We start from the raw sequence: 57,299 nt of genomic DNA, 5'->3' as shown, positions 1-57,299 counted from the left end.
GGACAGGCGGGGGAGCTCGGTGTCGATCTGCGCGCCGCGCACCGCGCGGGCGACTTCGTGACCGGGGGAGCAGAGCAGCTCACGCTGGACTTCGAGACCGGCCGCCGCGAGCGTCTTGACGACGCCGCGCGACGCGGTCAGCACCACGAGGGCACCTGTCGGCGACAGCCGCTCGCGAACCACGTCCAGCAGGCTTCGCGTCGCGTAGGGCTGCTGGACGACGACGAGGTCGTAGGTCCCCGAGCCGGGAGGCCGGTCGTACACCGTGACCGTGTCGAGGTCGCGCGTGCGGAACCGGACCGCGGCGGCACGGACCGGCTCGGCCTCGACGGCGTGCACCGTCGCCGAAACCTCGCCCAGATACCGGGTCAGGCCGCCGAAACCGGCCCCGACCTCGAGGACCCGCGCCGCTTTCGGCAGCACGAGCGCCCGGAGGACGTTCGCGGCGCCGTGGTCGAGCGGAACGCGCTCGGTGGCGTCCCAACCGGCGAAATGCAGTTCATCGGACAGTGACCCGGTGTCCTCGGCCAGCGAAAGCAGAGTCGTGAGCAGCCGGGTCTTCTCGCCGATCATCGGATCAGCTGGTGACGGCGTAGTTTTCCAGCGTCTTCTTCACCGCACGCTGGTACGTGCCGCTCAACGCCTTCTCGCCCTCTTCGCCACCGAGCGGGTTCTGCAGCACGTCCACCCGGACGATGTTGTTGCCGCTGATCCACGTGCCGCGGTACGAGCCCTTGTCGCCGTCGATCTTCTTCTGGAAGTTCAGCTTCGGCGGCATACCCGGCAGCGGCTCGGTGATCTGCACGAACCCGTTGCTCGTCTGGTACTGGCGCAGCTGCTTGACCAGGTCACCGGCGGCACCGGGGCTGGTCAGCGGGATGACGGTGACCGAGATCTTCGCCGGCTGCGGGCCGGTCTCGTCCGGCTGCTTCTGCGAGCCGCGGTACGCGACCTGCTTCACGCCGGCGGCGATGACCAGATCGGCCTCGCCCTTTTCCATGCCGGTGATCTCGGCGAGCTGGGCAGCGGTGAGCACACCGCTCTTCGCGTCTTCTTCGCCGGACTGCTCCGGGATCTTCTCGAACAGCAGCTCTTCGGGCGTCTTCGGCTTGGCCGACGACGTCGGGGGCGCGTTCTGCGACTGGGTCGGCTGCGGCGCGGCGGTCGGATCCACCGGGTCGTCACCGCCGCCGGAGAAGGCGAAGTAACCGCCGACGCCGAGACCGGCGAGGACCAGCACGGCGACGATCGCGATGATCGCGATCTTGCCGCCCTTGCCCTTGGGCTTGTCTTCGAACAGCTCGGGACCCTGCTTGACCCACTCCGTGCTGCCGACCGGCGAGATCGGCGGGAAGTCCGAACCACCCCACGGCGGGCTGGCGTCGGTGTCGGTCCAGCCCTGCTGCTGCGGCTGTTGTTGGTGCTGCTGTTGCTGCGGGTAGCCCTGCTGGGGCGGCTGCTGCGGGAAACCACCGGCGGGCGAAGCCTGACCCTGCTGGGGGAAACCGCCGGCCGGGGATGCCTGGCCCTGCTGGGGGAAACCGCCCGGCGGCGACGCGATCGGCGGCACGACCTGGGTGCGGTTCCGGTCGGCCTGCTGCTGTTGCTGCCAGTTCGGGACGACCTGGGTGCGCTCGCCCTCGCCGTTCTGCGGCGGCTGGTTCACCGGCGCGATGATCTGGGTCGAGTCGGCGCTGTTGGGCTGGCCGGACTGCGGAGCCTGCTGGGGTTGCTGCGGCGCCTGCGGAACGGGCGGCTGCTGGAAGGGCTGCTGGCCGGGTTGCTGGACCTGCTGCTGAGCGGGATCACCGTAGGCGACCGCTGAGGACAGCACCTGGTCGCGGCGGATCCGGTAGTCGTCCGCTGAGAGGCGTCCAGACGCGAGCTCCTCGTCCAGATTGCGCAGCTCTTCCTGCCAGGACACCACCAGCCCCCTTAATCCGATTCAGGCGGGAAAGTACGCTCCCGGCCGTCGCGATACCACCACTGCGGTGACCTCGCACATTCTGCACTGCCCGGCCACGTCACGCCCTCGCGGGTCGAATCCGTGATCTCCCCGCGACCTGCGCTTCTCAGGTCGCCGGGAGGACCGTGTCCAGCGAGGTCAGCGTCTGCTCCAGACGGGTGTCGAGCGCCTGCGAGTCCCCGCCCAGCGGCTGCGAGACCCACGCCGTCACGGCCATCGTCCCGGACACATAGCCGATACCGCTGAGCTGGCCGTTCTGGTTGGCGCCGACGAGGGCGAGCCGGTCGCCGACGCGCTGCTCGCGCAATCCGGCGTTGATCGAGTTCTCCCGGAAGTACTTGACGATCGCGGAGGCGTCCTTCGTGTCGTTCGCCGGGATCACCAGGACGAGGTAACCGTTCGTACCCTCGTTCGAACCCTTGTAGGTGACGGACGCGATGCTCTTCGACGTGAGGTAATCGGCGGCGGCCTTCGAATAGAGGTTGAGCTCGACACCCTTCGCGACCGACATCGTCGAGTTGTCCTTCGACGGCGTCCCCGGCAGCGTGGGCAGCCGGTCTTCCAACGGCGTCTGCGCGCTGTTGGGCTGGCTCGACGGCGCGAGCCCGGAGAGACCGTCCGGCGGCTGGGCCATACTCGGCTGCTCGGCGACGTTCGAGGACGACGACGAGCCCAGCCACAGTGTCCCGCCGATGATCAGCGCCAGCACGACCAGCACCCCGGCGCCGATGAACAGCCAGGTCGGCTTGCGTTTGCCGACGACCGCGTAGTCCTCGGCCGGCGCGCTGTGGCGCGGGCCGGGTTCCGGGGTGAGCGGCGGAAGCGGCCGGTTCAGCTGCCGGGTCGACGGCTTGTGCTTGGCCCGAGGCGGCTCGGCGCGCAGGTAGACCGTCGGGTTGATGTCGGCGGGCGAAGGCGCGGTGGTCTTGTGATCCGCGATGCGCGGGATGGCGCTTTTCTTCTCTTCGCGTCGCTTCGGTTTCTCGGTTTCGAAAGGCTGGGTGCGCTGTTCCGGCGGGGGCGCGTAAGGCTGCGGCTGCTGGACCGTGACCGTCGGCAGGTCGATCGGCCGCGCGGCCGGATTGGTGCTGTGCCAGGCGCCGCCCGGCTGCCGCAGCGGCGAGGGGACCGGTGACGGCATCGTCCCGCCGGAGGCCTCCGCCAGGAGTTCGTCCCGCTTCTTGCGGTGTTCGGCGTGCCCGATACGACCCGCGGCCAGCTCGACGTCCAGCTGTCGAAGCTCGTCCTGCCAGCTCATGTAGCCCCCTGCCGCCGGGTGTGAGCAGCCAGTGTTGCATGCACCCTTATGGGTGGTTGATGTGGTCTTTCCACATTCTTGCCTCCGCCGGAGGCCCGGGTCCAGCGTTTCGATGATCGGTCTGTGCTTGGTGAGGCGTGCCAAGGTGACTCCCCTTGCGGAGCGGGAAGCAGATCGCCTGAACGTGGCGCTGAAGTGCGCTTATAGCATCAAGGCTATGACACGGGGTACCGTGGAGCTGGAGCCGGAGGTTCGCGATTGGCTGGAGAGGTTGTCCACGGCGGATTTCGCCACAGCGGCGTTCTATGTGGATCTGCTCGGCGGAGCAGGGGGCGTTGCTGGGCGAGCCGTACACGAGACAACTTGACGGCAAGTTGCGGGAGTTGCGGTTTCATTTGAACGGCGAAGCCGTGCGGATCACTTACTGGATCGCCTCGGGCAGGCGAATCGTGTTGCTGACCGAGTTCCGGAAGACCCGCATGCGTGAAGAGCGTGAGGTGCGACGGGCACAGAAGGCGATGTGGCAATGCATCGCTCGAAAGCACACGACCGATGAGCACGGTGGGGAGTGAGGACAATGGCCGAGCGGACAGATTGGGCCAGCCTTCGCGAGCGAAGGCTGGCCGAGCCGGGTGCCGGTGACGCTTACGAGGCCGCGCGGCTGGCTTACGAGCTGGGCAAGGCGGTTCGTGAATTGCGTGAGGCGCGGGGCTGGACCCAAACACTGCTCGCCGCGGAGGCAGGGATGACCCAATCCGCCGTCGCTCGGTTCGAAGCAGGTGGCACCGTCCCGACCATTCCGGTGCTGGAACGGCTGGCCAACGCCCTCGAAGCCGATCTCGTCGTTCGCATCACCCCGCGCTTGTCCACGGTGTGATGCTCTTTCGGCTGGTCAGAAGCGGCTGACCGGTCCCGCCGGTACGGTGGCGGACGTGGGAAGCGCCGGATGACGGAAATCGACGAGTGTCGTAGCACGTTGCGCGAGCTGGCCATCGGCAGGCTCGCCGGTCGGGACGTCCGCACGTCCCATTTGGTCGAGGCCGGTCTGGACGCGATCGTCGCCGGGCTCGACGCCCCTTCCCTCGGCCTGCTGGCCGGGCTCGAGTCCGCGGGCGAAGCCGCCGTCGACAAGGCGCTCCATCAGGTGGTCGACGAACTCGGTATCGAACTGCCCGCCGACCCCACGGCCGCGCGGTGGCTGCTCATCCACGGCTGGCTCACCGCCATGGTCGAGGGCGACCTGTCACCGGCGACCGGTGGCGCACTGGTCAGCGAGGTCGGCGAGCTGCTCGGGTCGCCGCCGTCGTTGCGGGGGATCACGCGTTGGTCGGCGATGCTCGACGACTGGATCCCCACCGATCTCACCCCGCGTGACGTCTGCGAGGTGCCGATCCTCGAAGAATCGGCCGAGCTGCTCGAAGGGCCCTGGCCTCCCTCTCCGCGTCACCCGTAAGGCGCCGGTTTCTGTCGTACATGTGTTCTAAAATTGGCGTTGTACAGCAGGAACAGCGGCGAAAGGCAGACACGGATGGCCTACATCACCCTGCCCACGTTCGTGGGATACAGCACGAGCTCGGGTCCCTCGCGTTCCTCTTTCGTCCGGCGCTGGCGCCGCCAGTACGAGGATCCGGCGCGGGGCGGGTTCAACTTCTATCTCCGGGCCGCGAACGCGATCCGGGCCGGCCGCATCTCGGGGCGGGATCGCGAGGTGATGCGGGCACTCGTCGAGAACGCCGACGAGCGCACCCGGCCGCATTACGCCGAGATCGCCAACGGCTGGCTGCGCTATCTGGGGCGGCGTGACCTGCGGCTGGCCGAGGTCGGCCGGTCACGCTGGCGGCTCGGCGCGCTCGAAGTCGGCATCAATCCGCACCTGGGGCTCCGCAAGGGCGACGGTCCTGTCCACGTGACCTGGCTTTACTTCAAGGAGGAGCCGTTGAGCAGGGACGCGGCGCAGATGGTGCTGTGGCTGCTCGAACAGACCATGGACGAGCTGCGGCCGGGCGGCCGCCCGCTGGTGGTCGACGTTCGGCGCGCGAAGGAGTTCGCGTTGTCCCCGCGCGACCGCGACAAGGTCAAGCCGTGGGTGCGGAGCGAGGCGTCGGCCTTCATGAGCCTTTGGGAGGCAGCCGCATGATCGAACGACGGCGAGCCCGCATTCGGTGGGCTCGCCGTTCACACACCGTCATTCTCACGGTTCCGGCGGCGGCGCAAGACACCTGATCAGGTGACAGTTTCACGGAGTATGCCCGCGAGCTGGACAACTCGGGCCCCGAACACGAAGCTTTCCCAGTCTTAATCGGCCGAACCACCGAGGGTCGCTCGTGAACAACGCTTGGGAAGCCATCTCCAGGGTCGCAGATGAGCCCGCTTGGTACTGGGTCTACGACAAGCTCGCGTTCTGGCCGAGCACCTACTCGCACGCCTGGCCGGGTTTCCGTGAACCCGCCCCCTCCGTCGCGTGGGACCTCGCACCCGGCGGGCTCGACAGGTCGTCCGCCGAGTTCCGGCTCGGCCCGTACGCCGTCGAGCAGAACGACGTCGCCCGCGTCGCGCTCTCGGCGTTGAAGGAGTGCGTCGCCGAGAACGAGTGGGTGTGGGTACTGCACTGGCAGCACCAGTCGTACCGCTTCTACCCGCATCGCCACGCCGCCCTCGACCCGTGGCCGGTCCCGGTGTTCCCGCGCACGGACTACCACCTGTTCCTGGCGAGCGACTTCCGCTTCGGCACGCTCGGGCATCCGTGGGAGCGCACACTGTGCGTCTACGGCGAGAAGCTCGTGCCCGCCTTCGAACGACACGGCGAGCGAGTCTTCAAGAACGCGCTCCGGCGCAACGGGTCGCCGGTCGCGATGGCGGGCTGACCGCCGTCCGGTGGGCGGACCTGCCTAAACTCAGGCCGGTGTTCGAATATCACGGGTGGGTGACCATCCAAGCGAGCCCTTCCGGCGACGATGACGCGGCGCTGCTCGAACGGATCGTCGAGCGGGTGCACCGCGCCGTCCGCGACTTCGACGACGGCGACCTGGTGGACCTCCGCTGGTCCGCCGGAGCGCCGGTGCTGCACCTGGGCGGCATGGACAAGCACGGCACGACGATCGGGCCCGAGCTGGTGGACCTGTTCACCCGCGTCGGCGACCTCGCGCCCGGCTCGTACGGCCTCTTGCACGTCTGGGACGACCAAGACCCCGAGCACGACAACGAATTCAAGGTGTACCGGATGGCCCGCGGCCTGGTCACCGAACGCGGCGACGACCACCTGTCCCCGGTCGCGCCGACGGTGCTGGACGGCTACGAGATCTGAGCCGTCTGCCTGCGGTTTCGTCGATGATCGAATTAGGCTGTTCGGCTGCTTTCCCCGCCCGTCCGAATAGGACAGAGTTCATCTGGGCGCGGGTGGCAAATCCCCGCGGAACGAGGGGGAATCGCCGTGAGATCGTCGTGCCTGAGACCGCGTCTCGGCGTCGTCGTGGTGGTGTTGGCCGTGGCTTTCGGGGTATTCCCGGCCACGGCTTTCGCATATCCGGGGGATGCTGCGACCCCGGCGCCGCCGGTGTTGCCGAATTCCGCTCCGGACACCGCAACGGCGACGAAATTTGCCAAACAGGGCCAAAAGAAGGTCCGGGTCGATGACCTGACCTCCGAGCGTTCGGAAACCTTCGCGAACCCGGACGGCTCCATGACGTTGACCCAGAACACCCGCCCGGTTCGGGTTCCCCGTGACGGCGGCTGGGTTCCCGCGGACTCCACCCTGAGCCCTGCGGCGAACGGCGCGCTGTCGCCGAAGGCCGCGATGGCCGACATCTCGCTTTCCGCAGGTCGGCGCGCAGACGTCCAGACCGCGGGAGCCGCACCTCTGCTGCAATTGAGCGCCATGGGCACCTCGGTCGGGCTCGATTGGCCGGGTGTCCTACCCCAGCCGGTCGTTTCGGGCGCTACCGCCACCTATCCCGATGTGCTTCCCGGCGTCGACCTCAAGGTCGAGGTGGACGTGGACAAGGTTCACGAGGTCGTCGTGATCAAGACGCCGGAGGCGGCGAAGAATCCGGCCATCGCGAAGATCAAGCTGGGCGTGCCGGTGAAAAACGGCAAGCTCACGAAGGACGCGGACGGTGCTCTGCGGGTCAAGGACCCCAAGGGGGCCGACATCTTCCTTGCCAAGGCGCCTTTGATGTGGGACTCGTCGGGAGTCGAACCCGACGTGACGGATTTCGTCCGCGGTCCCGCGACCGGCGGTCGTCAAGCCAAGGTGCAGACTGAGGTCTCGGGCAAGTCGCTGCTCCTCACACCCGACGCCGACCTGCTGGTGAACGCCGCGTACCCGGTCTATGTCGATCCCACCTGGCAGACGAACTACTGCTCCAACTGCGGTCGTAACCACTACCTGGTCCAGCACGCCTGCGGCTCTTCGAAGACGCCGGGTGAGGCGGTCTGGGACTCGTCCGACCAGCTCAAGGCCGGGTACATCTACGACTCCAGGTCGAACTGCGCGGGAAACCTCGTCACCGCTCGCTCCTTCGTGGAAATGAACCTCGGGGGCCTGGCCGGGAAGGAGATCTACACCGCGCAACTGAACCTGGCCGTGACCAACCCGAGCAACTGCGACGGCTCGAACCACGTGGTGCTGACCAATCCGATCGTCCCTGGACTGAAGTTCGGGAGTGGCCCGGCACTGGGCAACTGGCTCGGAAGCGTGAGCGGCTGCCCGACCAACGTCGGCTTCGACGTCACCTGGGTCATCGACAGTCTCGTGAAAGCTGGTGGGCCGACCTTCACCTTCGGCATAGTCTCGCCCGACGAGAACGACCAGAAAACCTGGAAGCGGTATTCCCCCCAGGTCGGGTTCTCGGTCACCTACAACTCACGTCCGAACTCGCCGGCCAATCTCGCCATCGTCAACGGGACTTCGACTTATCCCTGTGGCCCGCCCGCCCCGGGCATGCCGTGGGTACGTCCGGTGCTCGGACGTACCAGCACCGGCTACGTGGTCAAGGCGAACGTCCAAGACCCGGACGGCGGCATGCTCTACACCGGTTTCCGCGTTTACAAGGGTTGGGTCAGCTCCGGAAACTACGCCTGGGACCAGCGTGAAGCAGGTGTCGACAACGTCTTGAGCGACTCGAACGTCGCCAATCGCAACGCACAGGCCACCTTGTTCAAGGATTCCATGCCCGCGGACGGGATCTACTCCTTCGACGCGCACGTCACCGATGGCCGCGAAACCAGTTGGGCTGGCGCGTGCGAAGTCGAAGTCCAGCTCTCCGCTCCCGCCGCGCCGTCGGTGTCATCCCAGACGTATCCCAGTGGTACCTACGGCGGTGGTCCCGGACGGGCGGGTGACTTCACCTTCACGGTCTCCAACTCTCCGACCTCGGTCGGCAGTTACGTGTGGAAGCTCGACAACACCACGCCGCCCACCTGTGACGGTACTGAGCCCGGGACGGTGAAGCCCGCCGCCTACAACGGGCCCGCCACCGTCGCCATCGCTCCGCAGACGAAGGGGACGCATGTCCTGAGCGTCTGGTCGTGCAACCGCGCGAAGACACCGTCGACCAGGGTCGACTACAACTTCAGCGTCCGCGACGTGACGGCTCCTCTCGCGTCCTGGCAGTTCGAAGGGAACGGTGCTTCGCAGGCGACCGGCCTGCGCTACGTCGGTGAAGGCAAGGGAGCCTTCACCGAGGGGAAGATCGGAGAAGGCGCGGCACTGTCCGGCCAGGCAGGCGACTACTTCGCGACGGGCGCGCGTGTGGTCGACCCGACGAAGTCCTTCTCGGCTTCCGCGTGGGTGAACCCGACCGGACTGAACAGCAGGCGGGTGGTGCTGTCGCAGGACGGCACTCAAAGCAGCGGTTTCGCCTTGCAGTATCACGAATCCGGCAAGTGGGCGTTCAGCATCGCCGACTCGGCGCAGAGTTCCGCCTTCTCCACGGCTGCTCCGGCGGAAGGGGCGTGGACTCACTTGACCGGCGTGTACGACGCCGTCGCGAAAACGGCCACGCTCTACGTCAACGGGAAAGCTCAGGCCACTGTCGCCGCCACCGGTTCCGGTGGCGCGGGGCCGTTGGTCGTGGGCGGTGGGAAGGCAGGCGGTGGGCGGACCTATCTGTACTCGGGGAAACTCGACGAGATCGCGATGTTCGACCGGGCACTGACCGCGACGGAAGTCGGTTCGCTGCACGGGAACAACGGCGTCCCGACCGGCCTGGCGGCCATCCGTGAATACGCATTCGAGAGCAACACGGTGGACGCGACCGGAAACGACGGTGCGCTCACCTTCGCTCCCGGGTCGGGATTCGCGACCGGCTACAGCGATTCCGCCGGGCAATCCGCAACCGAGAGCAAGGTCGGACAGTCCTCCGGACAGGCTTTCTTGAGCGATGGAAACGGTTACGGCCGAACGAAGACACCGGTGATCGACACGGCTCAGAGCTTCACGGTTTCGGCGTGGGTGAAGCTGGCTGACACCAACGGTTATTACGCTGTGGCCGGGCAAGACGGTGTCCATTCCAGTGGCTTCCAGCTTCGCTATTCCAAGGACGCGAACCGGTGGCTCATGGGCCTTCCGTCCGCGGACATCGACGGTGACGGCTATCGGTGGGCGGCTTCCACCAGCACTCCGCAGGTGGGCGTCTGGACGCATTTGACCGCCGTCTACGACGCGTCCACCGCTAAAGTGCTGCTCTATGTGAACGGTGCCCTTGAAGGGCAAACGGCCATCCCGGCGGGGACCACGTGGACAGCGACAGGCGGCTTCGCAGTCGGTCAGGTGCGGTGGAACAGTCAGCCGTCGACCTTCTTCAAGGGAAGTATCGACCAGGTTCAGGTCTGGGATCGCGCTCTTCCCGCCGCGGAAACCGCCGGTCTCGCCAACACCGCCGTGCTCCGGGCGAACTACCAGCTCGATGGCAGCACCACCGACGGAGTAACCGGCGCGGCCGGTGTCGTCTCGGGCGGTGCGGCCATGGTGAGTGACAACGGCGTCAACGTCGCGAAGTTCGACAAGTCCGGGACCGGGCAGATCGCGGCACAGCGGCCGGAGAGTTTCCGTGGCGACCGCAGTTTCACCGTTGAGGCATGGGTGAGGCACCGGTGGACCGCCGAGGACGCCGCCGCGGCGAAACAGGCGAACCCCGCCAACACGACCGGCGTCGACGAGGTGGGTCGGGCCGCGGTCGGTATGGACTCCGCGCAGTTCCCGCCTTTCATGCTCGGGTATCGAGGAATCAAAGATCAGGCGGGCAACTGGCAAGGTCGCTGGAGCTGGATGATGGGTTCGTCGACCGCCACTCCGACGAATCCGTTCGCGTGGTTCGCGGTTTCCGACAGTAACGCGGCCGACGGGGTGTGGACTCATCTGACTGGCACGTATGACGCGACGACCGGTACTTCATGCCTGTACGCCTCCACGGACGAATTCCAGTTCTCACCGGTCTGTCTGACCAACGTGGCCGGGTGGAACGGTGCCAGTCCGCTCGAAGGTCTGCTTCTCGGCCGAGGTGCGTGGAGTGGCAACAAATCCGATTACTGGTACGGCGACGTCCGCGGAGTCCGCGTCTACACCGGTGTGCTGGACGCGCAACGGATCGCCGCGGACATGATTCTCGACCACCCCTGATCTCTCTTCCGGTTCGGCAGACGCTCCATCTGAAACCTTGGGCAGGCTTCGTCATGCGTAAAGACACCCGCTGGACCCACATCGGCCGGTTTTCCCGTGCCACGGCGGTGATCGTGTCCGCGATCATGCTCGCGTCCGGTGGCGCGGCGATCGCGCTCGAAAGCAAGGGGAGCGCACCGGGCTGGTCGCTCGGCCCCGGCCAGAAGGACCAGAGCGTTCCGGTCACGCCGCTCGTCGCCCCACCGTCGCCGCCGCCGGTGTTGCCCGACGCGAAGGTGACTTCGCCGGTTTGGCCGGGAGCGACGGAAGCCGAGGTCGAACTGACGGCCGGTGCACGCGACGGCCGTCAGCCACAGGGGCTCGGAGTCCAGAACGCCGCTGATGGCACCCCGGTCAAGGTCGGCTGGACGCGGGCGAAGGACGTCGCCGCCAAGAAGGCGGGGCCCGCCCCGAAGGTGCGAGTCCGTGTCGCGGACCAGAAGACCAGCGACGCGCTCGGACTTCGCGGCGTGGTGCTCTCCGTGACCGACACGGGCGTGGGCGCAGAGCCGGTGAATGTCGCGGTGGACTACCGGGCGTTCGGGAGCGCCTACGGCGGCGGCTGGGCCGATCGGTTGCAGCTGGTGGAACTGCCGGGCTGTTCGTTGGTAACGCCGTCGAAGGCCGAGTGCCGGACGAAGGCCCCGGTGCCAGGGACGGTGAACAACAGCAAGACGCGGCAGGTCTCGGCGGATGTCGCGCTCGCCGGTTCCGCGCCTCGGGTCTTCGCTGTGACGGCAGCCGCGAGCGGCTCCGCCGGAAACGTTTCCGCTCAGCCGTTGTCGGCGGCGGGGTCGTGGTCGAGTGGCGGATCGTCCGGAAGCTTCTCCTACAACTATCCGTTCGCGGTCCCGGTCGCGCCGAGCGGCGCGTCGCCGAGCCTCGGGCTCTCGTATTCGTCCAGTGGCGTCGACGGGCTGACCTCGGCGACCAACAACCAGGCGTCCTGGGTCGGCGACGGATGGGACTTCACGCCAGGCGGCTACGTCGTCCGCAACTACCTGCCGTGCAGCGAGGACCTCGGTGGCAACAACGGACAGACCAAGACCGGTGACCAGTGCTGGGGCATCGACAACGCGACCCTGGTCCTCGGTGGCAAGTCGACGGAACTGATCAAACTCGCCGGAACGAATCAATGGCGGCCGAAGAACGACGACGGCTCCAAGATCGAACTGCTCACCGGTGCCGCCAACAACGCCCAGGACGGCCAGCACTGGAAGGTCACCACCGGCGACGGAACCCAGTACTTCCTGGGACTCAACCGCCCGCCCGGCTGGGTTGGCGGCAAAGCCGAGACCCAGTCCACGTGGACGGTCCCGGTGTTCGGCAACAACGACGGTGAAGCCTGCTACAAGCCGAACAACTTCGCCGGCTCGTCCTGCCGGCAGCCCTGGCGCTGGAACCTCGACTACGTGGTGGATCCCCACGGGAACGCCAGCACGTACTACTACCAGCCGGAGATCAACTACTACGGGCTCAACCAGAACGTCACGACCGCCGGAACCGAATACACGGCGGGCGGGTATCCCCTGCGGATCGAGTACGGCCTGCGGTTGAAGGACGGCAGTGTCTACGGTTCCGCACCCACGAATCAAGTCGTCTTCGAAACCGCGGAGCGTTGCCTCCCGTCCGGAGCGATCACCTGTGATCCCTCGCAATTGACTTCGACGACGGCGGCGTCCTGGCCGGATGTCCCGTTCGAGCAGATCTGCGCCAAGGACAAGCCCTGTGACTACGGCTCGCCCGCCTTCTTCACCCGCAAGCGGCTGACCACGGTCCGGACGCAGTACAACAACGCGGGCACCCAGACCGACGTCGACGTCTGGAACCTGGCCCACACCTTCCCCGGAACCGGGGACGCCTCGCCGTCCGCGCTGTGGCTCTCCTCGGTCACCCACACAGGGAAGGGCGGTGGCGGAAGCATCACGCTCCCCGCCACCACCTTCGGCGGATTCATGTTCGCGAACCGGGTCGACACGGCCAACGATCAGTACTCCCCGATCACCCGCTACCGGGTCAACGAGATCAGGACCGAAACCGGTGGGCGGATCGGTGTCGCCTACTCGGGCCCCGATTGTGTCGCGGGGACACGCATGCCGGCGTCACCCGAGACCGACACGATGCGGTGCTACGCGTCGTTCTGGAGTCCTCCGGCGGCGAAGGACCCAGTTCTCGACTGGTTCCACAAATACGTCGTCACGGACATTTCCGAGGAAGACTTGACCGCCGGTGGAGTCGCGGTCAAGACGCACTACGACTACCTCGGTGACGCGGCCTGGCACTACGACGAGGGCCAGTTCACGCCGAAAGAGCGGAAGACCTGGAGTCAATGGCGTGGCTACGGCGTCGTGCGGACGTCCATCGGCCACCCGTCCGCCACCCAGACGGTGACGGAGTCGTTGTACCTGAGAGGGATGGACGGCGACCACCTGCCGAACGGCGGAAAACGCTCGGTCTCCGTCGAGGATTCCGAAAAGGGAACGATCGTCGACCAGGATCCCTTGCAAGGGTTCCTCCGCGAGTCCAGGACCTATCTCCCGGGTACGACGACGGTGGACAACTCGGCCATCAACGATCCTTGGGTCCGCGGTCCGACGGCGACGAGCGCGGACGGCCTGCTCAAGGCGCATTCGGTGGACACCGCGACCGTGCGCGGCCGCACCCTGCTCTCCGACGGGAAGACGTATCGCCGCAACCAGGTGAACAAGAAGTTCAACGACAACGGTCTCGTCATCGAACAGGAAGACCTCGGCGATACCGGCGTCGCCACGGACGACACCTGTACCAAGACGACCTATATCCCGAACACCGCGACCGGGATGTTCGACAAGTCGAACGAAGTCGTGATGTTCGCCGGGCTCTGTTCCGGTACGGCGACGGCGTCCACGGTCATCACCAACGTCCAGGTTTCCTACGACAAGCAGGCGTTCGGCACGCCGCCGACGGCGGGCGACATCACGCGCACCGACACGCTGAGCGCCTGGGACACCACGGGCAAGAAGTTCTTGACGACCGCGACGAACGAGTACGACGCCTACGGCCGCGAGACGTTGTCGACCGACGTGTCCGGCGCGGTGACGAAGACCGCGTACACGCATAGCGCCGGAGGACAGGTCACCGAAATCGCCGTGACGAACCCCCTCGGCTGGGTCTCGACGACCACCAAGGAACCGGCGCGGGGAAACCCGGTGTTCTCGGTCGACGTGAACAAGGTCCGCACGGACATCACCTACGACGCGTTGGGGCGCAAGACAGCGGTCTGGAATCCAGGGCGCAGCAAGCTCGACGGTGACAAGGCGACGGCGACCTTCGAATACACCGACGCGGCGACGTCACCGGCCGCCATTCCGACCACCGTGGCGACGAAAGCCCTGCAGGACAACGGCGAGTACACGACGTCGTACGCGATTTACGACGGCCTCGGACGAACGAGGCAGGCGCAGTCCGCGGCATCCGGTGGCGGACGGATCATCAGCGACACCGTCTACGACTCGCGCGGGCTTCCGTTCAAGACGAACAACGGCTACTTCAACAGTGCTTCCGGCCCTGTCCCGAAGCTGGTGACCGTCGCGGACAACACGGTGCTGAACCAGACCGTGACGGAGTACGACAGCCGTGCCCGTGTGACGGCGTCGATCCTGATGTCGAAAGGCGTCAAGCAGTGGCAGACGTCGACCATCTACGGCGGCGACCGGGTCACGACCATTCCGCCGCGGGGCGCGTCGCCGCAGACCGTGGTGACCGACGTACACGGGCAGACCGTCCAGCGGCTGCTCTACACGAACGGTTACACACCGGGAGCGGCGAATCCGGCCGACGCGACGAACTACACCTACAACGCCGCCGGTGCCATGACGTCGATGAGCGACGCCGCCGGCAATGTCTGGTCGACCGGCTACGACCTGCGCGGCCGCAAGGTCTGGCAGGCCGATCCGGACGCGGGACGGTCGACCTACACCTACGACGACAGCGGACAACTGACCTCGTCCACCGATTCCCGCGGTAAGACCCTCGCCTACACCTACGACAAGCTCGGGCGTAAGACCCAGGTCAACGCGGACTCGGCCACCGGCACCAAATTGGCGAGCTGGACCTACGACACCCTTCCCAACGGGATCGGCCTGCCTGCCTCATCGACTCGATGGGCGGGCACGGACGCGTACGTCACACGAGTCGTGGCGTATGACAGGTACGGCAGGCCGACCAAGAAGGCCGTCGACGTTCCGGCTGTCGAAAAGGGCTTAGCCGGAACGTACGAGTTCAGTACCGCGTACACGGCTACGGGCGCTGTCGCCTCGACGGTGAGCCCGAAGGCCGGAAATCTGCCGCTGGAACACGTTCGGCACACCTACAACGAGCTAGGGCTGCCGTCCACGACGTATGCGATCGATTCTTCGGGCACGACCACGAACCTGATCTCGAAGACCGACTACACCTCGTTCAACGAGATGTCGCGGATGCAGTTCGACGGGGAGAAGTCCACCGCGAACGTCGGCGTGACCCAGACCTACGACGAGGTCACCAGGCGTCCGCAGACGACCACCGTCAACCGGGCGACCCAGGTCGGATCGCAGCTGACCAACCGGACCTACGGGTACGACCCGGCGGGCAACGTCACGAAGATCTCGGACACCCCGTCAGGTGCGCCCGCCGACACGCAGTGTTTCGAGTACGACTACCAACGACGGCTGACCGAGGCTTGGACCCCGTCTTCGGCCGACTGCGCGACGGTCAAGTCGGCGTCCGCGCTCGGTGGTGCCGCGCCGTATTGGAAGTCGTACTCCTTCGACAAGACGGGAAACCGCACGAAGGAGGTCGACCACAAGTCGACGGGTGACGTGACCAGTACCTCCGCCTACCCGGCGGCGGGGCCGACCGCGGTCAAACCACACGCTTTGCAGAAGGTGGACACGAGCGGTCCGAACGGAACCTCGACCAGCGGATATACCTACGACGAAGCCGGCTCGATGCTGACGCGGAACGTCGGTGGTGACACCCAGACGTTCAGCTACGACCACGAGGGAAGAACGGTCGGCGTCGCGACGAAGACCGGTGAAAGCAAGTATCTCTACGACGCAGACGGCAACCGGCTCGTCACGCGTGATCCGACCGGCACCACGTTGTCGATCGGCGACCTCGAGCTGGTCATCACCACCGGCACGACCGGCGTGACCGCGACCCGGTTCTATCAGCACGGCGGAGTCCAGGTCGCCGTACGAGTCGGTGGATCCGGTCTCAAGTGGATGCTCAGTGATCTCCACGGAACAAACGGCCTGGCCATCTCGGCAGGAACGCTCACACCCACCCAGCGCTACATGGACCCCTTCGGTAATCCGCGCGGTCCAGCGCCGTCCACCTGGCCGGACAAACACGGTTTCGTCGGCGGCTACCAGGACACGACCGGTCTGACCCACCTTGGTGCCCGTGAGTACGACCCGGCACTAGGCCGGTTCACCAAGACCGACCCGGTGCTGGATCCGGCGGTCCCGCAACTGTGGAATCCGTACTCCTACGCGAACAACTCCCCGGTGACCATGACGGACCCGTCCGGCATGTCGGCCTGTTTCCACATGGGTGAGGACGGCCTGTTCTGCCACGAAGGTACCGAACAAGCGGCGGCCTGCACGGGCAGTTGCACCGTGATGGCCAGCTCTCCGTCGTCACCGCAAGGCAAGAAGTACGCGGCCGAACAGCGGGAGAAGGCCAAGCGGGGCTACAACGAAAAGTCCTACAAAGAGGCGCAGGTCGTCGCGAAGAAGTCCAAATGGGACGTCTTCATAGACGCGGCCGGCGAGCTGATCAAGAGCCTCATCGGTTGGGACGACATCATGGGCTGCATCGAGGGCTCGGTCGGCTCGTGCATCAGCACCCTCCTCAACTTCATTCCCTGGGGCAAAATCCTGAAGGTCGGCGAGATCGTCGCCAGCTTCTGGAAGGGCGCGCGGGCTCTCGCGACCTTCGGACGCGAGGTGGAGAAGGCCCAAAAGGTCATCGCCGACACCGAGCGCATCCTCGCCGACGCCGAGATGGCGGCGAACGCGGTCCAAGTTGTGGTCGCCGTCAGCGAAGGCGAGGGCGTCGTCGGTGCAGCGGCCGCGGCCATGGGTGGTGCTGCCGCGGCGAGCGACTCGGGCTGCAACAGCTTCGTGCCCGGTACGCGGGTCCTCATGTCGGATGGCACGACGAAGCCGATCGAGGAGGTGAAGCTCGACGATCAGGTGCAGGCGACCGATCCGGAGACGGGTGAGACCACGGCCCGGAAAGTCGTGGCCACGATCATCGGCCAAGGTCAGAAGCATCTGGTCGAGATCAGCGTCGCTGGTGAGGCACCGATCGTCGCCACCGATGGCCACCCGTTCTGGGTGCCTGACCTGCGGAAGTGGGTCCCCGCCGCTGAGCTGACGGTGGGCAGCTGGTTGCAGACCAGCAGCGGCACCTGGGCGCAGGTCACCGGAGTTCGTGCCTTTGATGACGTTGCTCGCGTCCACAACCTCACCGTCGACTACCTCCACACGTACTCTGTGCTCGCTGGGGCGACTCCGGTCCTGGTTCATAACGCTGGCGGCGGGCACTCGTGCGATATCTCTGTGTCGTCGCCAGGTGGAAGCAAGAGCGATATCTCGCTGAAGAGCGGCAGCATGACGCCTGAAGAGGCTTCGCTCGGGTATCCTAACAACTCGGCTTTCACGCACACAGAGCATCGATTCTCGCGCATGGCGGGCGCTTCGACGGGGTCGAAGGTCTCCCTGCCGAATGACCCATTCGCCGGCAAGTTCCCGTTGAGCGCCGGTGATGAGGTTAGGATGCAAGGCCAACTCCCTCCCTGCTCGCGGTGCAAGGGTGCGATGAATCGTATGGTCAGCGAGTTGGGAGTGTCGGTTACGTACGAATGGTCCGGCGCCAAAGGTGATGGATCATGGACAGCTGGAAGGAGGAAGCGCTAGCAATGCGATTGACCGCCGCAGAGGTTGGGTTCTTCGAGGATTATGAGGATGAAGAGGCCCTTGAAGTGGGCGTTGCCGGGGTGGACGAGTTCGGTACCCCGAGAACGTTCTCATTTCAGCGATCCACGTACGAACCGGATGAGCAGGAAATCCAGTCCGGAATGGATTCCTACAACGTTTCTACCGAGCGAGGCGCCACCGTCTACGGCTGTCTGCGAAGTGTGCGACTCTCCGAAATGGTTCTCACGCTGGAATTCTCCGCCGAGGATGCCGAGATTCTTGAGATCTCGACGCCCGTTGAAGTGAACCTGAGTGAAGCGCAGGTAGATGAGGAAAATCTGTCTCGGAAGCTTCGTGAGGTTCTTGACTGGGGCTCTCCTGAGAAGCGGCCGGATCTGATTGGCTTGGACGTCCAGGATCCGCCCACCGGCGCATAGGTAGCGATTTTTGGGGCTCCGTCATGTCATTCGCCGATGATGAATCGGCAGGCTCCGAACATATGAGGGTCCTCTCGCGATTCTGCACGGAGAGGACCCTCGGGGAACGTTGCCGTTAACCCTTCCCGGCGTCCTTGATCGTCGTGATGCGGTGATACGTGCCGTCGCGATAGGCGAGGACCACCGGGTCCTTGACCTCGGGGGCCGCGACAGCCTGCCAGCCCGAGCGGCCGGTGCCGTTCATGAACTGGGAGATGTCGTCGCGCGGGAGCCCGACCGTGCCCCCGCCGACGACCTTGCCCGCGCCGTCGGTGATGAGGATGCACTGGGCCTGTTCGCCGCCGATGAGGGCCCAGCCGTTGATCTGCTTGTCGCCGGTGACGGGCGCGGTGTCGACGGCACCGGCGGTGTCCTTGGTGCCGTAGCCGGGGCCCTTGAGTTCGACGGCCTTGGAGAGGTCGACGGTTGTTCCGAGTTCCGGTCCGCCCGCGCCGCACCCCAGGGTGAAGTCGGGGGTGAACGGGTAGATGCCCATCGTCCGCTCCTGCTCGAGGAAGTCGGGATAGGCGAACATCTTGCTCATCACGCTGCCCGCGTTCACCTGCATTGCCACGCCGAGGACCGGCTGGTACGCGTACCGGTAGCGGGTCGCGCCCGCGGCGGTGTTCCCGATCGCGTAGACGCAGAGGGCCATGACGAGCGCCAGCGGGATCGCCTTGAGCCGCAGTGCCCGCGGCCCGCGGGTCACCAGCAGCACGAGTACCGCGCAGACACCGAGCAGCCCGATTCCGACGTAGCGGGACGACATGCCTTCGGTGGCGTTGTAGCCGCCTCGGCTGACGCCGATCATCGCGCCGTTCAACGTCACTTGGGCGGCGAGGCCGAACCAGCCCGCGACGGCCGCGACCGGTGCCGGACCGTCGAGGGTTCCGGTGAAGTTCTCGGTTTTGGTCGCGAGCCGCTGCTTCACGGCTGTCGCGGCGAGGACACCGAAGAGGCCGACGGTCAGCGCGCCCGCGAGGAACGCGAGATCCGGTGACTTGGTGGACCAGGACTGGCCGATGGTGCTGGTCATGGCGCCGAGGTAGGTGTCGGCGCCGACGACGTTCGGCTTCTGGTAGCTCGGCGGCCATGGCGCGATGCGCCAGAGGATGAAGACGACGAGCCCGAGCCCGAGCGGCAGCGCGGTCTTGAGCCGGCTCTCACCGCGGAGCCAGAGGACGAGCGCGAGGACGATCCAGACCGGGAACGCCACGCCGTGCCCGAGGCTGCCCAGGAAGGCGAAGAGGAAAGCCGGAATGAGCTTGCCGTGGTGCGCGAAGGCGATCGCGATGACGGCGGGGGCGAGGCCGAGGAGCCACTGGACGCCCATCATGCCGTCGCCGAAGTACTCGACAGTGCCTGCGGAGAACACCAGGCCGGAGAGTCCGGCGACGACACCGGCTCGGCGCAGGCCAGTGAGCGTGCGGGGCAGCATGCTCCACAGTGCGGCGAACATGCCGGCGGCGAGGATGACGCTGAGGAAGCCGAGCGGCGGCTGGGTTCCGGCGAACAGCTTCGCGTCCAGCCAGAAGACGAGGCCGACCAGCACGATCGGGTGCTCGTGGTAGAGGTGAAACAGCTGGGCGACGTCGAGGTTGCCGTTCTTGTCGGCGACGAGGCCGAGGACGACCCAGTAATCCGCGTGGTTGATCTTGGGGGCGCGGACGACCTCGGCGATCGACAGCACGATCGGTACGGCGGTCAGTGCCCACAGGGCCCAATAGGGGAGGCGATCGAGCAGTCCGCGCTTCGCGGGCTTGCCCGGTTCAGGCGTTTCCCGCTCGGTTTCCATGGTCGCGACGGGGCCGCCGTCGCGCGCGCTCTCACTCATCCGTGCTTCCCCACCCTCGAAGATCCGGTCCACAAAGTACCGAACTCCCAGGTAGACGCCATCGGCGGCGTAGCGACATATGCGCAAATACGAATTACTACGGTCGTGTGACTCTGCTCACCGGACCTGTAGCACGTAGTAACCAAAAGGATCAGGAAGAACCGCTGCGAACTTGGAAGATCTCGCGCCCAATACCCACCCACAAGGGTGAGTTACAGGAACCGCGGGGTCCGGGGGCTCGGCCCCCGGAAATTATGGCGAGCAGGCCATGGTCCAGGTTTCCCCTGGACACAGCACTCCCACCTACGAGCGGATGACGGGATTCGAACCCGCGACCCTCACCTTGGCAAGGTGATGCGCTACCAGCTGCGCTACATCCGCATGTCACTTCGTGCTTCAACACTCGTTTGAAGCAGTGGAACAACCATACACCGACCGTCTGTAGCCGTTTGCACCCACCCCGACAGGTGCTTCGGTGTCACACCTGGCGTACAAGGGGTGACGACGGCTGCATACCTCCGTATGGTGTCCCCATTCGACCGAATGGTGAGTCCTTCGGGGAGGAGGTGCCTGGCCGGATGACCGAGCAGGGCACGGTGCCGCTTCAGGCGGCCTCGGAATCCGACGAGCAGGCATTGCTCCAGCGGCTCCGCGATGGGGAGGACGCCGCCTTCGGGGAGCTTTTCGAACTACACGCCGCCGCGGTGCGGCGATTGGCGCGCAGTCTCGCCTCCGATCGGTCGGAGGCGGAGGACATCACGGCCGAGACCTTCTTCCGGGTGCTTCAGGCGCTGCGCCGGGGCGCGGGGCCACGCGACTACGTCCGGGCGTATCTGCTGACGGTGGCTCGCCGGGTCTCGTGGGAGTGGCACGGCGCGCGCCGTGACGTGCCGGTGAGCGACGACGAGCTGACCTTCCGGGCCGGGGCGGGGGCGGACACGAACGCCCGCACGGCCGAGCATTCGCTGATCACGACGGCGTTCACGAGTTTGCCCGAGCGCTGGCGTTCGGTGTTGTGGCAGACCGAGGTCGAGGGCGAGCAGCCTTCGATGGTCGCGCCGCATTTCGGCTTGAGCGCGAACGCGACGGCGGCGTTGGCCCGCCGGGCGCGGCAGGGGTTGCGGGCGGCGTATCTGCAGGCGCATCTGTCGGTGAACCGCGGGCCGGATTCGTGCCGGGCGGTGGTGGAGAAGCTCGGCGGGTTCACCGCGGGCAGTGTCACCGGCGCCGAGGCGCGCCGGATCAAGACCCATCTGATCGCGTGCCAGTCCTGCCGTGCCACGCACGACGAGCTGCGTGACGTCTGCTCTTCGCTGCGGGCGCACGCCGGTGTGGTGGCGCTGCTGGTCCCGGGCGCGGCCGGTCTCTACGCGGGCGGGTCGTCCGGGGCGTTGTCCGGATTCGCCGCTTCGGTGAAGGGGCTTCTGCTCGGGTCGAAGGTGAAGGTCGGCATGGCGGTGGCGTCGACGGCCGCCGCGGGCGCGGTCGGGATCGTCGCCGGTCCGGCCGTGTTCGGTACCGACGTGACTCACACCATCGGGTTGTCCGGGGGTGGGCTGCCGGAGCTGGCGCTGCTGCCGCCGGCGCAGGTCGCGCCGCCCGGTCAGCAGCAGCCGGTGCAGATTCCGCCGCAGCGGATCGCCGAAGACCAGCTTCACGGCAAGGGTGCCCAGCCGATCCAGACCGGGTTAGGGCCGAAGGCCGAACTCGGCGTGGCGGACGTGCCGAGCCTGCCTGGCGCGGGTGACACCTCGCGGAAGGAACTCGGCGGCGACGGCGGCGACGTCGTGCAGCCTCCCGCCGCGCGGTATCCGTTGCCGGAGGAGACCGCGCCGCGCAACGAAGAGGTCCCGGAAAGCGGCTCGAACCAGACCACCTCGAAGCGGGACGACATCCCGCCGCAGGAATCGCTCACCCCCACTGAGGAGTCGGTGAGCCCGACGACGACGCCACGGGACTCCACGGAGCCTTCGGAGCCGAACAAGCCGGAATCGACGACTGACCCGGAAGGGTCTACTTCGCCGGTTACCGGCACTCCGGAGAGCTCGACCGAGGAGCCGTCCGGCGAGCCGTCGGAGGACGAGGAGAGCCCGGTGAAGCCGACTTCCCACTATCCGGAACCGGGCGTCGACTACCCGACGTGCCCGTAACGCCCGAGAGGGACGGATAGCCTTCGAACTCTCGCGAATCCTCCCGTGATCACGGTACGGTGGAGGTCGCTCACGACGAGCGAGCGGCCGCGCGGGAGGCGACTGAATGAACCGGCTGGTGCACGGCGAGGACGGCCGTGACTGGGTGGTCCGAGCCCAGATGGAATGGCGTGCTCCCGCGACTGCGGACGATTTCGAGCACGATGTGGCAGGCAGCTACGGCCCGGGGATCGCGATGATCGTGGTGACCGCGCTGCTCGCGATCGTGCTCATCATGTGGACACCGGCGGACGTGATGATCCCGTCCTGGGTGCCGCTGGCGCTGTTGCTGGTCGCGTTGTTCTTCCCGCTGCGGTGGATCCTGCGCCGCCCGTGGACCGTGGTCGCCGAAACCGAGGGTGATCTGGCGGGCGACCGGCCGTCCGAACGCTGGGTGGGCACCATCCGGGGCATGTTCACCGTGCGCGGTGAGGTCTCGAAGATCACCAAGACCATCCAACGGCACTCGCTGCCCGATTTCGACGGCCCGCTGCACCCGGTGGAGTAGTCGCGACGACCTGAACGCGCGAGACTGGGGTCATGCCCGAGCTACCCGAGGTCGAAGCGCTCGCTCACCACCTGCGTGAACACGCGGTGGGCAAGACGATCTTCCGTGTCGACGTGTCGTCCCTCAGCGTGCTGAAGACGGCGACACCGCCTTGGACCGAGTTGCACGGCCGCGAGGTCACCGGGGCGGGCCGGTTCGGCAAGCATCTCGACCTCGTCGCCGGGGACCTACATCTGGTCGTCCACCTGGCGAGGGCGGGCTGGCTGCGCTGGTCCGACGCGTTGTCGCCGACGCCGCTGAAACCCGGCAAGGGGCCGATCTCGCTGCGGGTCCACCTCGACGCGGCCGCGGGGCCGGGCTTCGACCTCACCGAGGCCGGTACGAAGAAGGGGCTCGCCGTCTGGATCGTGCGCGATCCGGAGAAAGAGGTCGCCAGTATCGCGCGGCTCGGGCCGGACGCGTTGTCGCTGGACCGGACGGGACTCGAGAAGCTGTTCGCGGGACGCACCGAACGGCTGAAGACGGCGCTGACCGATCAGTCGCTGATCGCCGGGATCGGCAACGCCTACTCCGACGAGATCATGCACATGGCGAAGCTTTCCCCTTACGCCACAACCGGAAAGCTGTCCGAAGGGGCGCTCGACGGGCTTTCGGAGGCGATCCGCGAAGTGCTGACCAGCGCCGTGACGCGGTCGGTCGGCCAGTCCGCCGCCCGGCTCAAGGGGGAGAAACGCTCCGGGCTGCGGGTGCACGCGCGGACCGGGCTGCCGTGTCCGGTCTGCGGCGACACGATCCGCGAGATCTCGTTCGCGGACAAGTCGTTCCAGTACTGCCCGACCTGCCAGACCGGCGGGAAGCCGCTGGCCGACCGGCGGATGTCGCGCCTGCTCAAGTGACTCCCCGGCCTTGGGTAGGGTCGGCCCCACCCTCAGTTGTCACAACTCAACGGAAAGTGGGGAGCAGGCCTTGCACCCGGTTGGTCGAGCGCAGAGCATGGACGCCGTGTCCGGGCTCGATATCGCGCAGATCATCCCTTGGGGTGTCGCGGCGCTGCTCGCGATCCTCGTGGTCGTCCTGCTGATCAAGCTGCGGCGTCCCGCGAGCATCGTGGAGAACGCGGTGCTGCAGGCCGTCCACCGGATGTCGAAGGCCACGCCGGACCTCCGCGAGGGGCTCGACGAGCAGGTCGCCGACAAGATCACCAGTCAACTGCTGGAGATGCTCGACTGCGTCGCTGTCGGCATCACCGACAGCGAAGGCACGCTGCTGTCCTGGGACGGCGAGGCCAACGACCACTACGTCGACCTGGTCGACGCCATCGGCAACGCGATCCGCAAGCACCGCCGCGAGGTCGTCGCGCACGACAAGATGCCGTGCAACCACCGCGGCACCTGCCGGATGCGGACGGCGGTGATCGTGCCGCTGATCGTCGAAGGCGAGACCGAGGCCGCGTTGATCGTCGTCGGACGCACGCGCGGGCGGCTGGTGCAGATGGCCGACGCGGTCGCGCAGTTCGTCTGCACCCAGTTCGAGCTGGCGCGCCTCGACGAATCGAAGAACCAGCTCCAGCAGGCGGAGATCAAGGCGCTGCGCGCGCAGATCTCACCGCACTTCGTCTACAACGCGCTCAACACGATCTCGTCGCTGATCCGGACGGACCCGGAGGAAGCGCGAGAGCTGCTTCAGGACTTCGCCGACTTCACGCGCTACTCGTTCAGGACGTCAGGCATGTTCACTTCGCTCGCCGAGGAACTGCGGAACATCGACCGGTACCTGACCATCGAGAACGCCCGTTTCGGCGGACGGCTCGAGGTGCGGATGAAGATCGCGCCCGAGGTGCTGTCGGTGGTCGTGCCGTTCCTGATCATCCAGCCACTGGTGGAAAACGCCGTCAAACACGGCCTCGCGTCGAAGCCGTCGGGCGGCTGCGTCACGGTGATCGCCGAGGACTACGGCGCCGAAGCGCTGATCAGCGTCGAGGACGACGGCATCGGCATGGAGCCGGCCAAACTCGCGGACCTCCGCAGCCAGCACCGCACGGGCGCGCACGTCGGCCTCGGCAACATCAACCAGCGGATGCAGCAGGTGTTCGGCCGCGACTACGCGCTCATGGTGGAGACCGCGCCCGGCGCCGGCATGAAGGTGACCCTGCGGGTGCCGAAGTTCATGCCCGGTGTCCGGCCGAACCTGCCGGACTTCTCCGCCGACAGCGCCGCGGTCCCGCCGCAGGGCGGTCCGAACGAGGCCAGTGGGGTGAGCGGTTCGCGCAGCGGCGTGCTGCCGTCGTGAACGTCGGTAACCTGGCGGTATGAGCGTTGCGGACAAGCTGACCTCCCGTCTCCCGATGATCGGCGAACGGGGTGATCGCAAGGACGTCGTCGCCGTGGTGAAGCTGCACGGGGTGATCACGCCGACCCCGTCGCCGCTGGCCAGGGGCTCGATCAACCTCGCCGCCGTCGAATCGGCGCTGACCCGCGCGTTCGCGCACGACCGGCTGAAGGCCGTCGCGTTGCAGATCAACTCGCCGGGTGGCGCGCCGACGCAGTCGGGCTTGGTCGCGGAGCGGATCCGCCAGCTCGCCGACGAGAAGAACGTGCCCGTCCTCGCCTTCGCCGAGGACGTCGCCGCGTCCGGCGGATACTGGCTGGCCTGCGCCGCCGACGAGATCTACGCGCACCGGACGTCCATGGTCGGCTCCATCGGCGTGATCAGCGGCGGGTTCGGGTTCACCGGCCTGCTGGAGCGGTTCGGCATCGAACGGCGGCTGCACACCGCGGGCGCGAACAAGTCCCGGCTCGACCCGTTCAGCCCGGAGAAGCCGGAAGACGTCGAGTGGCTGAAGAAGATGCACGGCCAGCTCCACGAACTGTTCGTCGACTGGGTCACCGAGCGTCGCGGAGACCGGCTTTCCGGCTCCGAGGACCTGTTCACCGGTGACGTCTGGCTGGGTGCCCGCGCGGTCGAGCTCGGTCTCATCGATGGCGTCGGCAGCCTCCGCCAGGTGATCACCGAGCGGTACCCGGACGCCGAGATCTCGGTCGCCGAACCGAAGAAGGCGTTGCTGGCGCGGCTCGGCATCGGCGCTCCTGCCGCGGCGAGCGCGTTGCTGGACGCTGTTCAGCACAAGGCCGCTTGGAGCCGCTTCGGCCTCTGACCGCGTGCAATGAAAGGTCCTTTCCTTGCAAAATTTGCGAGGAAAGGACCTTTCCTTGCGTTCGGGGCAGGAGTGGATTCACCCGAACGGTGGTAGGCGTAGCTGGTCCAGACCGGGTGTCATATCGGACATACCGCTTTGTTGTGAGCGGCAACAAAACCTCGACAAAGGTGACGAGGAGGTCCGATGTCCGTTACGTCTCCCCGCCGGAGCCGCTGGAAGATCGCACTCGGCTCAGCGATCGGCGCGGCATTGATCACGGTCCCGCTCACGCTCCCCGCCGCGGCCGCCGTCCCGCCACCGCCCTCAGGCTGGACCACCGTTTTCACCGACGACTTCACCGGCGCCGCCGGCTCCCTCCCGTCGAGTGCGAACTGGATCATCGACACCGGCCACGGTTACCCCGGCGGCCCCGGCAACTGGGGCACCGGCGAGATCCAGAACTACACCGCGAACCCCGCCAACCTCGCTCAGGACGGCTCCGGGAACCTGCGGATCACCCCGCTGCGCGACGGCGCGGGCAACTGGACCTCGGCGCGGATCGAAACGCAGCGCACGAACTTCAAACCGCCGTCCGGCGGCGCGCTGCGCATCGAAGGCCGCATCCAGATGCCGAACGTCACCGGCGCCGCGGCACTCGGCTACTGGCCCGCGTTCTGGGCGCTCGGTTCGCCGTATCGCGGCAACTACTGGAACTGGCCCGCCATCGGCGAGTTCGACATCATGGAGAACGTCAACGGGATCAACACGGTCTGGGGCGTGCTGCACTGCGGCGTCAACCCCGGCGGCCCGTGCCGGGAGACCGACGGCCTCGTCGGCAGCCGGACCTGCCCCGGCGCGAGCTGCCAGAGCGCGTTCCACACTTACACGTTCGAATGGGACACGAGCGTCAGTCCCCACGTGTTCCGCTGGCTCGTGGACGGACAGCAGTTCCACTCGGTCAACCAGAACCAGGTCGACGCCACCACCTGGGCCAACATGACGAACCACGCCGGTTACTTCGTGCTGCTGAACGTCGCGATCGGCGGCGCGTTCCCGAACAACAACTCCGGCACCACGACCCCGGGGCCGGGAATCGTGCCAGGGCATCCGATGCTCGTCGACTACATCACCGTCCTGACCCGCGGCGGCGGGGGCACGACACCCACCCCGACGACAACGACGAGTAATCCCGGTGGTGGCAGCGCGTACAGCACGATCCAGGCGGAGTCCTACAGCCAGGCCGCCGGACTCGCCAAGCAGGCCACGTCCGACACCGGCGGCGGCCAGAACATCGGCCCGGCGGGAAACGGTGACTGGGCGCGGTACCCGGGCGTCGACTTCGGGACGCAGACCGCCAGGCAGTTCCAGGCGCGGGTCGCGTCCGGCGCGGCGGGCGGGGTGAGCGGTCTGGTCGAGGTCCGGCTCGACAGTCCTGCCAATGCGCCCGTCGGCAGCTTCGCCGTAGCCAACACCGGCGGCTGGCAGAGCTGGCGGACCGTACCGGCGAACATCAGCGGGATCACCGGGAAACACGACGTCTACCTGACCTTCACGAGCGGACAGCCGGCCGATTTCGTGAGCGTCAACTGGTTCACCTTCACCCCGTGAAGGAAGAGATGTGGCACGGCTAGGCGGTTCGTGCCACCGGAAAGATGACGGCACCGGCCACCCCAGGCGCGGGGGTGGCCGGTGCCGTCCTTTTCGTTCGACTTTCGGGCAGCGGGCTGGACACGGAACCCGGCAGTGGGCATTATGCGACTCACTGTGAGTGCCCACGATGACACCCGGAAGCTCATTGTCCTTGCGGTGGACGATGAGCCCAAAGGGCTAGACGAACTCGTTCACTGTCTCCGGAACAGCCCGCACGTCGCCCTGGTCTTCCCGGCGATCGATGCTTCGGAGGCGCTGCGCCTGCTGTCCACCGACGATCCGAGGCTCGGCGATCGCAAGGCGCGTGGCCTGCCGATCGTGGACGCGGTGTTCGCCGACATCGACATGCCCGGCCTGTCCGGGATGGAGATGTCCCGCGTGTTCGCCGCGCTGCGCCCGTCTCCGGCGCTGGTCTTCGTGACAGGGCACGCCGAAGAGGCGGTCAACGCCTTCGACCTCGGCGCGCTCGACTACGTGCTCAAGCCGTACCAGCAGGATCGTCTCGACCGCGCGATCACGCGTGTGATCGAAAAACTCGCCGCCAACGCCGCGCCGCCGCCCGGTGCCGCCGGCCTCGGGCAGGTCAAGAACGACGACGAGGTCATCCCCGTCGAACTCGCCGGTACGACCAAGCTGATCCCACGGTCCTCGGTCCGCTGGGTGGAGGCACAGGGTGACTACGCCCGGTTGTTCACCACCGACGGCAGCCACCTGGTCCGCATCCCGCTCGCGCAGCTCGAAGAGCGCTGGGAGAAGGCGGGTTTCGTCCGGATCCACCGGTCGTTCCTGGTCGCGCTGCCGTTGATCACCGAGTTGCGCATGGGGCAGGGTGGCTACCAGGTCGTCATCGGCAACGAGGAAAAGGTGCTGCCGGTGAGCCGCCGCCACACCCGCGCGCTCAAGGACCGGCTCGTCGGCGCCAACCGGTCGACGTAGCGGCGGGACATGACCGACGACTTCTATCGCCGGGTCAACGGTGTCCGCGAACCGGACCCCACTCTCGGCAAGGGCAGGCACACGAAACCGGCGCAGCCCGAGGGCGCCGCCGTCGAGCCGGTGCCCGGAGCTCCGTCCGGTCCCAAGCACGAACAGGCGAAGCCCGAACACCACGCGAAACCCAAGCGGCAGCGGGTGATCCTCGCTGATCCGCGGCAGGCGACGAGCACCTTGCGGGCGAGGGTCGAACTCGAAGAGCAGACCAGCTGGGGAAAACTCCTGGTCAAGGATCTGGTGAAGATCCAATTGCGGACGGCCGCCCTGCTGGCGCTGCTGGTGATGGTCACGCTGTGTTCGCTGCCGGTGCTGTTCTACCTGGTCCCGTCCTTCGGCAGGGTGACCGTCCTCGGTATTCCGGTGCCCTGGCTGATCCTCGGCGTGGCACCGTTTCCGTTCCTGTTCGGCATCGGGCTCTGGTACAACCGGCTCGCCGAACGCCATGAACGCGACTTCGTTGACATGATCGAGAACTGATTGCGGAGCGGCACATGCGAGGATTCGTGCCGTGGCGCTGAATCCGTGGGCTGTGGCCGGCATCGTGCTGGTCGCGGTCCTGACCTTCTACCTGGGGCATCGCTCCTCGAGGTCGGCCGTCAGCACGCACGACTTCCTCGTCGCCCGCCGGACCGTGCGCTCCCGGCGCAACGCCGCCGCGATCTCCGGTGAGTACCTTTCCGCCGCGTCGTTCATGGGCGTGGCGGGCATCGTGCTCAAGGACGGCGCCGACGCGCTGTGGTTCCCCATCGGTTTCACCGCGGGCTATCTGGCGCTGATGCTGTTCGTCGCCGCGCCGCTGCGCCGGTCCGGCGCGTACACGCTGCCGGACTTCGTCGAGATGCGGCTGGGTTCGACCATGCTGCGCCGGGTTTCGACGGCGTTCGTGGTGTTCATCGGGATCCTCTACATGGTCCCGCAGCTGCAGGGCGCCGGGCTGACCCTGGCGACGATCCTGCCCGTGCCGGCGTGGGCGGGCGCGATCCTGGTGACCTGTGTGGTCGGGTTCAACGTGATCGCGGGCGGGATGCGCGCCATCACCGTCGTCCAGGCCTTCCAGTACTGGCTGAAACTGTTCTCCATCGCGCTGCCGGCGTTCATCCTGTGCATCGTGTTCCTCAGCTCCGGCGGACCGGGCAGCGCACGTCCGCTCGGGCAGCCCGCCCCACCGACGTTCATCGAGAACACCACCGTCACGGTGCAGACCGACGTCATGCTGAAGGTCACCTCGGTGACCGTGCTCGAGGCGTACGGCCAGGTGGAAGGCGCGCGGGCCAACGGATTCGCGGTGTGGACCCCGGAAGCCGGGCACAAGGTCGCCAAGGGCACGACCCTGAAGTTCACCGCCGGAACGCCGGTCCCGGTGGTCAGCGACGCACCGGCGTCGAACGGCGACTGGCTCCGGCCGGGGTCGGGCAGTCTCACCGATCTGCTGCAGGTCTATTCGCTGATCCTTGCGACCTTCCTAGGGACGATGGGCCTGCCGCACGTCCTGGTCCGCTTCTACACCAACCCCGACGGCAAGGCCGCGCGCCGCACGACGGTGCACGTCCTGCTGCTGCTCGGCCTGTTCTATCTGTTCCCGACGCTGCTGGGCGCATTGTCGCGGATGTACGTCCCGGAACTGCTGGTGACCGGGAAGACCGACGCCGCCGTCCTCCTGCTGCCGTCGGCGGTTCTGCCGGGGCTTTGGGGGCAGATCCTGGGCGCGGTGACGGCGGCGGGCGCGTTCGCCGCGTTCCTGTCCAGCTCGTCCGGGCTGCTGGTGAGCATCGCCGGGGTCGTGTCCACCGACGTGCTGCCCGGCCGGGTCCGTGATTTCCGGGTGGCGACGGCGATCGTGGCGATCATCCCGGTCGCGCTGGCGGTGCTGCTGCCGTCGGAAGACCTGTCGCTTTCGGTCGGGATGTCGTTCGCGCTGGCCGCGTCCACGTTCAGCCCGCTGCTGCTGCTCGGGGTCTGGTGGCGAAAACTCAGCTGGCCCGGCGCTCTGGCCGGGATGCTCGTCGGCGGCGGCCTGGTGCTGGCCGCGCTGGTGGCCAACATCGTCAGCAAGTACACCGGCGGCTGGGCGCCGTGGTTCTTGAACCAGCCCGCGCTGATCACCGTGCCGTCGGCGTTCCTGACCACCTATGTGGTGAGCCGGGCGACCGGATACGGGCGGCCGGACGACGTCCACGGCGTGATGCTGCGCCTGCACGCACCCGATCCGCTCGGTTTCATGCGCGATCGCGCGGTCGCCCGGTTCGGGCAGGCCGAAGAGAAGACGCGGACCACGGGCAAGGGCCGACACCGGAAGTAATTCACCCGTTCGTGCGGCGCCCCTCTACTCAGAGTCGTACCGTTCACTCAAATGGATTGCTCCTTTCACGCCCTATAAGGGGCATGATCTTCCGTGACAACGAAATCACCGAATGGTTGCGGCAGGTGGGAGGTCCGACGTGAGCGACCCCGATCAAGACCTCGGGACAAATCCGGAATCCGACTGGGAAAAGGTGCAGGCGAGTCCGGAATTCACCGAGCTGCGGCGACGTCTGCGGGTATTCGTTTTCCCGGTCTCGGCACTGTTCCTGGTCTGGTATCTGCTTTACGTGCTGCTCGCCGACTACGCGGCCGGCTTCATGAGCACGAAGCTCTTCGGCAACGTCAACATCGGCCTCGTCTTCGGCCTGTTGCAGTTCGTGTCCACTTTCGTGATCACCGGCCTTTATGTCCGGTACGCCAACCGCAAACTCGATCCACTCGCCGACAAGATCCGGCATGAGGTCGAAGGGACCGGCCGATGAGCACCCTGGCCGCAGGGGTCCAGGGCAGCGACCCGGCGCTCAACATCACCATTTTCGCGGTGTTCGTCGCGATCACACTGGTGATCGTTTTCCGGGCGAGCCGGAATACGAAGACCGCGTCCGACTACTACGCGGCGGGACGCGCGTTCACCGGTCCGCAGAACGGGATCGCCATCTCGGGTGACTACCTTTCGGCGGCGTCTTTCCTGGGTATCGCCGGTGCGATCGCGATCAACGGGTACGACGGTTTCCTCTACTCGATCGGATTCCTCGTCGCCTGGCTGATCGCGCTGCTGCTGGTCGCGGAACTGCTGCGCAACACCGGCAAGTACACCATGGGCGACGTGCTGGCCTTCCGGATGAAGCAGCGCCCGGTCCGCGCGGCGGCCGCGATCTCCACACTCGCCGTCTCCTTCTTCTATCTGCTCGCGCAGATGGCGGGGGCGGGCGGTCTGGTGAACCTGTTGCTCGGCATCGAAGGAAGCCTCGGCCAGGACCTGGTGATCGCCGTCGTCGGCGTGATCATGATCCTGTACGTGCTGATCGGCGGGATGAAGGGCACCACCTGGGTGCAGATCATCAAGGCCGTCCTGCTGATCGCCGGCGCCTTCGCGATGACGCTGTGGGTGCTCGGCAAGTACGGTTTCAACCTCTCCAGCCTGTTCCAGGCCGCCGTCGACAAGGGCGGCAAGACCGGCGAAGCGCTGCTCGGCCCCGGCAAGCAGTACGGGAAGACCGGCACGACCAAACTGGACTTCCTCTCCCTCGGCATCGCGCTGGTGCTGGGCACCGCCGGCCTGCCGCACGTCCTCATGCGCTTCTACACCGTGCCGACCGCGAAGGACGCGCGCCGTTCGGTGGTCTGGGCGATCGCGCTGATCGGCATCTTCTACCTGTTCACCCTGGTGCTCGGCTACGGCGCGGGCGCGCTCGTCGGCCCGGACGTGATTGCGAAGGCGCCCGGGACGACCAACTCCGCGGCACCGCTGCTGGCGCTCGAACTGGGTGGCCCGGTGCTGCTCGGGTTCATCGCGGCGGTGGCGTTCGCGACGATCCTCGCGGTGGTCGCGGGCCTGACGATCACGGCGTCGGCGTCGTTCGCGCACGACGTCTACGCGAACGTGATCAAGAAGGGGAAGACCGACCCCGACAGCGAGGTCCGCGTCGCGCGGATCACCGCGCTGGTGATCGGGGCCGTCGCCATCGTCGGCGGGATCCTCGCGAAGAACCAGAACGTGGCGTTCCTGGTGGCGCTCGCGTTCGCGGTGGCGGCGTCGGCGAACCTGCCGACCATCCTGTACTCGCTGTTCTGGAAGCGATTCAACACCCAGGGCGCGCTGTGGAGCATCTACGGCGGTCTCGCGGTCTGCGTCCTGCTGATCGTCTTCTCACCAGCGGTCTCAGGTAAGCCCGTCGACGCGAAGACCGGCAAGAGTGCCTCGATGATCCAGGGCGTCGACTTCCACTGGTTCCCGCTCGACAACCCCGGCCTTGTCTCCATCCCGGTCGCGTTCTTCCTCGGCTGGCTCGGCACGGTCCTGTCCAAGGAACACAACCAGAAGAAGTACGCCGAGATGGAGGTCCGCTCCCTCACCGGCGTCGGGGCGGAAAAGGCCGTCAAGCATTGAGTCCTTCTTCACGCGCGCGCAACGGGGCGGGATGGGAAGATGGCAGGGTGGTGAGCCCTGCTGACATCCCGACCGTCGCCGTCCGTGATCTGCCCAAGGACGGTGTCGCGCTACTCGACGTCCGTGAGGACGACGAGTGGGCCGCCGGGCACGCCCCGGGGGCCAAGCACATCCCGATGGGTGAACTGCCCGCGCGCGTCGGCGAACTCGACGATCTGCCCGACGACCAGCCGGTTTACGTGATCTGTCGCAGTGGCGGCCGGTCCGCCCGTGCCGCCGCGTGGCTCAACGCGAGCGGCTGGGACGCGGTGAACGTCGCCGGCGGGATGGGTTCGTGGCAGCAGGAGGGACGCCCGATGGTCGGCGACCATCCCGGCGTCGAACCCGAAGTGCTGTAACCGTGCAGCCTGGCCACTACCCACCGAGGACGCCGGTGCCGCCCGTGCGTCCGGCGCCGACGCACCAGCCGCGGCACCAACCGGTGCGTCACCGCCTCCGTTGGGTCGCTTCGCCGCCTCCCGGCGCCTGGCCGCAGCGGCGCAAACCGGTGGCCGAGCGCTACTCCGGGCCGCCGTCCTACCCGGTCCCACCGCGATGGGGCTTCCCGAACCTGGTCTGGCGCCGTCCGACCGCGGTCCCCGGCACGGCGTCCGGCGAGATCACCGCCATCGAACGGCTCCGGGTCATCAAGCGCAGCCTCCTGCCGGTGCTCTGGACCTTCGCCGCACTGGCGCTCGTCGCGGCGGCCGCCGAGATCTGGCGCTATGTTCTGCTCGTGCAGAGCCGCGACTCCGCGTTGTCGACCTCCGTCGTCACGGTTTCCGACAGCTTCGTGATCACCGCCGGTCTGCTCACCACGATCCTTTCGCTGCTGCCGTCCGGGCTCACCGTGTGGTGGCTGCTCGTGGCCCGGCACGCCGCCGCGGACGCCTCCGGCGAGACTCCGCCGAGAAGGCAGTGGCAGGTGCTGACGTTCGTCCTGGCGCCGGTGGTGAACCTGATCATGGTGCTGCCGGTCGTCGCCGAACTCGAACACACCGTCCTGCGCCGGGCGCGGGAAACGCGGCCGAAGCCGTCGCGGCTCGTGTTCGTCTGGTGGGGCGCCTGGGTGGTCAACTGGGTGCTGCTCGGGCTCGTCATCGTCTGGCGGTTCCGCGATGGCGTCCAGGCGCTGGCGGACGGGGTCATGCTGGTCGCGCTGACCGATCTGGCCGCGGCGGGCCTGGCCGTGGTGACGGCGCTGCTCGTGAAGCGCATGTCCGGCCTTCTGTCGCCTGTGGAGGAGAAGCAGCTTCGCCTGCTTCGCGTGCTGAAGGTGGACGGGGCTCCGGACCCGGACCGGCGTGAGCGTCCGGCCTCTTCAGTGCGCTGACGCAACTTCTCCACAGAACGTTGAATGCGGATCTACGCACCACGCTGGAAGCGGATCGTCTGTAATATGGAGGCATGAACAGCGAGCAGCAGGAATGTGACCTGCCTGCCGGGGAGACCGGCCGGGCGAGGTCTGCTGCGAGCGGTCTGTACAAGTCGTCCGCCGCAAGGACGAAAAGGGTGACCACGCCTGTTACGGGCCGCTTTTCGCCTGGAGTGGGCACAAAGCTCACCGGTCATGGAATCCGCAGGCCTGAGCCGGCCGCGGACGAGACGTCGAAGCCGTATTCGCTGCCACCCTTCTTGGGAATGTTCGATCTTCCCGCTGATGCGTCCGAGCGTGTGAAGGCCGTGGTGCGCGACCAGGATGTCGCCTGAGTTCACGACGGGAACAGGCGAAGGTCGATGGCACGTCCGATCGTGGTAGACGCTGGCCCGCTCATAGCCATGGTCAGCCGAAAGATGATCACCACCAGGCGGTGGTCGGGTGGCTCGAGACCGCGGCCACGCGTGACCTGCTGGTGCCGTCGCTGGTGTTGACCGAGGTATGCCACTACATCGAGAAGTATCTCGGCGGTGAAGCCGAGGCGGCGTTCATCGAAGGACTCATGCGCTCGCCGCAGTTCGCGATCTATCACCCTATGGACGACGATTTCCGGCGGATGGCCGTGCTGATGCGCCAGTATTCGGATTGGCCGCTCGGCCTGGCCGACGCGGCGGTCGTGGCCACGGCGGAGCGGTTGAAAACGGTCGAGGTGGCCACGGTGGACCGTCGGCATTTCGAGCACATCAAGCCGGTGCACGTCTCCCACTTCACGCTTTATCCCGAATCTGCGCGCTGACCTGCAGTAAGAGAACAAGGGACCTTTTGCTGTCGCCCTCTGCGAGGTCGTCGATACCCCTAGCTCGTGGTGACCGGCAGCGATCGAAGGCCGCGGATCACGAACTCCGGCCGCCGTTCGGGCTGCTCGGCCAGTTCCAATCCCGGCAGCTTCGTGGTCAGCGAGTGCAGCGCGGCCGCGATCTCCACCCGGGCGAGCGGGGCGCCGACGCAGTAGTGGATGCCCATGCCGAAGCCGAGATGCGCGTTCGGCGTGCGGCCGATGTCGAGGGTGTCCGGCCGGTCGAACACCTTCGGATCCCGGGCGGCGGCGCCGAGCAGCGCGCCGATCTTCTCGCCCTCGGCCACCCGGAATCCGGCGATCTCGACGTCGGTGGTCGCCGTCCGCTCGAACAACTGGAGCGGCGCGTCGAAGCGGATCAGCTCTTCGACGCACGGGTCCAGCAGTTCCGGGGACGCCACCAGCCGCTCCCACTGGTCGGGGTGGGTCAGCAGCGCGTTGACGCCGTTCCCGATGACGTTCACCGTCGCCTCGTGCCCGGCCATCAGCAGCAGGACCGCGGTCGCGACCAGTTCGTCCTCGGTGAGTTCGCCGCGCAGCAGATCACTGACGATGTCGTCGCCAGGGGAACTCGCGCGCTGCTTCGCGATGTCGCGCAGGTACTCGACGAACTCCGCCGCGGCGGCTTCGGCGGCGTCGCGCTTCTCTTCGGCGAGGCCGTACTCGTACATCTTGACGACGTGGTTCGACCACGTGACCATGCGCGGCCCGTCCTCGACCGGGACGCCGAGGAGTTCCGCGATGACCGCGACCGGCAGCGGCTGCGCGAGATGAGCCAGCAGATCGGCCGAACCGGTTTCGGCGATCTCGGCGGCGAGCCTGTCGACCATGCCGTCCGCGAGCTCGGCGACCATCGGCCGTAGCCGCTGGACGTGCCCGCGCCCGAACGCGCCCGCGATCACCCGGCGCAACCGGGTGTGGGCCGGCGGCTCGTTCTCCAGCAGTGAGTTGCGGTGCAGCAGGTTGAACGACGCGAACCGCTCCACCGGCAGCGCGTCCTGCCAGATCCGGCCGAGCCCGCGATGCCGCAGGACGGCGGCCGAAGCGGCGTGCGACACCGCCACGGCGATGCCGAGCCCCTCGTGACGGTGCACGTCGGCGGTTTCGCGCAACGCGGCGAAGGCGGGATAAGGATCGGCGAGGAAGGCGGGATCGCGAGGGTCGAACACGTCCCGACTGTAACCGCGCCGCGCCGGGGCGGACCGTCCCGGCGCGGCGCTGGAGTCACAGATGCAGCCAGAGCCCCAGGCGCAGGCCCAGACCGTGGTGATGATGGTGATGGTGATGGTGGTGGTGGCCGACGCACAGCAGCAGGCAGTGGCGGGCCTGGTCGGCTTCGTCGGTCCGCGGCGCGGCCGAGGCCGTGCCCATCGCGGGCCCGGCCAGCATCAGCCCGAGTGCCACGGGGAACGCGGCCAGCGCTGCCCGGCGCTTGGAGGTGCTCATCTGTGATCCCTTCTCCGCACTACGACGCCGGTCGGCGTCCTGACCGAGTATTCGGTGCGGGACGGGCAAAACGGCAGGCTGATCACCCGCGATTAGATCGACCGGATGATGACAACCGTTTTCAGTCATGTTTCCGTGGTACCCGAACGGCCGCTGAAACCGGCCTATCCGGTCGACTTCGGGGACGACGGGTGTCCTGCGCGATCTATTCGTTATCAACCCCGCTGAACCTGACCGAGGCCGCGGCGTCTCTAGGGATGTCGGAACGCGGAAGCGCGGGACGGCAAGGGGATTCCGTGGCCTTCGAGCCCGGAAGTTGTTTCTGTCTGGGGTAATTCATCAAAAGAACTGGGGTATTTCCATGCGTATTCGTCATGCCTTTTTCGCCGGTCTGACCGCTGCCGCTCTCGCGTTGCTGCCTGCGACCGCGTTCGCCACCGAAGCACCGGTCGAGGCGCCTGAGAAGCCGAAGGGCACCAAGTTCTGGGTGGCGCCGAAGACCGTCGAAGCCGGCGGGAAGGTGACCGCGCAGGGCCGATGCGTCACCCCGCACGGCTTCTCGATCATCGCCCCCGACGGGTTCAAGCAGGTCTCGGACAAGTCGGTCAAGCGCGACGGCGGCACCGACGTGAAGGTGACCTACCAGGTCCAGCCGAGCGTGAAGCCCGGTGAGCACCTCTTCGTCATGCTGTGCGACACCGTCGAGCCCGCGGCGACCGTGAAGGTCGTCCCGGCGGTCAAGAAGGAGCCGGTCAAGAAGGAGACGGCCAAGCAGGTCTCGAAGGTTCCCGCCGGCGCGCCGCAGACCGGTGGCGGGCCGGTCGAGGAGCCGGCTTCCGCCGGTTGGCTGATCGCGGGGGTGGCCGCCGCGGGGGCCGCCGGCGCGGGTGGGGCCATGATGCTCCGCCGTCGTCCGGCCTCGCGGTCCTGATCGCACGCGGGAAGGGCGGGGGTCTTACGAGCCCTCCGCCCTTCCCGCGATAGCGTTCCCACCGAGCTTTGAGGAGGCTGACGTGGGCAAGGGTTCGCGCAAGAAGGGTCCCAAGACGACCTCGGACCGCAAGCCGAAGGTGCGCGACGTCTTCGTCGGCCAGCCCTTCGAGGGTCTCGCGGCGGAGACCGAGCTGATCGCGCTGCGCGAGTTCGTGCCCTCGGCGACGGCTTCGCTCAAGCTGGCGGGCTCCGACGAGAAGGTCACCCTCGGCACGGTGCTGCCGATGGCGGCGGCCGCGTTCGTCCGGTCCGACGGCGAGCGCTACATCGGGATGCAGGTGCAGACCCGGTCTTCGGACATCAGCCGCGACCTCGGCCGGGCGCTCCAGTGGGTACTGGACGCCAAGGAGGGTGACGTCCTGTCCGTACCGGACACCACGACGCCGCCCACCGCCGACGAGAAGGCCCGCCTGCAGGACCTGCTCGACACGGGCGTCGAACTCGACGTCACGCTCTACAACGACTTCGCCTGGTGGCTGCCCGAGGACGCCGACGCGAGCGGCGACGTCGCGTTGTCCCTCGAGCGCGCGAACGCGGCGATCATGCCGACCGAACGCCTCGGCGCGGGTGCGTACTGGGTGCTCGCCGGCGAGAAGGCGCACCTGCGCTGGGTCCGCCCCGAGCCGGAGAACCTGCTGCTGCAAGCGCTTGCGCGGCTGTCCGCGGCCGGTGAACTGAACCTCGGCGAGGGCTCCCGCTACGCCGGTTCGTTCCGCGCGCACGGGCTGCTCGTCCCGGTGTGGGACCTCGACCCCGAGGCCCACGCGCGCGAATGGGCCGACGCGAAGGACCAGCTCGGCGTCCGGCTCGAAGCCGCGCTGAAGTCCCTCGACACCGAGCCGCTCAACGCCACCGAGCGCCGCTCGCGCGACGGCCTGATCGGCCGCCAGCTCACCATCCGCTGACCCCTCGCGTTTCGTCCTCTGAACGCGGTAGTTGCGCACGCAACCACCGCGTTCAGAGGACGAAATGCGTCAGGATGGTCGCGTGATCCTTCATATCTGCGGGCGGGACGACTGGGCGGCGGTGCCGGAAGGCGGCGTCTACACCGCCCCGTCCCTCGACTCCGACGGCTTCATCCACTGTTCGGACCCGGGAACCGCGCATATCCCCGCCAACGCCGTCTTCCCCGGCCGCACCGATCTCGTGCTGCTGGAGATCGACCCGGCGCTCGTCGGCGCGCCCGTCGTCTGGGAGGACGGTGACCCGCCGCATCCGGCCGGAATCCAGTTCCCGCACGTGTACGGACCGATTCCGCGTAACGCTGTGGTGGCCGTACACGAATTCCCTGTTCGGGGGGACGGTTCGTTCAGAATTCCCGACTCCTTGTCGAGACGTTGAGGCGGGCAACTCCTCATCCGTATGGGCGTCTCTCGAACTAGTTCGCGGTAAGAGACAACCTGCGGGGGCGGCCATGCGTGTCGAGAGAGGCGAGCCAGATATTCCTGGCCGAGTGACCCCGGGAGGAGGCGATACGGTGACCGCTGCCGCGACGGTCATCTCGGGGACGGATGTCTGGGTGTCCGGCGAGACCCGAGGGAGGGACGTGCCGGGTGAGCTCACCGACTTCGGCGACTTCGTGCGGGCGAGCCTGCCGGGTCTGCTGAGGTACGGTCACGCCCTCACCGGGAATCCGCACGACGCCGCCGACCTGGTCCAGACGGTGCTGGAGAAGATCGGCTCCCGCTGGTCCTACGTCCAGCACAAGACCGGCGATCCGATGGCCTACATCCGCCGTTCGATGGCCAACGCGCACGTCAGCCGGTGGCGCCGGACCAAACGCGAGAACCTGGTCGCCGACCTGCCGGACACGCAGCCGTACAGCCAGTCCGACCCGTTCGAGCACGAGCCGTTGTGGCAGGCGTTACGGGCGCTGCCGCCGAGGCAACGAGCGGTGATGGTCCTGCGTTACTACGAGGGACTGTCCGAAGCGGAGATCGCGGACTCGCTCGGCATCAGCCAGGGCACCGTGAAGAGCCAGGCGAGCAAGGCGATCTCGTCGTTGCGTACGAAACTGGCGTTGATCGAGCCCAAGGGTGAAGGGAGGGAAGCGGGATGAACATGTCCGAGGAGGATGTGCAGCAGAAGCTGCGCGACCTGTTCTCAGACGAGCGGCTGGGCGCGTCGTCCACGCTGAATCCCGAAACGATCGTGGCGGGCGCCAAGCGTCGCCGCCGTCGCCGTCAGATGATGCAGACGACGACCGGGATGGCCGCCGCGGTGGTCATGCTGGGTGGCGGCCTCACGGTCTTCACGGTCCACGACACGGACAACGGCGCGTCCTTCCCCGGCGATCAGCTCAGTTTGGGGGCGTCTTCGCCGAGCCTGATGCCACCGGGGCCGGCGAGCCCGGCACCACCGGTGTCCTCGTCGGCGCCGCCGACGAGCCAGGTGTCCGCGCCGCCGCCGTCGACGGCCGCCGATGGGCCCGCGAAGCCGCCGAAGACCACCGCGGCCACGAAGCCACCCGCGCAGGGCAAGGTGACCACGGGCGCGCTGCTGACCGCCACCGGCTTCGGCAAGCTCCGGCTCGGGATGAGCGAGTCCGAGGCCGAGGCCGCCGTCGGGCCGCTTCGGACGAAGGAGGTCCGGGGAGCCTGCACGTACGGCTACGCGGAAGGATCCGCCGTTCCGGGGCCGACGTCCGTTTCGCTGACCGAAGGTGACGGGATCACCGTCATCAACCCGGCGGGCACGGTGCACACGCCGGAGGGGATCGGGGTCGGCTCGACCGAGGCGGAGATCCTCGCGGCCTATCCCGGCAGTACGAAGGACGGCGCCGCCTACGTCGCGCCAGCCGGCGCGGTGAGCGCGTACCGCATCTTCGTGTCCAAAGACGGATCCGCCGTCAGCATCCTGCTGACCAGCCTCGACCAGGGCTGCCAGTTCAGCTGAGCCGTCCCGAACGCGAAAAACCCGGGCTGCTCCAAGGGGGAGAGCCCGGGTTTTCCGTGTGGTGGGAGAGCGGTCAGTACGTCAGAGCGCCCCGCCCGCGACCGGGGGCATCCCCGAGTCGGCGCCGCTGTCACCGATGGACTCGCGGTGCAGGTGGTTCTCCACCTCGAACAGATTGCCGTCGGCGCGTTTGACGATGTTGAGCAGCGTGGACATCTGGGAGATCTCTTCGACCTGCTCCTTGAGGAACCACTGCGTGAACTGCTCGCCGATGAAGTCCTCTTCGTCGCGGGCGGCCTTGGCCAGCTGCTGGATGTCGGTCGCCACGTCCTTCTCCTGCTGCAGCGCGAGCTCGATGAGCTCGGTGACGTCGGAGAAGGTGTTGCGCACGTCGCCGGTACCGGGGATCTCCACGTGGTGGTCGGTGTCCAGCATGTACTGGACCAGCGCCATCGCGTGGTTGCGCTCCTCGACGGACTGCTTGTAGAAGTGCTTCGCGAGCTGCGGCAGGTCCTCGGCGTCGAACCAGACCGCCAGCGCGATGTACTGCTGGGAGGCGTTGAACTCGTTGTGGATCTGCGCCTGCAGCAGTTCATAGAACTTCGAGCGCGGTTGCTTCTTGATGAGGGCCATGCGTTCGACAATACGTGATCCGCTATTCGATTTCCACTTTCACCTGGTGATCTACCCCCTATTAGGTTAGTATTCCCAATACTAGGTCCACCTCAATTAAGTAAGCCTTCCCTAATCAATGGAACACAATTAGGGAAGGCTTACTTAATTTCCGTTTCAGATGCTTTCGCGGCGGATCGGGCACGACATGCAGCGCGGCCCACCGCGGCCGGAGCCCAGTTCGGAGCCGGTGATGGCCAGTACCTCGATGCCCGCTTCCTCAAGCCTGGCATTGGTTTCCACGTTGCGTTCGTAGCCGACGACGACGCCGGGGGCGAGGGCGAGCGTGTTGTTCCCGTCGTCCCATTGCTCGCGTTCCGCGGTGACCGGATCGAGCCCGGTGTCGATGACGCGAAGCCGGTCGATTCCCATCGCTTCGGCGGCCGCGGTGAGGAACGGGGCCGGTCCTTCCACCTTCATGGAACCGTCGTCGGTCGGCCGCATGGTGAATGCGGTGAGCGAATCGCGGGAAAGCGGATACATGACGACGGCGTCGGCGTCGACCATCGTGCAGACGGTGTCCAGATGCATGGTCGCGCGGGTCTGCTCGATCGGGACGGCGAGCACGGTATGCGCGATCCCGTCGGCGAACACCGACCGCGCCAGCGATTCCGCGCCGGCCGCGGTGGTCCGCTCGCCGACCCCGATCGCCAGGACGCCCGGCGAGAGCAGCATGACGTCACCGCCCTCGATCGGCGCCGAATGCGCGCCGTACGCGCGCGACGCGTGGCGGAACCACGGGTGGTAGGCGTAGATCAGGTCCAGTACCGCGGTCTCGCGGACGCGGGCGGGCATGGTGAGCGAGGACACCGCGACGCGGTCACCGATCCACGCCGACGAGTCACGGGTGAACAGCAGGTTCGGCAGCGGATCGACGGCGAAGTCGTTCGGGTGGTTCATCAGCCGGACCAGCGAGACACCCTCGGCGGCGGGCAGTTCTTCGAAGGTCATCCCCGCCATCAGCGCCTCGGCGAGCACTTCGGGGGAGACGCTCGACAGATGGGAACGCAGCGAATCGGCCAGGTCGACGCCGAGCCGACGCTCGTCGACGGCCGCGTGCACGCCGGCGGCGTGGGCACGGGTGTCGCCGAGCGCCGTGCGCAGCGCGTCGGCCAGCAGGAGCACCTCGACACCGCGGCCGCGGAGCACCTCGGCGAACGCGTCGTGTTCCTCCTGCGCGCGGTCCACCCAGGGGATGGAATCGAACAGAAGCTGGTCGTTGTTGCGAGGCGTGAGCCTTTTGAGCTCGTTGCCGGGCCTGTGCAGCAGCACCGCACGCAGGGGGCCGACTTCGCTGTCAACTCGGGGTGGAGTCGTCTCGTCAATCACCGGTTCACAGTAGCTAGGGAAGCCAGGAAACTCGCCCCTTGAGCAGCGCGTATCCGACGAAGGAGACGAAGTCGAGCGCGGTGTGCGCGGCGATCAGCGGCCACAGCCGGTTCGTCTTCTGCCACAGCCTGCCGAACACCAGGCCCATCACGACGTTGCCGACGAAACCGCCGAAACCCTGATACAGGTGATAAGAGCCGCGAAGGACCGACGACGCGACCAGTGCGGTGTTCTCGCGCAGCCCGAGCTGCCGCAGCCGGGTCAGCAGGTAAGCGACGACGAGTACCTCTTCGGCGAACGCGTTCCCGAACGCCGACAACGTCAGCGTGATCGGACGCCACCACGTCTCGCCCAAAGTGGACGGTTGCACCGAGAGGCTGAACCCGAGGCTGTAGGAGAGGAAGTACAGCCCCAGCCCCGGGATCCCGATCACCGCGGCGAGCAGGAGACCGGTGGCGATGTCACGGCCGGGGCGCTTTTTGTCGAGCCCGATCTCCGCGAGCTTCATCCCGCCACGCCACAACAGGTACAGCCCGAGCGCGCCCCAGCCGACCAGCTGGCCCGCGCTCAGCAGTTGCTTGAGCAGGTCGACCAGGCTCAGCGTCGCCTGGGGGGCGTTGAGCTGCGCCTGCTGCTGCGCCAGTGGAACCGGCTGCAGCAGCGAGTCCACAAGGGACAGCAGGCTCCGCAGCCCGGACAGGCCGAGGGTGATGCCGAAGACGACGACCAGTTCGATGACGATCGCGCGGCGGCGCGCCGGATCCTCCACGAATTCCGGCAGCGCCGGGCGTTCGGGACGCAGCCAGCTCATTCGCCGCACGCTACCGTCGAGTCATGCCAAGGAGCATCGCGACCAACGAAACCGTCGACCGTGCCGCGCTCGTCGACTTCCTGACCACCCGCCACCGCGCCATCCTGATGACCACCAAGGCCGATGGCGGCCCGCAGCTCTCGCCGGTGACCTGCGGTGTCGACGGCGAAGGCCGCCTGGTCATCTCCACGTATCCGAAGCGCGCGAAGGTCGTCAACATCCGACGTGAGCCGAAGGTGTCCGCCTGCGTCCTCTCCGACGAGTGGAACGACCAGTGGGTGCAGCTGAACGGCACTGCCGAAGTCCTCGACCTCCCCGACTCGGTCGAGCCGCTGGTCGACTACTTCCGCGCGATCTCGGGGGAGCATCCCGACTGGGACGAGTACCGCGAAGCGATGGTGAAGCAGGGTAAGAGCATCATCCGCGTCACCATCGAATCCTGGGGCCCGATCGCCAAGGGCGGCTTTCCGGCGGAGCTGGCCTAACCCTCCGAAAAGAACGGGCAGCCGATCAAGCGCCGGATCTCGGCCGCGAGCTGCGGCGGCCCTTCGACCGGCCGCGAGAACGCGAGCCGGACGTCGTGGTCGCCGGATTCCGCCTCGACCCGCAACCGCAGCCCGTAGCGGTCCAGCCCGAGCGGCCGGATCCGCCCGCCGCGCAGTGCGGTGGGGACATGCTTGGCGAGCTGCTGGACGACGTCCGCGTGGTCGGTCTCCAGATGCCGCAGCCAGCCTGCCTCGTAATCGTGGAACGGGTCCGGCGGCGCGGCGCTGAACATATGCGGCCGGAGTGAGTGCGTGCCCTCGGCGTCCGCGAGCACCAGAGACGCCGGGGTCAGCCTCAGCAGCGTCAGGCCGTGTCCGACGTCGAGCAGGCGCTCGTCCGGCCGGGTTTCGGCGATGGTGACCGCGCGGGCGCGGGCGGAGACCTCGGAGAGCGGGCGGAGCCAGCCGGTGATCCACAGCAGCCCGCGGACGGGTTCGCGGAGGTCGACCGGGGCCTGGTCGGTCAGCTCCACCATCACCGCGAGCTCGCCGCGCTGGGCCTCGTGCGAGCGTTTCACCAGGTGGTGCTCGTCCGGCAGCAGGATGCTGACGCTGCCGCTCGTGTGCACGTGGTGCAGGACGGGGATGACGCGGCCGTACTGTCCCGGCTGGTCACGCTGTTCGGCGGTCGGGGTCAGCGTCGCCGGTCCGTTGCGGGTGGCGATCGTCTTCGCGCGTTCCGCGGGGTTCGGCGCCGGCGGGCGGCGGATGGACGTGGGTGTGGTCACGGCTCACCTCCTAAGTTAGGTGAGCCTAACCTGATTTACGCGTCGAACGGAAGTAGCCTCGATCACGTTCCGACTCATCCGTATAGGTTGACCAGGTGGAAGACCGAAGAATCGGGGTGCTCGAACCACCCGAAGGGATTCCGGCGAAGAACATGCCGATCCTGGTGAACACACTCGACCGTTCGGCCGTCACCGCGGGCACGCTGGCCTTCACCAGCGGACTGCTCGTCGTGCTGGGCGCCGTCCTGCTGATCGCGGGCCGGTTCGGAATCGCCGTGCCGGTCTTCCTCCTCGTCTACATGACACCGGTGACGGCCTACTACGGCTTACTCGCGATGGCCGGATCCTTGTCGATGCGGAAGCTCGTCCACAACCCGTTCCGCCTGGTGAACGGGCTCGACGGCGCCGTCGTCGCCGGTGCGAAGGTGAGCGTGCCGCTCGACGGACGCTGGCTGGTCGTACGGCTGCCTGCCCCGCTTCGCGCGCAACTCGCGGCCCAACGAAGGCTGTGGGTGCTGGGCCGGTTCGTCATGCTTCCCGGCGTCATCGCCGCCCGGCGCGGCTCGTTCCACGGAGCTCCGCCGAAGGGCTCGACGCCGTTGGGTGCGGAGCCGGTCTCGCCGGGAAGGATGCTTTCGCTGCAACGACGGCTGCTGGCCTCGTACTACCTGCTCACCGCCGGGTTCGCCCTGGTGGCGGGCGCTTTCGCGGTCTGGGTGGCCGTCGATTTCCCGGACCGCCGCAGCGTCGTCGTGCTGGGCGCGCAGGTCCTGGCGGTTCTCTGCGTACTGGCGACGATCGGCCTCGCCGTCGCGGCGCTCGTGCTGTCCAGGCCGGTGCCCGAACCACGATGGACCGAGCTGTTCGTGGTGGCCGGGCCGGCGTCGGTCAACCTCTTCGGCATGGTCACCCTGAAGGGACGGACGGTCTTGCCGGACGGCCGCGAGGTTTCGGTGCTGGCGGGCGGTTCCGATCCCTCGCTCGCCGCCAACATCGCCGCCACCGGACGGCTCTGGGTACTCGACGTGCCGATGGCCGGGAAGACCGCGAAGGCCGGAGTGCCTGGTCACGCGGTGTTCGGGCCGGTCAAGTTCGGGCGGTAACGAACCCTCCCAGCCCCGCGATCTACCGGCAACCGGGGGTTGGGGGAGTCATGCACGAAACTTCGCGTGTCCACGTACTGGAACCGCTTCGCGAGCAGCGGGCGATCGAGATGCCGGTCTTCGATTCCCTGCTCGGGAGCATGCGCGGGGCCCGCGGCTTCTGGCTCCTCATCCCGTTGGCCACGCCCGGCGCCGCCACCGTTTCCCTGCGTGGAGAAGTCACCGCCCTCACGATGGCCGCCGTCTCGGCGGTCGCGGTCCTGGTGCTCGTGATCCCCGCGGTGGTCTGGCGGCTCCGGCGGTCGACTCCGTGGAAAGCCTTGTCCGAACTGGCGGGGAAGTCAGCCTTTTCCGAAGTGTCCTTGCCGCCGGAGGGCCTGTTCGCCGTGGGGGCGAAGGTGTACTTCAAACTGCCGGACACCGAGGACGGGTATGCCGAGGCACGATTGCCGGAAGCCGCCCGGCTCCAGCTCGGTGCGCAGCGGCGGATCTGGCTGCTCGGCCCTGACGAGGAGGGACGCCGGTTCCTGCAACTGCCGGGAGTGCTCTGGCCGCATCAAGTGAAGGCGGTGCCGTCCCTGCCCGACGACGCGGTGCGGCTGGACGAAAGCGACCAACGGATCGTCCCGCCCGAAGAGGATGTCGTCCTGATCGCGCACCGGCAGCGGATCGTCCGGGGGCTCCGCGCCTTGGTGGCGGTGGGAGTGGGTGCTCTCGGCCTCCTCGTGGCGGTACAGGTCGGCATGCTCCTCGAAGACCGTCCCCGGCTCGAACCGGGACTCGTCATCATGGCCATCTACTGGCTGGTCCTTCTCATCATCGGAATCGACGCGGTCAAGGGGATGCTGAAGCCGCTGCCGCGGGGGAAGTGGACCGAGCTGGTCGCGGTCCCCCACGCCCCGCCCCGCATCGGCGCCTCGGGGCTGGCGGCCTTCGGCTGCCGGATCCAGTGGCCGGACGGCCGGTGGAGCGACGCCTTCATGTCCAAAGTGGACCCGGCGCTCGCCGCGAACATCTGGGCCACGCAGCGGCTGTGGATCGTCGGCGAACCCTTCCGCGGCGCGACCACGTTCGCCGGCGTTCCCGGGCACGCCGTCCTCGGCCGCGTCAGGTTCAACTGAGGGAACGCCGCGTCGCCTCTTCGGTTTCGACCACGCCCCGCCGGATCCCTTCCAGCTGATCGCTCAGCTCGCCGATAGTGGTCGTGTCGAGTAGCGAATCGCCGGTGGCGGCCGACAATTCGGCCGCCCTGGCGACCAGGCCATCGAGGCCGAGCGCGCCGGATCGCAGCTGTGCCAGCAGTTTCCGCTGCGCGCTCGAAAGCCGTGCGTGTACGTCTTCCTGTGCCTGCACGGCTTCGAGCGACTGGAGCAGGTCGCCGCGGATGTCGTCGTCGGCGGTCTTCAGTTCCTTTCGCAGCCTTGCCTTCTCGGCGGCGACCGCGGACGCGTCCACCCGGGCGAGCGCTTTTCCGGTGGCGGACGTACGACCGGCCAGGCGCCGGAGGGTGTCGACGGTTTCCCGGACCACCGGTTCCATGTCGGCGACCCGGTCGGCGAGCGGGCCGGTGTCCAGCGAATCGGAGATCGACGCGAACCCGGCGGCCGCCGCCTCGGCGCGCCGAAGCCACTCCGCCTCGGGAGAGCCCGGTTCGACGTCGGGCGGCACCCGCTCCTCGGGCTCCGGCGCGGGTTTCTCGCGGGAGGCGACGGCGATGCCGGCACGGGCGGCGAGCACGGTCACGCCGACGCCGAGCGCGGCGACCACCGGCAGTTGCACCGCCCAGGCCGCACCCGCCGACGTCGCCGCGAGGAGCAGTCCCCACGGTTCGGCTAGCTCACGGACGAAGCGCATGACCGAGGATCTCAGAAATTCGAGATCACGGACGTGAAGACCTGGTCGATCGAGTCCGGTTTGGACGAGTCGTACCCCACGCCCTGCGTCGTCTCGGCGATTTCCTTGAGGATGCCGAAGTCCGCGTCGGCGCCGTAGGCGATGGTGAACATCCGCACTGCCTCGCCACCGCCCTCGGTCCGCAACCGCCCGACGAGGTTGGGCAGGTCGATCCCGCCCGGATCCTCGTTCCGGCCGTCGGTGAGGACGACGACGGCGTTGATCGCGTTCGGATCCAGCCGCTGCTTCATGAACTCGTAGGCCGCGAGCGACGAATCGTAGAGCCCGGTCCCGTTCTGTGGGGTCAGGCCGTTCAGCCGCGACGCCAGCTCCTGCCTGCCCGGCTCACCGCCGATCGGCGTCACCGGCCGCAGCTCCAGGTAGTCCTTGTCGCCGTCCAGCCGCGTCGAGAACATCCACAACCCGACCTTGTCCGCGTCGCTGAACTGCGGCAACGACGCCACGGCCGCCTGTTTCGCGAGATCCATCTTGTTCTTGCCGGTCCCACTGACGCCGTCGCTCATCGACCCGGAGACGTCGACGACCAGCAGCACGTTCGCCTTCTTCCGCAGGTCCTTCCAGGACTTGAGGACTTCGGCGAGCACCGGCGGGCTCGGCGGCCGGATCAGGTTGAGCTTCGCGTCCGGCTGGGCGCCGTTGTCCGAAGTGGTCTGCGAGCCGGGCTTGCCGTCGAACGTCCGGAAGCCGATGTCGCTGAACTTCTGCTGCGCCTCCGCGCCGCGAAGGTGGGCGAGGAAGTCCGCCGCGACCTGCTTGCGGATGTCGTCGGCCCAGTTCAGCACGGTGAACGGGTGATCGGAGTTGAGCGTGCCGTCACTCGGGTAGATCCCGACGAGCGGCACCTTCGGCGGCGCGTGCTGCCCGCGCTTCGCCGGATCGTTGGTCGGATTTCCCTGGTTGTAGCCGACGAGCGAGTTCTCCTCGACCGTCACCGCCGAGATGTACGACAACGCGGCGCCGCGGTCGTCGGCCTTCTGCAGGTTCGTCAGGAAGGTCAGCGTGTTGTCGCCGTAGTGGACGATGGCCTGCTCGACGTTCTGCACGAACGTCCGCGCCTCCGGCTTGGCGAGCGCGTTCGCGGTGAGGTCCGAAGAGGTGCCCGTCGCCGCGTAGTAGGCGCCGATCGTGGCGTTGAGACCGGAGGTGGAGATGTTCGGGTTCGTCTTGCCCAGCCGGAACCGGCCCCATTCCGGATGTCCGTACTTCGCCCAGCCCTGCGGATCGGTGGCGAGCGCGGCGAGATCCTTCCAGCCGATGCCCTTGCCCGGCCAGCCGAGCGCTTCGGCCATCGGTTTCGGCATGGCGACGACCAGCGGCGCGTTCGCGACCGACTCCGGGTCGCCCTCGGGCACCAGCGCGGGATGGTCGGTGCCGGTGAGTTGCTGGCGCAGCAGGTTCACCCAGCCCGACGCGGCAGGCGTCCAGACGTCCGGACGCGGGCCGTCCACCGCCTCGTTCCAGCCGCGGGACAGCGCCTGCATCGCGGTACCGGAGGACTTCGACTGCACGAGGACGTCGACGCAGCGTCCGGCCACCGTACGGCCGCTGTAACCCTTGGCGATCTCGGTGACCACGCCCGCCTTCTCCGGCGACGAGGACACCTGCAGCTTGACCGCGTCACCGGTCGTGCATTTCGCTTCCGCCGGATCCTCGCCGGAATCGCTGGTGAGCGCGCGCAGTCCGATGATCAACCCGATCGCGACCACCGCCGCGGCCACGAACGCCAGGACCTTGCGGCCGCCGCGTGACTGACCGGGATTCACGACCATGGAGAACCTCCAGCGGTGGGAACACCGATTATCCGGAGGTTTCGCCCCGCCCGGGGCCGCGTTGCCGAACTGTTGCGGCCGTGGCGGTACTTATCCCGCCAACGCGACGCATTTAGTCCTCTAAATGCGTACCCAGCGCATTTAGAGGACTAAATGCATGAGTCGCTAGGCGCCGGGGCCCCGGCCGGACCAGGTCCACGCGTAGCCGGGGTCCTCCGAGGCGTCGGCCGCCTCGCCGAGGTCCAGCGGCGCGAAGGTGTCCACCATGACCGCGGTCTCGTCGAAGAACTGGGCCCCGATCGACGCCTCCGCCGCGCCGGGCTGCGGCCCGTGGGTGAAGCCGGACGGGTGCAGCGAAAGCGAGCCGACCTCGATCCCGGAACCCTTGCGCGCCTCGTAGTTCCCACGGACGTAGAACATCAGCTCGTCGGAATCGACGTTCGCGTGGTTGTACGGCACCGGGATCGACTCGGGGTGGTAGTCGACCTTGCGCGGGCAGAACGAGCAGACGACGAAGTTGGGGCCTTCGAAGGTCTGGTGCACGGGCGGCGGCTGGTGCACGCGGCCGGTGATCGGCTCGAAATCGTCGATGTTGAACACCCACGGATACAGGCAGCCGTCCCAGCCGACGACGTCGAACGGGTGGGTCGCGTAGGTGTAGCGCGTCAGTCCGGCGCGGTGCCGCACGAGGACCTCGACGTCGGTGCCCTCGGCCAGCATCGGTTCGGACGGGCCGCGGATGTCGCGTTCGCAGTACGGCGAGTGCTCCAGGAACTGACCCTTCGCCGACAGGTACCGCTTCGGCGGGCCGATGTGGCCGCGCGCCTCGATGGTCAGCAGCTTGACCCCGCCGTCGTCGTGGGGGAGCACGCGATAGGTGCACGACGTCGGGATGACGAGGTAGTCACCGTCGCCGACCTCCAGCGCGCCGTAGATCGTCTCGACGGTCGCGCTGCCGCCCTGCACGTAGAAGAGCTCGTCACCGGCAGCGTTGCGGTACAGCGGCGAAGGACGCGTCGCGTGGACGAAACCGATGGTGACGTCGGCGTTGCCGAACAGCCGCCGCCGGTCGGTGACCGCGTCGGCGTCGCCGAACTTGAGGTCCTGCGTCTTGAAAGCGCGGGGCTTGAGCGGATGGTTCGGGCTGATCGGCCCCCGCTCGTCCTCGATCGCGACGGCGTCGACGATCGCGGTGGGCAGGCCGCGGTGGTACAGCAACGCGGAGTCCGCCGAGAACCCCTCGACACCCATCAGTTCCTCGGCGTACAAGCCGCCGTCGGGCTTGCGGAACGCGGTGTGGCGCTTGTGCGGGATCTCGCCTACCTGCCGGTAGTAAGGCATCGGATTCTCCCCGGAACGTGTCCGTTGTGCGAACGATTTTGTCCTGATGTCGTACGCTACTAGCGTGTCAGTCGTGTCAAGCGCTGTGGAACTCACGCCACCCGGCCCCCGAGGAATCCCTCCCCTGTTCGCGCGGCTCGTCGACGACTCGGCGTTGTTCCCGCCCGGCGAGGCGTCCATGCCCGAAGCGCTGCGTGCGCACTTCGCGTCGAGGTCCGGTGAACACTCCGGCGTCCTCGGTGTGTTCCTGTGCCAGGCGTCGAGGCTGCCCGAGCTCATCACCGAACTGATCAAGATCAAACCCAAGGAACCGCTGCCGCTGTCGCTGATCATCGACACCGGTCTCGGCGGCGTCCCGAAGGCGATTTCGATCGTCGAATCGCGCAGCGAGATCCTCGCGCTGCGGATGGTCGAGATGCCGGCGCCGTCGGACGTCGACGAGGTCTGGCTGGAGCGCGTCTCCGAGTTCGTCCCCGAAGACGTCATCCGGGTGGTCGAGCCGCGGCGCGGTGTCGGCTGGCTCGACGGCGTGCGGAAGGTGATCGAGCACGGCAGCTGGCCGAAGATCCGCTGCGGCGGCCAGGCGGGCGAGAACTTCCCCAGCGTCGACGAGGTCGCCGACTTCCTGTCGGTGGTCAGCGGTGAGACGGGGGCGTCGTTCAAGGCGACGAACAGCCTCCATCGCGCCGTCCGGCACACCGACGAAACCAGCGGTTTCACCCACCACGGGTTCCTGAACCTGATCGTGGCGTCCGCGCGCTGCCTTTCCGGCGGAGACGTGCGCGCCGCGCTCGAGTCGACCGACGGCGCCGCGCTGGCCGCCGAGGCCAAGGGCCTGTCGGACCCCGCCGCGAAGGCCGTTCGCGGGCTCTTCGCCTCCTACGCGGCGGCGTCCTTCGACGAGCCTGTCGCCGACCTCGGGGAACTCGGGTTGTTGTGACTCGCGAAGGGTCGCTGACCCTGGACAGAGGGCTGGCGCTGCTGCAGGCCGTGGCGGACGCCGGTGGTGAGGCGGCGACGATCTCCGAACTCGCCGTCGCCATCGGCGCGAGCCGTGCCGCCGTCTACCGGCTGCTCGTCCCGCTGTCCGAACGCGGCCTGGTGTGGCGCGACGGGAACAAGGTGCGGCTGGGCGTCGGCCTGCTCCGGCTCGCCGGGCAGGTCCTCCCGCAGCTGCGGGAGGCGGCCAGGCCCGTGCTGCGCGAACTGGCGGAGAAGGTCGGCGCGACGGCGCACCTGTCGGTCGCGCAGGGCGATCAGGCGCAGGCCGTCGCGGTCGTCGAGCCCTCATGGACGAGCTTCCACGTCGCCTACCGCGTCGGCACCCGCCATCCGCTGTCGGCCGGCGCGGCGGGCAAGGCGATGACCTTGCGTCCCGGCGGCGAAGGCTGGGTGACCTCGACCGGTGAACTGGAGGCAGGCGCGTCCGGTGTCGCCGCGCCGGTGCGCGGGGTGCCGGGACTGCGCGCCAGCGTCGGCGTCGTCTCCCTGGAGCCACTGGACGCCGGTGTGGCGGGTCCGGCGGTCGTCGCGGCGGCTGTCCGGCTGGCCGAGGTGCTGAAGCAGCCCGAGTAGCTGCTCAGCGGTCGCTGAGCAGCGGGCGCACCATCGTCGCCAGCAGCGTGAGGTCGACCGCGAACAGCAGTCGTTCGAACAGGCCGAGCGTGATCTGCTGCTGCGACGGCCCGGTGAGCATCGTCCAGACGAATCCGCCGAGCACGATCACCACGGCGGCGAAACTGGCCACCGAGAGCCGCCGGATCGTCGTGCGGCGCGGCTCCCACGGGCAGCGAGCCCGGCCTGGGCGGGTCAGCACCCAGGCGGCGGCGGGAAGCGCGAGGAAGGCCGTCAGCGCGGCGTAGTTGTGGATCTGCCCGGCCAGCGAACGGGCCTGGCCCTCGGGGTCGACGGGGACGAGCGCGAGGACGAACAGCCCGGCGCACCACACCCCGAGCAGGACGAGGACGGACCGGTAACCGGTGCGATGCGCCTTCGCGATGCCGCCGAGCAACGCGAGCGAACCGAGGCCCAGCGCCAGGCACATCGCGCCGAACAGCGGCGCCGCCGTCGAACCGGGCGAGAGATAGCCGTAGACGTACTCGGACAGTGTCTGCCAGATGGGGCTGACCTGGCTGGACAGCCGCAGGTGCAGGTCGATCGAAATGGCGACGGCGACGGCCATGCCGAAGATCGCGAGCCTGCCGTGCACCGGGGAGACGGCACGGGCCGCGAGGATCTTGGGCGAGGTCACAAGCGGGTTCTCCAGGCACGTCGGGGCGGGTGTTCACCTTTTCGTTCCCGAAAGGTTACCTGGCCAACCTGTGAAAACCCCGTGCGCCTCAGAAGACGAGCTGGGTCAGCGCGAACAGCGAGAAGCCGGCGAAGACGAACCCCGCCACGCGCTGGATGAGCTTGGGGCGGATGCGGCTGCGGACCTTGGCGCCGATGAAGACGGCGAGACCGGCGACGGCGACCAGCGCGACGAAGGAACCGAGCGCGACCGCGAACGGGTTGCCGAAGCGGGCGGTGAGGCTGGCTGTCGCGAGCTGGGAGGCGTCGCCCCACTCGGCGGCGAACAGCACGCCGAACGACGTCAGCGCGGAGCGGAAGAAGGTCGCGGGACTCGGTCCGGAACGCGACGCGTCCTCTCCGCCGTCCTTGCCGGGTTTGAACCCTTCGCGAAGGAGCATGTACGCGCCGATGCCGAACATCGCGGCGACGATCGCGGTGACCAGTGCCTCCGGCAGCAAAGTGAGCACGCTGCCGAACGTGGCGGCGATCGCGCATTGCACGGCGAACGCGGCGGTGACCCCGGCGAATACCGGCCATGCCCGGAAACGGGTGGTGAGAACAAGGGTCGCGACCAGTGTCTTGTCCGGCAGCTCCACGGCCAGTACCAGGCCAAAAGCGCTGATGAGCGCCAACATCGAACTCGACATGGTGATTGCCACCCCTTTCACTGCAACGATAAAGGAGCGATTCAGGAAAGGGCAAGCTGATGGCTTTTCCGAATTGCACGGCATGTGTGAGCGAATTGTATTTCGCGGCGGGGCGGAAAGGAGTTTTCGGTAAACCGAATTCTTTTTTCAGGCTTCACTGGTAGCGTTCGATCATGGCTGGAAGAGCGCGTGTCGACGAGGTGTGCAGGCGGCTACGGGAGCACTACGTCTTCCCCGACGTCGCCGAGAAGCTGGCCGTGTTCCTGCAGGCGAGGCTGGGTGAGGGCGCGTACGCCGGGCTCGACGACCAGGCGTTCGCCATCGCGGTGACGCGGGACCTGCAGTCGGTCAACGGGGACAAGCACCTGCGGCTACGGCACCACGTCGACCCGCTGCCCGAGGTGGACGGGGAGTCGTTCGACCCCGAGGAGTACCGGCGTGAGGCGGAACTGAACGGTCACGGCATCGCGTCGGCGCGTCGGCTGGCCGGGAACGTCGGTTACCTGGAGACCAGGCTGTTCTACGGGGCGGACATCGCCGGTGAGGCGCTGGCCGCGGCGATGACGCTGCTCGCGACGACCGACGCGCTGATCGTCGACGTCCGGGAGAACCGGGGCGGGGATCCGATGGCGGTCGCCTTGCTGATCAGCTACCTGGTCGACGAGCCGACGCACTTCAACAGCATCTATCTGCGCGACGGTGACGTGACCAACCAGTTCTGGACGCTGCCGTACGTACCGGGCCGCAAGTTCGGCGCGGACAAGCCGGTGTGGGTACTGACCGGGCCGACGACGTTCTCCGGCGCCGAGGACCTGAGCTACTCGTTGCAGCAACTGGGGCGGGCGAAAACGGTCGGCGCGGTGACCGGCGGCGGGGCGAACCCGCGTCGACAGTACAAAGTGGACACGCACCTGGATGTCACCGTCCCGGGTGGACGGGCCGTGAACCCGGTCACGGGGACCAACTGGGAAGGCGTCGGCGTCCAACCCGATATCGCCGTCGATGTCGAGGCGGCGTTCGACACCGCGTACGCGTTGGCGCTGGCCCACGTGCTGACACTGGGGGATTCGGGGGTGCGGCGGCAGGTCGCCGACGAGGCGCGCCTCACGCTCGCGAGCCTCGGCTGAGCCGGTCGTGGGACCTACGTCCCGGCGAGATCGGGACCACTTGAACTGGCGGGCCCACCTCGCGGTGAGCAGGCTTGAGGCGTGGAGGTACTCGATCTCGCTCGGTGGCAGTTCGGCATAACCACCGTCTATCACTTCCTGATGGTCCCGCTGACCATCGGGCTTTCGGTACTGGTCGCCGGGATGCAGACGGCGTGGGTCCGGACAGGGGAGCAGCGCTATCTGAAGATGACCAAGTTCTGGGGGAAACTCCTGCTGGTCAACTTCGCGATGGGCGTGGTCACCGGCATCGTCCAGGAGTTCCAGTTCGGGATGAACTGGAGCGCGTACTCGCGGTTCGTCGGGGACGTTTTCGGGGCGCCGCTGGCGATGGAAGGGCTCGTCGCGTTCTTCGTCGAGTCGACCTTCCTCGGCTTGTGGATCTTCGGCTGGGACAAGCTCCCGAAGAAGGTCCACCTGGCGTGCGCCTGGGCGTATTCCCTGGCGACCGTGGCGTCCGCGTACTTCATCCTGGCCGCGAACTCGTGGATGCAGCATCCGGTCGGCGTCGAGTTCGTCGACGGGAAGCCGACGATGAACTCGATCTGGGCGGTGCTGACGAACAACACCGCGCTGGCCGCGATCCCGCACACGATCGCGGGCGCCTTCTCGGTGGCGGCGGCGTTCCTGGTCGGGATCGCCGGCTGGCAGTTGTGGCGCAAGCGTACGGAGGACGACGAGCACCGCGCGGTGTGGCGTTCTTCGGTGCGGCTCGGCGGCTGGGTCGGCGTGGTGGCGTTCGCGGTGCTGGCGATTACCGGTGACGTGCAGGGCAAGCTGATGTTCGAGCAGCAGCCGATGAAGATGGCGTCGGCGGAAGCGTTGTGCCACACGGAGAAACCGGCGAGCTTCTCGATCATCGCGATCGGCGACGTCCGGAACGCGAACTGCGAGGACGTCAAGACGTTCAACGTGCCTGCGTTGCTCTCGTTCTTGGCGCACAACGACTTCTCGACCGAGGTCAAGGGTGTGGAGAACCTGGTGACCGAGTACCAGGCGAAGTACGGGACGAACTACCCGGACGACCCGCAGCTGGGCTCGCTCGCCGGCAAGCCGATCGACTACGTGCCCAGCCTTCCGGTGACCTACTGGGGTTTCCGCGCGATGATCGGCTTCGGCGCGATTTCGGCGGGGATCGGGCTGCTCGCGCTGTGGCTGACCAGGCGGGGGCGGATCCCCGGACAACGGTGGTTCCCGTGGCTCATGCTCGGCGGGATCGCGACGCCGTTCATCGGCAACAGCGCCGGCTGGATCTTCACCGAGATGGGGCGTCAGCCGTTCGTGGTGGTGCCGAACCCGACCGGGGTGGACGGGGTGTGGATGTTCACCGCCAACGCGGTGTCGAAGTTGTCCACAGGCGAGGTGTGGACGTCTTTGATCGCTTTGACGACCGTCTACGCGGTACTCGGCGTCGTCGAGGTCTACCTGATCCGCAAGTACGTGCGCGGCGGTGTCGACGCCGTCATGCCACCCAAGAAAACATCCTCTACCAGCAAGAATGGCGACTCCGAAGGCGGTGACAGCGATGATGAAGCACTCGCCTTCGCCTACTGATCGCCTCTTAACGTCACCTACCCAGCCCCCCGCCCTTCCCGGGGGACGGCCCCGCACCCAGCGTATCGGGAGTATCGCTCAGGTGGGTTACCCACAGGCGATCTGTGGACAACTTGCCCCGTTGTGGATAACTCAGGGCGACGGGGGCTGGAGGGGCCGGTCCGGGCGGGCTCGCGTGGTAGCGGCGGGGGCCGTCCGGCAAGTCACCGAAGAAGCAACCGAAGCGCTCGGAGTGAACGAAGCGAGCAGGAGCACCCGATGACCCTCGAAACGATCTGGTTCTGCGTCATCGCCCTCTTCTGGCTCGGCTACCTCTTCCTCGAAGGCTTCGACTTCGGCGTCGGCATGCTCATGCCGGTCCTCGCGAAGGACAACACCGAGCGCCGCGTCATGGTCAACACGATCGGCCCGGTCTGGGACGGCAACGAGGTCTGGCTGATCGTCGCGGGCGGCGCGATGTTCGCCGCGTTCCCCGGCTGGTACGCGTCGCTGTTCTCGGCCGCGTACCTGCCGCTCCTGCTCGTCCTGCTCGCGCTCATCGGCCGCGGGGTCGCGTTCGAATACCGCGGCAAGGTCGACTCCGACCGCTGGCGCCGCAACTGGGACCGCGTCATCGGTCTCGGCTCGTGGATCCCGCCGTTCGGCGTCGGGCTGCTGCTCGCGACCACCGTCCTCGGCCTCCCGCTCGACGCCGACGGCGACCGGGCGGGCGGCGCGTTCGCCGCCATCCGCCTCGAGACGCTGCTCGGCGCGCTCGCGGTCGTCGGCTTCTCGCTGGTCCACGGCGCCGCGTTCCTCG

The 57,299-nt window shown here is 67.5% G+C and carries 52 protein-coding genes and 1 tRNA gene (2 of these 53 cut by a window edge); 37 read left to right on the top strand and 16 right to left on the bottom strand.

Features of this window, described 5'->3' with window-relative positions:
- From ACZ7KI_RS23685 to ACZ7KI_RS23675, 3 genes are all read right to left on the bottom strand, one after another.
- On the bottom strand, window positions 1-573 hold the 5' portion of the coding sequence (locus ACZ7KI_RS23685; RefSeq protein ID WP_470275265.1) for a methyltransferase. The gene continues 774 nt to the left of window position 1, outside the view; only the first 573 of its 1,347 coding nucleotides appear in the window; it begins with the start codon at window positions 571-573; its stop codon lies off the left edge, out of view.
- A gap of 4 nt (window positions 574-577) precedes the next feature.
- On the bottom strand, window positions 578-1,927 hold the full coding sequence (locus ACZ7KI_RS23680) for a flagellar basal body-associated FliL family protein (RefSeq protein WP_470275264.1): 1,350 nt from the start codon (window positions 1,925-1,927) through the stop codon (window positions 578-580).
- Window positions 1,928-2,072: 145 nt separating this feature from the next.
- Window positions 2,073-3,224, bottom strand: a complete 1,152-nt coding sequence (locus tag ACZ7KI_RS23675) for a flagellar basal body-associated FliL family protein (RefSeq protein ID WP_470275263.1) — start codon at window positions 3,222-3,224, stop codon at window positions 2,073-2,075.
- 335 nt (window positions 3,225-3,559) lie between these two features.
- Between ACZ7KI_RS23675 and ACZ7KI_RS23670 the strand changes: the two genes are divergently transcribed.
- The 9 genes from ACZ7KI_RS23670 to ACZ7KI_RS23630 all read left to right on the top strand — a co-directional run bounded on the left by ACZ7KI_RS23670 (window position 3,560) and on the right by ACZ7KI_RS23630 (window position 18,262).
- Window positions 3,560-3,796 carry a type II toxin-antitoxin system RelE/ParE family toxin gene (locus ACZ7KI_RS23670; RefSeq protein WP_470275262.1) on the top strand — a complete coding sequence of 79 codons (237 nt, stop codon included), beginning with the start codon at window positions 3,560-3,562 and terminating at the stop codon, window positions 3,794-3,796.
- A 5-nt stretch (window positions 3,797-3,801) separates the two neighbouring features.
- On the top strand, window positions 3,802-4,101 hold the full coding sequence (locus ACZ7KI_RS23665; RefSeq protein WP_470275261.1) for a helix-turn-helix domain-containing protein: 300 nt from the start codon (window positions 3,802-3,804) through the stop codon (window positions 4,099-4,101).
- 69 nt (window positions 4,102-4,170) lie between these two features.
- On the top strand, window positions 4,171-4,677 hold the full coding sequence (locus ACZ7KI_RS23660; protein ID WP_470275260.1) for a hypothetical protein: 507 nt from the start codon (window positions 4,171-4,173) through the stop codon (window positions 4,675-4,677).
- Between the two features lie 75 nt (window positions 4,678-4,752).
- Window positions 4,753-5,361, top strand: coding sequence for a hypothetical protein (locus ACZ7KI_RS23655; protein ID WP_465500343.1), 609 nt, complete (start codon window positions 4,753-4,755; stop codon window positions 5,359-5,361).
- A 187-nt stretch (window positions 5,362-5,548) separates the two neighbouring features.
- Window positions 5,549-6,088: a DUF2716 domain-containing protein gene (locus ACZ7KI_RS23650; RefSeq protein WP_470275259.1), complete on the top strand. Its 540-nt coding sequence runs from the start codon at window positions 5,549-5,551 to the stop codon at window positions 6,086-6,088.
- A 38-nt stretch (window positions 6,089-6,126) separates the two neighbouring features.
- Complete coding sequence (locus ACZ7KI_RS23645; protein WP_465500345.1) at window positions 6,127-6,528, top strand: immunity 7 family protein; 402 nt, start codon at window positions 6,127-6,129, stop codon at window positions 6,526-6,528.
- 375 nt (window positions 6,529-6,903) lie between these two features.
- Window positions 6,904-10,842 carry a LamG domain-containing protein gene (locus tag ACZ7KI_RS23640; protein ID WP_470275258.1) on the top strand — a complete coding sequence of 1,313 codons (3,939 nt, stop codon included), beginning with the start codon at window positions 6,904-6,906 and terminating at the stop codon, window positions 10,840-10,842.
- Window positions 10,843-10,895: 53 nt separating this feature from the next.
- Window positions 10,896-17,825 carry an RHS repeat-associated core domain-containing protein gene (locus ACZ7KI_RS23635; RefSeq protein WP_470275257.1) on the top strand — a complete coding sequence of 2,310 codons (6,930 nt, stop codon included), beginning with the start codon at window positions 10,896-10,898 and terminating at the stop codon, window positions 17,823-17,825.
- Window positions 17,798-18,262 carry an Imm10 family immunity protein gene (locus ACZ7KI_RS23630; RefSeq protein ID WP_470275256.1) on the top strand — a complete coding sequence of 155 codons (465 nt, stop codon included), beginning with the start codon at window positions 17,798-17,800 and terminating at the stop codon, window positions 18,260-18,262. Before ACZ7KI_RS23635 ends, ACZ7KI_RS23630 begins: the two co-directional genes overlap by 28 nt.
- Before the next feature lie 115 nt (window positions 18,263-18,377).
- On the opposite strand, the gene ACZ7KI_RS23625 is transcribed toward ACZ7KI_RS23630, so the two are convergent.
- Window positions 18,378-20,135: a hypothetical protein gene (locus tag ACZ7KI_RS23625; protein ID WP_470275255.1), complete on the bottom strand. Its 1,758-nt coding sequence runs from the start codon at window positions 20,133-20,135 to the stop codon at window positions 18,378-18,380.
- Window positions 20,136-20,443: 308 nt separating this feature from the next.
- Window positions 20,444-20,516, bottom strand: a tRNA-Gly gene (locus ACZ7KI_RS23620).
- A gap of 197 nt (window positions 20,517-20,713) precedes the next feature.
- Between ACZ7KI_RS23620 and ACZ7KI_RS23615 the strand changes: the two genes are divergently transcribed.
- The 15 genes from ACZ7KI_RS23615 to ACZ7KI_RS23545 all read left to right on the top strand — a co-directional run bounded on the left by ACZ7KI_RS23615 (window position 20,714) and on the right by ACZ7KI_RS23545 (window position 35,235).
- Window positions 20,714-22,285 (top strand): sigma-70 family RNA polymerase sigma factor, encoded by a 1,572-nt coding sequence (locus ACZ7KI_RS23615; protein ID WP_470275254.1) that lies wholly within the window; start codon window positions 20,714-20,716, stop codon window positions 22,283-22,285.
- A gap of 106 nt (window positions 22,286-22,391) precedes the next feature.
- Complete coding sequence (locus ACZ7KI_RS23610; protein WP_465500352.1) at window positions 22,392-22,832, top strand: DUF983 domain-containing protein; 441 nt, start codon at window positions 22,392-22,394, stop codon at window positions 22,830-22,832.
- A 32-nt stretch (window positions 22,833-22,864) separates the two neighbouring features.
- Complete coding sequence (locus ACZ7KI_RS23605) at window positions 22,865-23,728, top strand: Fpg/Nei family DNA glycosylase (RefSeq protein ID WP_465459544.1); 864 nt, start codon at window positions 22,865-22,867, stop codon at window positions 23,726-23,728.
- A 97-nt stretch (window positions 23,729-23,825) separates the two neighbouring features.
- Complete coding sequence (locus ACZ7KI_RS23600) at window positions 23,826-25,121, top strand: histidine kinase (protein ID WP_470275253.1); 1,296 nt, start codon at window positions 23,826-23,828, stop codon at window positions 25,119-25,121.
- Window positions 25,122-25,140: 19 nt separating this feature from the next.
- Complete coding sequence (locus ACZ7KI_RS23595; protein WP_470275252.1) at window positions 25,141-25,986, top strand: S49 family peptidase; 846 nt, start codon at window positions 25,141-25,143, stop codon at window positions 25,984-25,986.
- A gap of 186 nt (window positions 25,987-26,172) precedes the next feature.
- Window positions 26,173-27,576: a carbohydrate-binding protein gene (locus tag ACZ7KI_RS23590; RefSeq protein ID WP_470275251.1), complete on the top strand. Its 1,404-nt coding sequence runs from the start codon at window positions 26,173-26,175 to the stop codon at window positions 27,574-27,576.
- Window positions 27,577-27,720: 144 nt separating this feature from the next.
- Window positions 27,721-28,554 (top strand): LytR/AlgR family response regulator transcription factor, encoded by an 834-nt coding sequence (locus ACZ7KI_RS23585; RefSeq protein WP_470275250.1) that lies wholly within the window; start codon window positions 27,721-27,723, stop codon window positions 28,552-28,554.
- 9 nt (window positions 28,555-28,563) lie between these two features.
- Window positions 28,564-29,088, top strand: coding sequence for a hypothetical protein (locus ACZ7KI_RS23580; RefSeq protein WP_470275249.1), 525 nt, complete (start codon window positions 28,564-28,566; stop codon window positions 29,086-29,088).
- A 31-nt stretch (window positions 29,089-29,119) separates the two neighbouring features.
- Complete coding sequence (locus tag ACZ7KI_RS23575) at window positions 29,120-30,910, top strand: sodium/solute symporter (RefSeq protein ID WP_470275248.1); 1,791 nt, start codon at window positions 29,120-29,122, stop codon at window positions 30,908-30,910.
- Window positions 30,911-31,049: 139 nt separating this feature from the next.
- Window positions 31,050-31,394: a DUF485 domain-containing protein gene (locus tag ACZ7KI_RS23570; RefSeq protein ID WP_470275247.1), complete on the top strand. Its 345-nt coding sequence runs from the start codon at window positions 31,050-31,052 to the stop codon at window positions 31,392-31,394.
- Complete coding sequence (locus tag ACZ7KI_RS23565) at window positions 31,391-33,022, top strand: solute symporter family protein (protein WP_470275246.1); 1,632 nt, start codon at window positions 31,391-31,393, stop codon at window positions 33,020-33,022. Before ACZ7KI_RS23570 ends, ACZ7KI_RS23565 begins: the two co-directional genes overlap by 4 nt.
- A 47-nt stretch (window positions 33,023-33,069) precedes the next feature.
- The gene (locus ACZ7KI_RS23560) at window positions 33,070-33,420 is read left to right on the top strand and encodes a rhodanese-like domain-containing protein (protein ID WP_037315627.1); all 351 of its coding nucleotides are present in this window, start codon (window positions 33,070-33,072) and stop codon (window positions 33,418-33,420) included.
- 35 nt (window positions 33,421-33,455) lie between these two features.
- The gene (locus ACZ7KI_RS23555) at window positions 33,456-34,394 is read left to right on the top strand and encodes a DUF4328 domain-containing protein (protein ID WP_470275245.1); all 939 of its coding nucleotides are present in this window, start codon (window positions 33,456-33,458) and stop codon (window positions 34,392-34,394) included.
- 74 nt (window positions 34,395-34,468) lie between these two features.
- The gene (locus ACZ7KI_RS23550; protein WP_470275244.1) at window positions 34,469-34,771 is read left to right on the top strand and encodes a hypothetical protein; all 303 of its coding nucleotides are present in this window, start codon (window positions 34,469-34,471) and stop codon (window positions 34,769-34,771) included.
- On the top strand, window positions 34,768-35,235 hold the full coding sequence (locus ACZ7KI_RS23545; protein ID WP_470275281.1) for a type II toxin-antitoxin system VapC family toxin: 468 nt from the start codon (window positions 34,768-34,770) through the stop codon (window positions 35,233-35,235). Before ACZ7KI_RS23550 ends, ACZ7KI_RS23545 begins: the two co-directional genes overlap by 4 nt.
- 59 nt (window positions 35,236-35,294) lie before the next feature.
- On the opposite strand, the gene ACZ7KI_RS23540 is transcribed toward ACZ7KI_RS23545, so the two are convergent.
- Together ACZ7KI_RS23540 and ACZ7KI_RS23535 are read right to left on the bottom strand one after the other, a co-directional pair.
- Window positions 35,295-36,464, bottom strand: coding sequence for a cytochrome P450 (locus tag ACZ7KI_RS23540; protein ID WP_470275243.1), 1,170 nt, complete (start codon window positions 36,462-36,464; stop codon window positions 35,295-35,297).
- 55 nt (window positions 36,465-36,519) lie between these two features.
- Window positions 36,520-36,741, bottom strand: coding sequence for a hypothetical protein (locus ACZ7KI_RS23535; RefSeq protein ID WP_470275242.1), 222 nt, complete (start codon window positions 36,739-36,741; stop codon window positions 36,520-36,522).
- Window positions 36,742-37,102: 361 nt separating this feature from the next.
- On the opposite strand from ACZ7KI_RS23535, the gene ACZ7KI_RS23530 reads away from it, so the two are divergent.
- From ACZ7KI_RS23530 to ACZ7KI_RS23510, 5 genes are all read left to right on the top strand, one after another.
- On the top strand, window positions 37,103-37,672 hold the full coding sequence (locus ACZ7KI_RS23530; protein ID WP_470275241.1) for a hypothetical protein: 570 nt from the start codon (window positions 37,103-37,105) through the stop codon (window positions 37,670-37,672).
- 82 nt (window positions 37,673-37,754) lie between these two features.
- Window positions 37,755-38,639, top strand: a complete 885-nt coding sequence (locus tag ACZ7KI_RS23525; RefSeq protein WP_470275240.1) for a DUF5926 family protein — start codon at window positions 37,755-37,757, stop codon at window positions 38,637-38,639.
- An 82-nt stretch (window positions 38,640-38,721) separates the two neighbouring features.
- Entirely contained in the window at window positions 38,722-39,075 is a 354-nt protein-coding gene (locus ACZ7KI_RS23520) for a DUF952 domain-containing protein (RefSeq protein ID WP_470275239.1), read from the top strand.
- A 205-nt stretch (window positions 39,076-39,280) separates the two neighbouring features.
- Complete coding sequence (locus ACZ7KI_RS23515; protein WP_470275280.1) at window positions 39,281-39,793, top strand: SigE family RNA polymerase sigma factor; 513 nt, start codon at window positions 39,281-39,283, stop codon at window positions 39,791-39,793.
- Window positions 39,794-39,795: 2 nt separating this feature from the next.
- The gene (locus ACZ7KI_RS23510) at window positions 39,796-40,629 is read left to right on the top strand and encodes a hypothetical protein (RefSeq protein ID WP_470275238.1); all 834 of its coding nucleotides are present in this window, start codon (window positions 39,796-39,798) and stop codon (window positions 40,627-40,629) included.
- 81 nt (window positions 40,630-40,710) lie between these two features.
- On the opposite strand, the gene ACZ7KI_RS23505 is transcribed toward ACZ7KI_RS23510, so the two are convergent.
- The 3 genes from ACZ7KI_RS23505 to ACZ7KI_RS23495 all read right to left on the bottom strand — a co-directional run bounded on the left by ACZ7KI_RS23505 (window position 40,711) and on the right by ACZ7KI_RS23495 (window position 43,441).
- The gene (locus ACZ7KI_RS23505; RefSeq protein ID WP_465500368.1) at window positions 40,711-41,262 is read right to left on the bottom strand and encodes a ferritin; all 552 of its coding nucleotides are present in this window, start codon (window positions 41,260-41,262) and stop codon (window positions 40,711-40,713) included.
- A 156-nt stretch (window positions 41,263-41,418) separates the two neighbouring features.
- A complete protein-coding gene (locus ACZ7KI_RS23500) occupies window positions 41,419-42,630 on the bottom strand; it encodes an arginine deiminase (RefSeq protein WP_470275237.1) in 1,212 nt (403 codons plus the stop codon).
- A gap of 13 nt (window positions 42,631-42,643) precedes the next feature.
- Window positions 42,644-43,441, bottom strand: coding sequence for a CPBP family intramembrane glutamic endopeptidase (locus tag ACZ7KI_RS23495; RefSeq protein ID WP_470275236.1), 798 nt, complete (start codon window positions 43,439-43,441; stop codon window positions 42,644-42,646).
- Between the two features lie 23 nt (window positions 43,442-43,464).
- Between ACZ7KI_RS23495 and ACZ7KI_RS23490 the strand changes: the two genes are divergently transcribed.
- Window positions 43,465-43,926 (top strand): PPOX class F420-dependent oxidoreductase, encoded by a 462-nt coding sequence (locus tag ACZ7KI_RS23490; protein WP_465459525.1) that lies wholly within the window; start codon window positions 43,465-43,467, stop codon window positions 43,924-43,926.
- Here the strand turns inward: ACZ7KI_RS23490 and ACZ7KI_RS23485 are convergent.
- Window positions 43,923-44,714 (bottom strand): DUF2470 domain-containing protein, encoded by a 792-nt coding sequence (locus tag ACZ7KI_RS23485; protein ID WP_470275235.1) that lies wholly within the window; start codon window positions 44,712-44,714, stop codon window positions 43,923-43,925. The genes ACZ7KI_RS23490 and ACZ7KI_RS23485 overlap by 4 nt on opposite strands.
- Window positions 44,715-44,809: 95 nt before the next feature.
- Here ACZ7KI_RS23485 and ACZ7KI_RS23480 point away from each other — a divergent pair, with 95 nt between their 5' ends.
- Both ACZ7KI_RS23480 and ACZ7KI_RS23475 read left to right on the top strand, forming a co-directional pair.
- A complete protein-coding gene (locus ACZ7KI_RS23480) occupies window positions 44,810-45,817 on the top strand; it encodes a hypothetical protein (protein WP_470275234.1) in 1,008 nt (335 codons plus the stop codon).
- Window positions 45,818-45,867: 50 nt separating this feature from the next.
- Window positions 45,868-46,938 carry a hypothetical protein gene (locus ACZ7KI_RS23475; RefSeq protein ID WP_470275233.1) on the top strand — a complete coding sequence of 357 codons (1,071 nt, stop codon included), beginning with the start codon at window positions 45,868-45,870 and terminating at the stop codon, window positions 46,936-46,938.
- Here the strand turns inward: ACZ7KI_RS23475 and ACZ7KI_RS23470 are convergent.
- From ACZ7KI_RS23470 to ACZ7KI_RS23460, 3 genes are all read right to left on the bottom strand, one after another.
- Window positions 46,931-47,671 (bottom strand): hypothetical protein, encoded by a 741-nt coding sequence (locus ACZ7KI_RS23470; protein WP_470275232.1) that lies wholly within the window; start codon window positions 47,669-47,671, stop codon window positions 46,931-46,933. The two genes, ACZ7KI_RS23475 and ACZ7KI_RS23470, sit on opposite strands and share 8 nt — an antisense overlap.
- Before the next feature lie 11 nt (window positions 47,672-47,682).
- Window positions 47,683-49,500: a substrate-binding and vWA domain-containing protein gene (locus ACZ7KI_RS23465; RefSeq protein ID WP_470275231.1), complete on the bottom strand. Its 1,818-nt coding sequence runs from the start codon at window positions 49,498-49,500 to the stop codon at window positions 47,683-47,685.
- 165 nt (window positions 49,501-49,665) lie between these two features.
- Window positions 49,666-50,841 carry a homogentisate 1,2-dioxygenase domain-containing protein gene (locus ACZ7KI_RS23460; RefSeq protein WP_465459520.1) on the bottom strand — a complete coding sequence of 392 codons (1,176 nt, stop codon included), beginning with the start codon at window positions 50,839-50,841 and terminating at the stop codon, window positions 49,666-49,668.
- A gap of 85 nt (window positions 50,842-50,926) precedes the next feature.
- Between ACZ7KI_RS23460 and ACZ7KI_RS23455 the strand changes: the two genes are divergently transcribed.
- Together ACZ7KI_RS23455 and ACZ7KI_RS23450 are read left to right on the top strand one after the other, a co-directional pair.
- The gene (locus tag ACZ7KI_RS23455) at window positions 50,927-51,781 is read left to right on the top strand and encodes a hypothetical protein (RefSeq protein ID WP_074038226.1); all 855 of its coding nucleotides are present in this window, start codon (window positions 50,927-50,929) and stop codon (window positions 51,779-51,781) included.
- Window positions 51,778-52,416, top strand: coding sequence for an IclR family transcriptional regulator (locus tag ACZ7KI_RS23450; protein ID WP_470275230.1), 639 nt, complete (start codon window positions 51,778-51,780; stop codon window positions 52,414-52,416). The genes ACZ7KI_RS23455 and ACZ7KI_RS23450 overlap by 4 nt, the downstream gene beginning before the upstream one ends.
- 4 nt (window positions 52,417-52,420) lie before the next feature.
- On the opposite strand, the gene ACZ7KI_RS23445 is transcribed toward ACZ7KI_RS23450, so the two are convergent.
- Both ACZ7KI_RS23445 and ACZ7KI_RS23440 read right to left on the bottom strand, forming a co-directional pair.
- Window positions 52,421-53,092 carry a DUF998 domain-containing protein gene (locus ACZ7KI_RS23445; protein WP_470275229.1) on the bottom strand — a complete coding sequence of 224 codons (672 nt, stop codon included), beginning with the start codon at window positions 53,090-53,092 and terminating at the stop codon, window positions 52,421-52,423.
- 88 nt (window positions 53,093-53,180) lie between these two features.
- Window positions 53,181-53,768: a TMEM165/GDT1 family protein gene (locus ACZ7KI_RS23440; RefSeq protein WP_470275279.1), complete on the bottom strand. Its 588-nt coding sequence runs from the start codon at window positions 53,766-53,768 to the stop codon at window positions 53,181-53,183.
- A gap of 185 nt (window positions 53,769-53,953) precedes the next feature.
- Between ACZ7KI_RS23440 and ACZ7KI_RS23435 the strand changes: the two genes are divergently transcribed.
- From ACZ7KI_RS23435 to cydB, 3 genes are all read left to right on the top strand, one after another.
- A complete protein-coding gene (locus tag ACZ7KI_RS23435) occupies window positions 53,954-54,907 on the top strand; it encodes a S41 family peptidase (RefSeq protein ID WP_470275228.1) in 954 nt (317 codons plus the stop codon).
- 81 nt (window positions 54,908-54,988) lie between these two features.
- Entirely contained in the window at window positions 54,989-56,500 is a 1,512-nt protein-coding gene (locus ACZ7KI_RS23430; RefSeq protein WP_470275227.1) for a cytochrome ubiquinol oxidase subunit I, read from the top strand.
- A gap of 258 nt (window positions 56,501-56,758) precedes the next feature.
- Window positions 56,759-57,299 carry the 5' portion of a cytochrome d ubiquinol oxidase subunit II gene (gene cydB, locus ACZ7KI_RS23425; protein WP_470275226.1) on the top strand. Its footprint extends 467 nt past the window's final position, so the window shows 541 of its 1,008 coding nt (coding positions 1-541); the start codon lies at window positions 56,759-56,761; its stop codon lies off the right edge, out of view.

This window comes from Amycolatopsis sp. NPDC039088, from assembly GCF_055598845.1.
The sequence above is the reverse complement of the archived record's forward strand: the minus strand, read 5'-3'. Positions and strand labels throughout refer to the sequence as shown.

Coding starts and splice junctions, on each gene's coding strand:
- ACZ7KI_RS23675 (WP_470275263.1), bottom strand. CDS start 3,224: ATGAGCTGGCAGGACGAGCTTCGACAGCTGGACGTCGAGCTGGCCGCG.
- ACZ7KI_RS23665 (WP_470275261.1), top strand. CDS start 3,802: ATGGCCGAGCGGACAGATTGGGCCAGCCTTCGCGAGCGAAGGCTGGCC.
- ACZ7KI_RS23660 (WP_470275260.1), top strand. CDS start 4,171: ATGACGGAAATCGACGAGTGTCGTAGCACGTTGCGCGAGCTGGCCATC.
- ACZ7KI_RS23655 (WP_465500343.1), top strand. CDS start 4,753: ATGGCCTACATCACCCTGCCCACGTTCGTGGGATACAGCACGAGCTCG.
- ACZ7KI_RS23640 (WP_470275258.1), top strand. CDS start 6,904: ATGACGTTGACCCAGAACACCCGCCCGGTTCGGGTTCCCCGTGACGGC.
- ACZ7KI_RS23635 (WP_470275257.1), top strand. CDS start 10,896: ATGCGTAAAGACACCCGCTGGACCCACATCGGCCGGTTTTCCCGTGCC.
- ACZ7KI_RS23630 (WP_470275256.1), top strand. CDS start 17,798: ATGGACAGCTGGAAGGAGGAAGCGCTAGCAATGCGATTGACCGCCGCA.
- ACZ7KI_RS23625 (WP_470275255.1), bottom strand. CDS start 20,135: ATGAGTGAGAGCGCGCGCGACGGCGGCCCCGTCGCGACCATGGAAACC.
- ACZ7KI_RS23615 (WP_470275254.1), top strand. CDS start 20,714: ATGACCGAGCAGGGCACGGTGCCGCTTCAGGCGGCCTCGGAATCCGAC.
- ACZ7KI_RS23610 (WP_465500352.1), top strand. CDS start 22,392: ATGAACCGGCTGGTGCACGGCGAGGACGGCCGTGACTGGGTGGTCCGA.
- ACZ7KI_RS23605 (WP_465459544.1), top strand. CDS start 22,865: ATGCCCGAGCTACCCGAGGTCGAAGCGCTCGCTCACCACCTGCGTGAA.
- ACZ7KI_RS23600 (WP_470275253.1), top strand. CDS start 23,826: ATGGACGCCGTGTCCGGGCTCGATATCGCGCAGATCATCCCTTGGGGT.
- ACZ7KI_RS23595 (WP_470275252.1), top strand. CDS start 25,141: ATGAGCGTTGCGGACAAGCTGACCTCCCGTCTCCCGATGATCGGCGAA.
- ACZ7KI_RS23590 (WP_470275251.1), top strand. CDS start 26,173: ATGTCCGTTACGTCTCCCCGCCGGAGCCGCTGGAAGATCGCACTCGGC.
- ACZ7KI_RS23585 (WP_470275250.1), top strand. CDS start 27,721: ATGCGACTCACTGTGAGTGCCCACGATGACACCCGGAAGCTCATTGTC.
- ACZ7KI_RS23580 (WP_470275249.1), top strand. CDS start 28,564: ATGACCGACGACTTCTATCGCCGGGTCAACGGTGTCCGCGAACCGGAC.
- ACZ7KI_RS23565 (WP_470275246.1), top strand. CDS start 31,391: ATGAGCACCCTGGCCGCAGGGGTCCAGGGCAGCGACCCGGCGCTCAAC.
- ACZ7KI_RS23550 (WP_470275244.1), top strand. CDS start 34,469: ATGAACAGCGAGCAGCAGGAATGTGACCTGCCTGCCGGGGAGACCGGC.
- ACZ7KI_RS23535 (WP_470275242.1), bottom strand. CDS start 36,741: ATGAGCACCTCCAAGCGCCGGGCAGCGCTGGCCGCGTTCCCCGTGGCA.
- ACZ7KI_RS23530 (WP_470275241.1), top strand. CDS start 37,103: ATGCGTATTCGTCATGCCTTTTTCGCCGGTCTGACCGCTGCCGCTCTC.
- ACZ7KI_RS23510 (WP_470275238.1), top strand. CDS start 39,796: ATGTCCGAGGAGGATGTGCAGCAGAAGCTGCGCGACCTGTTCTCAGAC.
- ACZ7KI_RS23505 (WP_465500368.1), bottom strand. CDS start 41,262: ATGGCCCTCATCAAGAAGCAACCGCGCTCGAAGTTCTATGAACTGCTG.
- ACZ7KI_RS23495 (WP_470275236.1), bottom strand. CDS start 43,441: ATGAGCTGGCTGCGTCCCGAACGCCCGGCGCTGCCGGAATTCGTGGAG.
- ACZ7KI_RS23490 (WP_465459525.1), top strand. CDS start 43,465: ATGCCAAGGAGCATCGCGACCAACGAAACCGTCGACCGTGCCGCGCTC.
- ACZ7KI_RS23475 (WP_470275233.1), top strand. CDS start 45,868: ATGCACGAAACTTCGCGTGTCCACGTACTGGAACCGCTTCGCGAGCAG.
- ACZ7KI_RS23470 (WP_470275232.1), bottom strand. CDS start 47,671: ATGCGCTTCGTCCGTGAGCTAGCCGAACCGTGGGGACTGCTCCTCGCG.
- ACZ7KI_RS23465 (WP_470275231.1), bottom strand. CDS start 49,500: ATGGTCGTGAATCCCGGTCAGTCACGCGGCGGCCGCAAGGTCCTGGCG.
- ACZ7KI_RS23460 (WP_465459520.1), bottom strand. CDS start 50,841: ATGCCTTACTACCGGCAGGTAGGCGAGATCCCGCACAAGCGCCACACC.
- ACZ7KI_RS23440 (WP_470275279.1), bottom strand. CDS start 53,768: ATGTTGGCGCTCATCAGCGCTTTTGGCCTGGTACTGGCCGTGGAGCTG.
- ACZ7KI_RS23435 (WP_470275228.1), top strand. CDS start 53,954: ATGGCTGGAAGAGCGCGTGTCGACGAGGTGTGCAGGCGGCTACGGGAG.